Source organism: Micromonospora sp. DT43 (assembly GCF_049841645.1).
Taxonomy (GTDB): Bacteria; Actinomycetota; Actinomycetes; order Mycobacteriales; family Micromonosporaceae; genus Micromonospora.
In genome coordinates, this window is record NZ_JBNCKR010000007.1 from 282,706 (window position 1) to 339,582 (window position 56,877).

48 protein-coding genes and 1 riboswitch (2 of these 49 cut by a window edge) are annotated in these 56,877 nt (G+C 74.3%); of the genes, 28 read left to right on the plus strand and 20 right to left on the minus strand.

The features are described 5' to 3' along the window. The 7 genes from ACLQ26_RS19425 to ACLQ26_RS19455 all read right to left on the minus strand — a co-directional run. Positions 1–216: the 5' portion of a phage tail protein gene (locus ACLQ26_RS19425; protein WP_363681520.1), read on the minus strand. Its footprint begins 267 nt before the window's first position; 216 of the gene's 483 nt are visible here — the first part of the coding sequence; it begins with the start codon at positions 214–216; the stop codon falls past the left edge of the window. A gap of 3 nt (positions 217–219) precedes the next feature. Continuing rightward, entirely contained in the window at positions 220–1,488 is a 1,269-nt protein-coding gene (locus ACLQ26_RS19430; RefSeq protein ID WP_425745746.1) for a phage tail sheath family protein, read from the minus strand. A gap of 23 nt (positions 1,489–1,511) precedes the next feature. Further along, positions 1,512–2,210 (minus strand): carboxypeptidase-like regulatory domain-containing protein, encoded by a 699-nt coding sequence (locus tag ACLQ26_RS19435; protein ID WP_425745747.1) that lies wholly within the window; start codon positions 2,208–2,210, stop codon positions 1,512–1,514. Beyond that, on the minus strand, positions 2,207–2,815 hold the full coding sequence (locus ACLQ26_RS19440; protein WP_425745748.1) for a glycine zipper family protein: 609 nt from the start codon (positions 2,813–2,815) through the stop codon (positions 2,207–2,209). Before ACLQ26_RS19440 ends, ACLQ26_RS19435 begins: the two co-directional genes overlap by 4 nt. A gap of 11 nt (positions 2,816–2,826) precedes the next feature. Then, positions 2,827–3,162 (minus strand): hypothetical protein, encoded by a 336-nt coding sequence (locus ACLQ26_RS19445; protein ID WP_425745749.1) that lies wholly within the window; start codon positions 3,160–3,162, stop codon positions 2,827–2,829. 117 nt (positions 3,163–3,279) lie between these two features. Next, on the minus strand, positions 3,280–4,068 hold the full coding sequence (locus tag ACLQ26_RS19450; RefSeq protein WP_425745750.1) for an LppM family (lipo)protein: 789 nt from the start codon (positions 4,066–4,068) through the stop codon (positions 3,280–3,282). A gap of 116 nt (positions 4,069–4,184) precedes the next feature. Next, positions 4,185–5,141, minus strand: coding sequence for an AraC family transcriptional regulator (locus ACLQ26_RS19455; RefSeq protein WP_425745751.1), 957 nt, complete (start codon positions 5,139–5,141; stop codon positions 4,185–4,187). A 91-nt stretch (positions 5,142–5,232) separates the two neighbouring features. On the opposite strand from ACLQ26_RS19455, the gene ACLQ26_RS19460 reads away from it, so the two are divergent. Then, a complete protein-coding gene (locus ACLQ26_RS19460) occupies positions 5,233–6,357 on the plus strand; it encodes an FUSC family protein (protein WP_425745752.1) in 1,125 nt (374 codons plus the stop codon). Positions 6,358–6,378: 21 nt separating this feature from the next. On the opposite strand, the gene ACLQ26_RS19465 is transcribed toward ACLQ26_RS19460, so the two are convergent. Beyond that, the gene (locus tag ACLQ26_RS19465; RefSeq protein WP_425745753.1) at positions 6,379–7,071 is read right to left on the minus strand and encodes an alpha/beta hydrolase; all 693 of its coding nucleotides are present in this window, start codon (positions 7,069–7,071) and stop codon (positions 6,379–6,381) included. Between the two features lie 77 nt (positions 7,072–7,148). Further along, positions 7,149–8,138, minus strand: coding sequence for a LacI family DNA-binding transcriptional regulator (locus ACLQ26_RS19470; RefSeq protein ID WP_425745754.1), 990 nt, complete (start codon positions 8,136–8,138; stop codon positions 7,149–7,151). Positions 8,139–8,301: 163 nt separating this feature from the next. On the opposite strand from ACLQ26_RS19470, the gene ACLQ26_RS19475 reads away from it, so the two are divergent. Together ACLQ26_RS19475 and ACLQ26_RS19480 are read left to right on the plus strand one after the other, a co-directional pair. Then, a complete protein-coding gene (locus tag ACLQ26_RS19475; RefSeq protein ID WP_425745755.1) occupies positions 8,302–9,558 on the plus strand; it encodes an MFS transporter in 1,257 nt (418 codons plus the stop codon). Between the two features lie 79 nt (positions 9,559–9,637). Continuing rightward, on the plus strand, positions 9,638–10,534 hold the full coding sequence (locus ACLQ26_RS19480) for an aldo/keto reductase (protein ID WP_425745756.1): 897 nt from the start codon (positions 9,638–9,640) through the stop codon (positions 10,532–10,534). Positions 10,535–10,601: 67 nt separating this feature from the next. Here the strand turns inward: ACLQ26_RS19480 and ACLQ26_RS19485 are convergent, their stop codons facing one another. Next, positions 10,602–11,264, minus strand: coding sequence for a hypothetical protein (locus ACLQ26_RS19485; RefSeq protein WP_425745757.1), 663 nt, complete (start codon positions 11,262–11,264; stop codon positions 10,602–10,604). 18 nt (positions 11,265–11,282) lie between these two features. After that, on the minus strand, positions 11,283–13,445 hold the full coding sequence (helR, locus tag ACLQ26_RS19490) for an RNA polymerase recycling motor ATPase HelR (protein WP_425745758.1): 2,163 nt from the start codon (positions 13,443–13,445) through the stop codon (positions 11,283–11,285). A 273-nt stretch (positions 13,446–13,718) separates the two neighbouring features. Between helR and ACLQ26_RS19495 the strand changes: the two genes are divergently transcribed. From ACLQ26_RS19495 to cobA, 13 genes are all read left to right on the plus strand, one after another. Next, positions 13,719–14,054 (plus strand): hypothetical protein, encoded by a 336-nt coding sequence (locus ACLQ26_RS19495; protein ID WP_425745759.1) that lies wholly within the window; start codon positions 13,719–13,721, stop codon positions 14,052–14,054. A 785-nt stretch (positions 14,055–14,839) separates the two neighbouring features. After that, positions 14,840–15,016: riboswitch (cobalamin riboswitch) on the plus strand. A 257-nt stretch (positions 15,017–15,273) separates the two neighbouring features. Continuing rightward, complete coding sequence (gene cobN / locus ACLQ26_RS19500; protein ID WP_425745760.1) at positions 15,274–18,942, plus strand: cobaltochelatase subunit CobN; 3,669 nt, start codon at positions 15,274–15,276, stop codon at positions 18,940–18,942. Then, positions 18,939–21,251 carry a VWA domain-containing protein gene (locus tag ACLQ26_RS19505; RefSeq protein ID WP_425745761.1) on the plus strand — a complete coding sequence of 771 codons (2,313 nt, stop codon included), beginning with the start codon at positions 18,939–18,941 and terminating at the stop codon, positions 21,249–21,251. The genes cobN and ACLQ26_RS19505 overlap by 4 nt, the downstream gene beginning before the upstream one ends. Then, the gene (gene cobO, locus ACLQ26_RS19510) at positions 21,251–21,862 is read left to right on the plus strand and encodes a cob(I)yrinic acid a,c-diamide adenosyltransferase (protein ID WP_393292019.1); all 612 of its coding nucleotides are present in this window, start codon (positions 21,251–21,253) and stop codon (positions 21,860–21,862) included. The genes ACLQ26_RS19505 and cobO overlap by 1 nt, the downstream gene beginning before the upstream one ends. Beyond that, a complete protein-coding gene (locus ACLQ26_RS19515) occupies positions 21,856–23,211 on the plus strand; it encodes a cobyrinate a,c-diamide synthase (RefSeq protein ID WP_425745762.1) in 1,356 nt (451 codons plus the stop codon). The genes cobO and ACLQ26_RS19515 overlap by 7 nt, the downstream gene beginning before the upstream one ends. Continuing rightward, positions 23,208–24,005 carry a precorrin-2 C(20)-methyltransferase gene (cobI, locus tag ACLQ26_RS19520; protein ID WP_425745763.1) on the plus strand — a complete coding sequence of 266 codons (798 nt, stop codon included), beginning with the start codon at positions 23,208–23,210 and terminating at the stop codon, positions 24,003–24,005. The genes ACLQ26_RS19515 and cobI overlap by 4 nt, the downstream gene beginning before the upstream one ends. Continuing rightward, a complete protein-coding gene (gene cobM, locus ACLQ26_RS19525) occupies positions 24,002–24,835 on the plus strand; it encodes a precorrin-4 C(11)-methyltransferase (RefSeq protein WP_425745764.1) in 834 nt (277 codons plus the stop codon). The genes cobI and cobM overlap by 4 nt, the downstream gene beginning before the upstream one ends. Beyond that, positions 24,832–25,983, plus strand: a complete 1,152-nt coding sequence (locus tag ACLQ26_RS19530) for a cobalt-precorrin-5B (C(1))-methyltransferase (RefSeq protein ID WP_425745765.1) — start codon at positions 24,832–24,834, stop codon at positions 25,981–25,983. The genes cobM and ACLQ26_RS19530 overlap by 4 nt, the downstream gene beginning before the upstream one ends. Then, positions 25,980–27,251 carry a precorrin-6y C5,15-methyltransferase (decarboxylating) subunit CbiE gene (cbiE, locus tag ACLQ26_RS19535; protein WP_425745766.1) on the plus strand — a complete coding sequence of 424 codons (1,272 nt, stop codon included), beginning with the start codon at positions 25,980–25,982 and terminating at the stop codon, positions 27,249–27,251. The genes ACLQ26_RS19530 and cbiE overlap by 4 nt, the downstream gene beginning before the upstream one ends. Next, positions 27,248–29,086 (plus strand): precorrin-3B C(17)-methyltransferase, encoded by a 1,839-nt coding sequence (gene cobJ / locus ACLQ26_RS19540; protein ID WP_425745767.1) that lies wholly within the window; start codon positions 27,248–27,250, stop codon positions 29,084–29,086. The genes cbiE and cobJ overlap by 4 nt, the downstream gene beginning before the upstream one ends. Continuing rightward, positions 29,074–29,265, plus strand: a complete 192-nt coding sequence (locus ACLQ26_RS19545) for a DUF362 domain-containing protein (protein ID WP_425745768.1) — start codon at positions 29,074–29,076, stop codon at positions 29,263–29,265. The genes cobJ and ACLQ26_RS19545 overlap by 13 nt, the downstream gene beginning before the upstream one ends. After that, positions 29,262–29,858: a precorrin-8X methylmutase gene (locus tag ACLQ26_RS19550; protein WP_425745769.1), complete on the plus strand. Its 597-nt coding sequence runs from the start codon at positions 29,262–29,264 to the stop codon at positions 29,856–29,858. Before ACLQ26_RS19545 ends, ACLQ26_RS19550 begins: the two co-directional genes overlap by 4 nt. After that, positions 29,855–31,519: a uroporphyrinogen-III C-methyltransferase gene (gene cobA, locus ACLQ26_RS19555; RefSeq protein ID WP_425745770.1), complete on the plus strand. Its 1,665-nt coding sequence runs from the start codon at positions 29,855–29,857 to the stop codon at positions 31,517–31,519. Before ACLQ26_RS19550 ends, cobA begins: the two co-directional genes overlap by 4 nt. Positions 31,520–31,522: 3 nt before the next feature. Here the strand turns inward: cobA and ACLQ26_RS19560 are convergent, their stop codons facing one another. The 6 genes from ACLQ26_RS19560 to ACLQ26_RS19585 all read right to left on the minus strand — a co-directional run bounded on the left by ACLQ26_RS19560 (position 31,523) and on the right by ACLQ26_RS19585 (position 36,578). Continuing rightward, the gene (locus ACLQ26_RS19560) at positions 31,523–33,676 is read right to left on the minus strand and encodes an FtsX-like permease family protein (RefSeq protein WP_425745771.1); all 2,154 of its coding nucleotides are present in this window, start codon (positions 33,674–33,676) and stop codon (positions 31,523–31,525) included. Beyond that, entirely contained in the window at positions 33,673–34,353 is a 681-nt protein-coding gene (locus ACLQ26_RS19565; RefSeq protein WP_425745772.1) for an ABC transporter ATP-binding protein, read from the minus strand. Before ACLQ26_RS19565 ends, ACLQ26_RS19560 begins: the two co-directional genes overlap by 4 nt. Further along, complete coding sequence (locus tag ACLQ26_RS19570) at positions 34,350–34,874, minus strand: PadR family transcriptional regulator (RefSeq protein ID WP_007460700.1); 525 nt, start codon at positions 34,872–34,874, stop codon at positions 34,350–34,352. Before ACLQ26_RS19570 ends, ACLQ26_RS19565 begins: the two co-directional genes overlap by 4 nt. Positions 34,875–34,952: 78 nt before the next feature. Then, a complete protein-coding gene (crcB, locus tag ACLQ26_RS19575; protein ID WP_425745773.1) occupies positions 34,953–35,315 on the minus strand; it encodes a fluoride efflux transporter CrcB in 363 nt (120 codons plus the stop codon). Next, positions 35,312–35,791 (minus strand): fluoride efflux transporter FluC, encoded by a 480-nt coding sequence (locus ACLQ26_RS19580; protein WP_425745774.1) that lies wholly within the window; start codon positions 35,789–35,791, stop codon positions 35,312–35,314. Before ACLQ26_RS19580 ends, crcB begins: the two co-directional genes overlap by 4 nt. A gap of 28 nt (positions 35,792–35,819) precedes the next feature. Further along, positions 35,820–36,578, minus strand: a complete 759-nt coding sequence (locus ACLQ26_RS19585; RefSeq protein WP_425745775.1) for a class I SAM-dependent methyltransferase — start codon at positions 36,576–36,578, stop codon at positions 35,820–35,822. A 208-nt stretch (positions 36,579–36,786) separates the two neighbouring features. Between ACLQ26_RS19585 and paaK the strand changes: the two genes are divergently transcribed. The 7 genes from paaK (at position 36,787) to ACLQ26_RS19620 (ending at position 44,125) form a co-directional block, all read left to right on the plus strand. After that, positions 36,787–38,106, plus strand: coding sequence for a phenylacetate--CoA ligase PaaK (gene paaK / locus ACLQ26_RS19590; RefSeq protein WP_425745776.1), 1,320 nt, complete (start codon positions 36,787–36,789; stop codon positions 38,104–38,106). A gap of 37 nt (positions 38,107–38,143) precedes the next feature. Further along, a complete protein-coding gene (locus ACLQ26_RS19595; protein ID WP_425745777.1) occupies positions 38,144–39,394 on the plus strand; it encodes an FAD-dependent oxidoreductase in 1,251 nt (416 codons plus the stop codon). 69 nt (positions 39,395–39,463) lie between these two features. Then, positions 39,464–40,570 carry a nucleotide disphospho-sugar-binding domain-containing protein gene (locus ACLQ26_RS19600; RefSeq protein WP_425745778.1) on the plus strand — a complete coding sequence of 369 codons (1,107 nt, stop codon included), beginning with the start codon at positions 39,464–39,466 and terminating at the stop codon, positions 40,568–40,570. A 55-nt stretch (positions 40,571–40,625) separates the two neighbouring features. After that, a complete protein-coding gene (locus ACLQ26_RS19605; protein WP_425745779.1) occupies positions 40,626–41,192 on the plus strand; it encodes a dienelactone hydrolase family protein in 567 nt (188 codons plus the stop codon). Between the two features lie 52 nt (positions 41,193–41,244). After that, complete coding sequence (locus ACLQ26_RS19610) at positions 41,245–41,826, plus strand: TetR/AcrR family transcriptional regulator (protein ID WP_425745780.1); 582 nt, start codon at positions 41,245–41,247, stop codon at positions 41,824–41,826. A 78-nt stretch (positions 41,827–41,904) separates the two neighbouring features. After that, positions 41,905–42,999, plus strand: a complete 1,095-nt coding sequence (locus ACLQ26_RS19615; RefSeq protein ID WP_425745781.1) for a Gfo/Idh/MocA family protein — start codon at positions 41,905–41,907, stop codon at positions 42,997–42,999. Between the two features lie 142 nt (positions 43,000–43,141). Then, a complete protein-coding gene (locus ACLQ26_RS19620) occupies positions 43,142–44,125 on the plus strand; it encodes a zinc-dependent alcohol dehydrogenase family protein (protein ID WP_425745782.1) in 984 nt (327 codons plus the stop codon). 77 nt (positions 44,126–44,202) lie between these two features. Here ACLQ26_RS19620 and ACLQ26_RS19625 read toward each other — a convergent pair whose 3' ends face one another. Both ACLQ26_RS19625 and ACLQ26_RS19630 read right to left on the minus strand, forming a co-directional pair. Further along, positions 44,203–44,892 carry a hemerythrin domain-containing protein gene (locus tag ACLQ26_RS19625; protein WP_425745783.1) on the minus strand — a complete coding sequence of 230 codons (690 nt, stop codon included), beginning with the start codon at positions 44,890–44,892 and terminating at the stop codon, positions 44,203–44,205. 83 nt (positions 44,893–44,975) lie between these two features. Continuing rightward, on the minus strand, positions 44,976–48,254 hold the full coding sequence (locus ACLQ26_RS19630) for a BTAD domain-containing putative transcriptional regulator (RefSeq protein WP_425745784.1): 3,279 nt from the start codon (positions 48,252–48,254) through the stop codon (positions 44,976–44,978). A gap of 109 nt (positions 48,255–48,363) precedes the next feature. Between ACLQ26_RS19630 and ACLQ26_RS19635 the strand changes: the two genes are divergently transcribed. Then, complete coding sequence (locus tag ACLQ26_RS19635) at positions 48,364–49,182, plus strand: class I SAM-dependent methyltransferase (protein ID WP_425745785.1); 819 nt, start codon at positions 48,364–48,366, stop codon at positions 49,180–49,182. Positions 49,183–49,248: 66 nt separating this feature from the next. Here ACLQ26_RS19635 and ACLQ26_RS19640 read toward each other — a convergent pair whose 3' ends face one another. After that, positions 49,249–51,612, minus strand: a complete 2,364-nt coding sequence (locus tag ACLQ26_RS19640; RefSeq protein ID WP_425745786.1) for an adenylate/guanylate cyclase domain-containing protein — start codon at positions 51,610–51,612, stop codon at positions 49,249–49,251. Between the two features lie 193 nt (positions 51,613–51,805). Here ACLQ26_RS19640 and ACLQ26_RS19645 point away from each other — a divergent pair, with 193 nt between their 5' ends. The 4 genes from ACLQ26_RS19645 to ACLQ26_RS19660 all read left to right on the plus strand — a co-directional run. Continuing rightward, positions 51,806–54,703 carry a helix-turn-helix transcriptional regulator gene (locus ACLQ26_RS19645; protein WP_425745787.1) on the plus strand — a complete coding sequence of 966 codons (2,898 nt, stop codon included), beginning with the start codon at positions 51,806–51,808 and terminating at the stop codon, positions 54,701–54,703. A 132-nt stretch (positions 54,704–54,835) separates the two neighbouring features. Further along, positions 54,836–55,606: a DUF5995 family protein gene (locus tag ACLQ26_RS19650; RefSeq protein ID WP_425745788.1), complete on the plus strand. Its 771-nt coding sequence runs from the start codon at positions 54,836–54,838 to the stop codon at positions 55,604–55,606. A 491-nt stretch (positions 55,607–56,097) separates the two neighbouring features. Next, entirely contained in the window at positions 56,098–56,499 is a 402-nt protein-coding gene (locus ACLQ26_RS19655) for a hypothetical protein (RefSeq protein ID WP_425745789.1), read from the plus strand. An 87-nt stretch (positions 56,500–56,586) separates the two neighbouring features. Next, on the plus strand, positions 56,587–56,877 hold the 5' portion of the coding sequence (locus tag ACLQ26_RS19660; RefSeq protein ID WP_425745790.1) for an amino acid transporter. 1,803 nt of this gene lie beyond the right edge of the window; the window shows 291 of its 2,094 coding nt (coding positions 1–291); it begins with the start codon at positions 56,587–56,589; its stop codon lies off the right edge, out of view.

Sequence of the window (56,877 nt, forward strand, 5' to 3'; positions counted from 1 at the left end):
GAAGTGCAGTGTCACCGGCTCGTACTCGGCCTGACCGGGGACCATCCGCGTCGGTCCGGGGCCGTGCTCGCGGTACGGCTGCCCGGGGATGTTCACCTCCAGGCCGCTCATCTCGGTGAAGTGACCGTTGGTGACGCCGTTGATGAGGAGCCGGAAGTTGTACGCCCGGTACGGGTCGACCGGGGCGCCCGGCTGCGGGGTGGCTGTGGTGGGCATGTGTCAGCCTCCGATCGTCTCGGTCTCGGTGCCGCCGGCCCACTGGCTGAGCTTGAACACCACGAACTCGGCGGGCTTGACGACGGCGATGCCGATGTGGGCGATCACTATGCCGGCGTCGCGGACGTCCACCGGGTTGGTCTCCTCGTCGCACTTGACGAAGAACGCCTCCTCGGGGGTGCGCCCGAGCAGCGCCCCGTCGCGCCACACCCGGGTGAGGAACGCCCCGATGTCGCGCCGGATCGAGCGCCAGAGGGTGAAGTCGTTCGGCTCGAAGACCATCCAGCGGGTGCCGTTGGCGATGGCCTGCTCGATGGAGATGCTGAGGCGTCGTACGTTGAGGTAGCGCCACTCGCTGGCCTCGGCGGCGAGCGTACGGGCGCCCCAGACGCGGATGCCCTCGCCGGCGAAGTAGCGGATCACGTTGACGCCCTTGGGGTTGAGCACGTCGTGCTCCGATCGGGTGACCAGGTACCCCAGGTTGACCGCGCCGCGGACGGGCTCGTTGGCCGGCGCCTTGTGCACGCCGCGCAGGGCGTCGGTGCGCGCCCAGATGCCGGCGAGGTGCCCGCTGGGCGGGGTGAGTTCCAGTTCCCCGCTGATCGGGTCGCGCACCTGGAGCCACGGGTAGTAGAGCGCGCCGTACTCGGACTGGCGGGGCCGGTAGGCGGGCCCCTCGGGCCCACCCGAGCCACCCGGGCCAGCGGCACTGGCGGACCCAGCGCTGCCGGTGCCGGCACCGCCGCCGGGGCCGTCGCTCGGCTTGGGCGGCTTGCCTGACGACGGGGTGGCGACCCGGGTCAGCGCGGAGATGTCGTCGATGTCCGGCGCCGGGTCGCAGATCGCCACCATGGTGCGGGTGCGCTCGGCCATGCTGAGCAGCGCCTCGTGGGACACCACGTCGTGGAAGCCCGGAGCGGCGAGGATGGAGATCTCGTCGATGGCCTCCAGCAGTTGCAGGCCACCGCGTCGCTGGCCGGCGCCGGTGATGGCGCCGCCCTCGCCGACGTTCACCACCCAGCAGCGGGCGCCCCCGTTGTCCAGGAAACCGAACACGGCCCGGGCCAGCGGGGTGCTCTCGATCTCGTCCCCCTCGGCGAAGAGCCGCAGGAACTCGGTCCAGTTGTTGACAGGCACCGCCTTGCCCAGGTGGGCGCCGCGGTTCGGGGCGACGCCGACGAACGCGGCGATGCTTGTGCTCGCCGGTCCGATCGGTCGGGCGCCGCTGGGGACCTCCTCGACGTAGATGCCGGGGGAGAAGTAGCTGGGCATCGGTCCTCCTGTGCGGGTGGGCGTCAGTTGGTCGGTGGCGCGCAGACGATGACGATGTCGTCCTCGCCCGCGTCGACGTCGGCGGTGAGCACGAGCCCCCGCCCGCGCAGTCGCAGCCGTACCGGGCCGGGATGTTCGGGGTCGTGCGGGACCCCGACGAGAAGGAACCGGCCGTCGGGGCCGGTGCGGGTCGCGGACGCCGTGCCGGGCAGCTCGACGCGCATCGCGGCGAGCGGCTGGTCCTCGGGGCCGACCACCCGCCCGGCGAGGGTGCGCATCGAGAGTTGCCGCAGCCGCAGCGGTTGCAGGACCGGCGGCGCGGCCGGTGTCGGGTGGTCCACCTGCGCCGGCACGTCGATCAGCAGCGACGGGCGGGGTGCGGCGCCGAACGCGCTCCACAGCGACGCGTCGCCGGCCTCCAGCACCACCGGATAGCTGCCGTCGCCGGTCGCGGCGGTGAGCACCCGGTCCAGGAGTGCCGGCCCGGCTGGCCCGGCCACGCAGAGCAGGTGGCGGACCGTGAACCGGTACGGCTCACGAACCGCGCCGCTGGAGCGCGTCTGCTGGGCCGGGCGCAGCTCCAACGGCCACAGGGTCAACCCGTCGGCGTCGCCGTACGCGCGGGGCGGTCCGATCGGGACGGTTGTCCCCGCCGCGCTGGTCAGCCATGCGGCCAACTCGGCGGTGGCCGTCTCGATCGGTCCGCGCCCGTCGGTGGTCATCGCGGCGGCGTCCCCTGGATCCGGTACGCGATTGCCTCGTTCCACACGTGCGGGTAGACGCCGATCTCGAAGTAGCGGGTGAACCGGTTGATCGGCGCGTTGGTGTGGTCGTGGTAGAGCAGCCAGATCGGCGCGATGGTGAACAGCACGTAGTTCGCCAGCACCAGCGGGATGTAGAGCGGACCGAGCAGGCGTCCCTGGAAGATGTGGACGTCCTCGTGGCGTTGGATGCCCGGGCTGGAGCCGGCGCAGACCGTGCCGATGGTGGTGGCGTAGCGGGGTGAGACGCCCTCGACCACGCTGACCCGGCCGCTGGCCGACGAGGTGGGCCGGTCCAGCGAGTGCCCGAAGATCAGGTGCACGGCCAGGTAGATGGCCCCGACGAACGTGTTGAGCAGGCTCCACGTGTGGTCGACGACGAAGAGGAAGATGCCGCGGGCGTCCGCCGCGTACACCCCGGCGGAGGTGACCGCCCAGCCGAACACCGCGCCGACCAGCAGGCCCACGACGGCGCCGATGAGCAGGCCGACCGGGCCGCCGGCCAGGAGGCCGAGGACGGCGCCGAGAGCCACCTGGATCGCCGCGCTGAGAATTCCGAAGATCATGACGTCACTCCTCAGACCCACGAGCGGAAGAGTCGGGGCTCGCGACCGCTCGCGAGCTGGGTGGGCGTCGCCTGCCGGTTGCCGGGCGGGAACTGGCTGACGCCGAGCGCCGCGGAGAAGATCACCAGCGCGTTGAAGAACGCGATGACCCACTTCTCGCCGCCGGCCTCGTCGGCGAACGCCGCGGTCAGGTAGGACAGCAGCAGCGCGATGGCGATGGCTATCCACTTGCGGAGCTTGTCGCCGCTCGGGCCGATGAGCCCGCCGATGACGTTTGTGGCCAGCAGGGTGGCGGCGCTCGCGCCGGCGATGGTCCCCAGGGCGGCCCAGGTGAAGAGATCGTTCACGGCGATCCCCCTTTTCTGCGATGGTGCGACCGGGATGTGGTGGTGGTGCGGGCCGGTCGCCGTCGTCGCGGGGCGGCCGGGGCCGGACGTGGCCGGCGGGGCCGGCCACCGGATGGATCAGCCGGGCCCGGGAGCGCCGGCGGGCGGGCCCGGCGCGGTCGGCCCGGATGTGGTCGGCCCGGCTGCGGCCGGCGCCGTCGGGCGACGGCGGAGCAGCAGGAGTACGCCCACCGCGGCCAGAACCAGCAGGAGGACGACACCGCCGACGACGAGGAGCCAGGGGAACCCGCCGTCCTCGGTGGCGGCGACCGGCGACGCCGACGGTCGGGGCGGCGCCTCGGCGACGGCGCGCAGCTCGGCCGGCTTGGGCTGGTTGGCGTCCACCTTCCACGTCACCGACCGACCGTTGACGGTGCCATTGGTGTCGATCACCCGGCCGGGAAATGTCACCGAGATCTCGAACGACATCAGCGTGAGGAACGCCTGCTGCTGCTGCGGATTCTGTTGGGCTACTTTTCCACCGTATTTCTTCGGATCGAGGGGCAATGTGAAGCGGTAGAAATCGCCGTCTCGGACCAGTTTGACGCTCTCGCTGTCGAAACCCGCCAGCGGCGCCCTACGGTAATTGATCTGGCTGCCGAAGAATTTGCCGTCCTCGTAGCCGGTCTCCTCGCCGGGAGGCAGCGCGGGAATGTTCTGCCGCAGCTCCGCGAACGCCAGCGAGATGTTCTTGTTCCGGGCGGTGAGCACGGACTTCTCGGCGGTCAGCAGCAACTGCCCGTCGACCGTGTCGTCGGCGTTGACGGTGAGCCCCATGTTGAGCTGCATGCAGCCGCTCAGAACGGCGAGAAGAAGGAGACACGCCGCGACGCGGAGTGCCCTGCCGCGGTTAACTCTCCTGTTCATGGGGTCAGTGTGTGTGATCGCTTTCACCAACGGCAGTCAGTGATCGGTCACATCGCAGTCGCCGATTGTACCGGTTTACTGTCGCCTTTACCGGGGGCCGACAATCGCGCAATTGACTAAACTGGAGCTTTGCGTCCGCCGCGCCCCACTCCGATCCGGTGCTCGCGCGGACTGATTCCCCGGACCCGACGAAACGCGGTGCTCAGCGCGTACGGGCTGGCGTAGCCGACCCGGCGGGCCACCGCGCCCAGCGTGGCGTCCGGTTCGCGCAGAAGGTCGGCGGCGAGCGCCAGCCGCCATCCGGTCAGGTACGCCATCGGCGGCTCGCCGACCAGCTCGGTGAACCGGCGGGCCAGCACCGCCCGGGAGACACCCACCTCGGCGGCGAGCGCCGCGACCGTCCATCCCCGGGCCGGGTCGTCCTCCAGCAGCCGCAGGGCCGGGCCGACCACCGGGTCGCCGGCCGCCCGGTACCAGCCCGGCGCGGCGTCCGGCCGGCCGAACCAGGTGCGCAGCGCGTCGATGAGCAGAAGGTCCAGCAGCCGGTCCAGCACCGCCGCCTGGCCGGGCGCGTCCCGGGTCACCTCCTGCGCGAGCAGTGGCACCAGCGGGCCGCGCCCCTCGTCGGCGGGGACCACCAGCAGCGGCGGCAGCGCGCCGAGCAGCCGCCGGCTCACCGCGCCGGGCAACTGGTACGTCCCGGTCAGCAGCACCGTCGACCCGTGCGGGCCGGTGCCCCAGGTGCGTACGCCCAGCGCCATCGACTCGGTAAGCGGCTCCCCGCGCAGGGTGGTGCAGCGCTGACCGGGATGGATCACCACCTGCGCTGGAGTGCCCGGATCGTCCGCCACCAGGTAGCCGTCCGGACCGCGCAGCACCGCCACGTCGCCGGGGCGCAGCGTCGCGGCCGGGGCGTCGTCCGGCACCAGCCACGCCGAGCCGCGCACGAGCGCCACCACTGTCAGGGGCGCCCGGTCCTCGATCCGCAGCGCGTACGGCGGGTCGAACACCGAGCGCAGCAGGAAGGCGCCCCGGGCGCGGGGACCGTCGAGCAGCCCGGTGAGCGGGTCCATCGCGCGATGGTAGACGATCGCGAGGGGCGTACCGGACCGCCGCGATCGTGGACGGCCCGGCATCGAGTAGAGGCGGCGGGAGGTGGGGGCGATGGCGTGGTTCGGGGGCCTGCGGGTCGCCGGTCACCGGCTGCGGCAGGGCTGGCGGCCGGTGCTGGAGGCGACAGTCGCGGCGACAGTGGCCTGGCTGCTCGCCACCCGCCTGCTCGGGCACCCGCAGCCCTTCTTCGCGCCGGCCGCCGCGCTGATCGTCCTCGGTCAGGCGCGCGGTCAGCGCATCCGCCGAGCCGTCGAGGTCGTGCTCGGGGTGGCCGCCGGGGTGCTCGTGGCGGACCTGGTCGTGCAGGCACTCGGCCCGGGCAGCACGTGGACGGTCGGCACTGTCATCCTGCTCACCGTCCTGCTCGCGGTCGCCTTCGGCGCGACCGGCGTGACCCTGGTGCAGGCCGCGGTCTCCGCGCTGTACCTGGTGGTGGTCGCGCCGCCGGACGGCTCGCTCGTCCCGTTCCGCTTCGTCGACGCGCTTGTCGGCGGCACTGTCGCGCTCGCCGCCAGCCTTCTCGTCGACGCCCGGCACCCGCTCGCCCCGCTCGTCGCCGAGGTGCGCCGGACCTTCGACGAGCTGGCCGATCTGCTGGGTGGGATCGCCGACGCGCTGGACGGACGCGACGAGGCGGCGGCGCTGGCCGCGCTGACCCAGGCCCGGGGCATGGACGCCCGCGTCGGCGGGCTGCGCGACGGCGTGCTCGCCGCCGGTGAGGCGCTGCGGCTCAACGTGCGTCGCCGCCGGCACATCGGCCGGCTGCGGTCGGTGGACGAGTCGATCCGGCAGACCGACTACGTGGTCCGCAACGTCCGGGTGCTGGCCCGCGCCGGGGTGACGCTCAGTCGACTGCGGACCCCGACGCCGCCCGAGCTGGGCGAGGCGCTGCGCTGCCTGGTCGAGGCCGTCCGGGAGGCCGGCGCGGCGCTGGCCGCCGACCTGGACGGGCAGGAGGAGGCTGCCGACCGGCACGCTGTCCGGGCCGACGCGGCGGCGCTGGCCGCCGTCCGTACGGCCGGGCGGCTCTTCGGGTCGGCCCAGACCCTCCCACTCGCCATGATCATCGGTCAGGTCCGGGCGACGGCCATCGACCTGCTGCGGGGCGTGCACCCCGACGACGACGCGGCCGTCCTGGCCCGCGTGGACGAGGCCCTCGGCCTCCCCGCCGTCTGACCCTCCCGGTGCCTTGGCCGATCAGCGGGCGCCTCCGCCGGTGAGCCACTCGGTGGCGCTCGCGCGGATCGGGGCGGGGACGTCGTGGCCGCCGGGGAACTCCTCGTACGTGACGTCGTAGCCCAGGCCGCGCAGGTGCGGCACGAAGCGGCGGCTGCACACGTCGATCGGCAGGACGCGGTCGTCCACGCCGTGCGAGACGAAGATCCGCGGCCGACCGCGGGTGACCGGCGGCGCGGCGAAGCCGGGGGAGAAGGCCAGCACCGCGTCCACCAGGCCGCCGTTGGCCAGGCCCAGCGAGAGGGCGTACGACGCGCCGTCGGAGAACCCGCCCAGCGTCACGTCGCGGACGGGGTAGCCGTCGAAGGCGCTGGCCAGCAGCGCGTCGATGTGCTGCACGTCCACGCCGAAGCCGCCGGCGATCAGGTCCCAACTCGCCGCCGACGACTGCGGGGCGACAAGCAGCAGGTGGTGCGCGTCCGCCACCGGCAGCAGTAGGTCCAGGCCCTGCCGCGCGGAGCCGCCCGCCCCGTGCAGCAGCACCACCAGCCGGTACGCGGCCCCGTCGGCCGCCGGCTCCGGCACGTACGTCATCGCCGGCCGGCCACCGTCACCGCCGGGCAGCGGCACCAGACCGGTGGGACCCGACAGCACCGGCGGGTGCGGACGTGTGGTCAACAGGCCGTGCCGGGGATCCGGCGCGGAGGTGGACACGGGTCACCACTCCTCGCGGTCGACGGCAGGTGCGAGGCGGTTACCCGACCGGCAGCCGGTTAACCGGCGGCCGGCGTTCAGGCGCTGTCGCGGGTCACCAGGGAGGACGGGAAGAGCGTCACCGGCGCGGCCGGGCGGCCGGCCAGCACGGCGGTGGCCGCCGCGGTGGCGATCCGGCCCACCGGGTGGCTCGCGGTGGTAAGCGCCGGAGCGGTCATGCCGGCCAGCGGGATGTCGTCGAAACCGGCCACCGCGACGTCACCGGGCACCCGCACACCGCCGTCGCGCAGCGCCGCGATGACCCCGAACGCGGTCTCGTCGCTGATCGCGTAGATTGCGTCCACATCCGGCCACCGGCGCAGCGCCTCGCCGGCCGCCACCCGGCCACGCGCCGCCGTGAAGTCGCCGTCCACGACCCGCTCGGGCAGGCCGGCCTGGCGCATCAGGTGGCGGTACGCCTGCACGGGGCGCCGCGAGCACGGCAGCCATGCCGGGCCGGTCACCATGGCGATGCGGCGGCGGCCCGTCGCGTACAGGTGGCGCAGCACCGCGCCCGCGCCGGCGGTGTTGTCGACGTCGAAGGACGGCACCTCGGCCGAGCCGATGCCGATGGAGGCGACCCGGCCGTGCAGCGACCGGGGTACGGCCTCCAGCAGGGCCTCGGTGGTGTTGACGAGCACGATGCCGCACACGCTGCTGTCGGCGGCGAGCTGCTCCAGGCCGCGTGGGTCGCCCAGCGGCAGCCAGTGCAGGGCCACTCCGACGCCGGCCGGCGCGCACACCCGGGCCGCCGAGCCGACCACCCGGTGGACGTACGGGTCGTCCAGCACCGCCGCGCTGGTCGCCGCGGCGGCCACCACCAGCCGTACGCCGCCGCCGCGAACCAGTGCCCGGGCGGCCGGGTTGGGCACGTAACCGAGCTGGTCGGCGGCTGTCACCACCCGCTCCCGGGCGGCGGGGGAGGCGAACCCCGTCCCGGCGATCACCCGCGAGGCCGTGGACCGGGACACCCCGGCGGCCCGGGCGACGTCATCCAGAGTGGCCGGCCGGTGTGCCGCTGCCGTCATCGTGACCCTCCCCCCGGCGCCCACCCGGAGCGGGCGTACGCCTGTTCGGAATCATCCCCGACCTGCGTGCCGCCGGTAAGGGGTGGTGGCCCGCTTGTGGTGGTAGCGCTCTCAGGTGTGCGATCGTGCCAGGAGATCACCCCGAGGAAGAGGACCACCCCCTGTGAGCGCCCCCACCAGCCCGGCCGTGGCCCCGGACACCACAGTGCCGGCACGCATCGTCCGGCTCGCCCGCAACGGCGTCGCCGTCACCTTCACCCTGAACGGCCTGGCCGTCGGCAGCTGGTTCTCCCGGGTGCCGGCCGTCCGCGAGGCGCTGGACCTCTCCGCCGGACGCCTCGGGCTGCTGCTGCTGGCGATGAGCGTGGGCGCGCTGCTCGCCATGCCGACCTCCGGGCTGCTCGCCCAGCGCCTCGGCTCGGCCCGCAGCGTGACGATCGCCACCGTGCTGGTCGCGGTCGGCCTGGTCGTGGCCGGTCTGGGCGCGACGGTCGCCGGGTCGACAGTCGTCGTCGGGCTGGGGCTGGTGGCCTTCGGCTACGGCTCCGGCGCGTGCGACGTGGCCATGAACGTCGAGGGCGCGACTGTGGAGCGGCGGTTGGGGCGTACCGTCATGCCCCGTTTCCACGCGGCCTGGAGTCTCGGCTCGGTGGCCGGCGCGGGCCTCGGCGCCGGGGCCGCCCGCCTGGACGTGCCGGTCGGCGCGCACCTCGCCGCCGTGGCGGTGGTGGTGCTCGTCGGCACCGTGCTCGCCTCCCGGATGTTCCTGCCCCAACCGGCCGTCGACGCGGCCGACCAGACGGCGGACACCAGCCCGGCCGGCCGCCGTCGCGCCCAGCTCGCCGCCTGGCGTGAACCGCGCACCCTGCTCATCGGGCTTTTCGTGCTGGTGGCGGCGTTCGCCGAGGGAAGCGCCAACGACTGGCTGGCTGTCGCTTTCGTCGACGGTCGGGACCTGAGCGAGGCGGCCGGAGCGGCGGTCTTCGGCGTGTTCGTCGTCGGTATGACCCTCGGGCGGACCGCGGGCACCGTCGCGCTGGACCGCTGGGGTCGGGTGCCGGTGCTCAGCGGCACCCTCCTGCTCGCCGCTGCCGGCGCCACGCTGGCCGTGCTTGCCGGCTCGGGGCCGGTGGCCATCGTCGGCGTCGCGCTGTGGGGCCTCGGCGCGTCGCTGGGCTTCCCGGTCGGCATGAGCGCGGCGGCCGACGAGGAGGCGCACGCGGCGGTGCGGGTAAGCGTGGTAGCGGTGATCGGCTACACGGCCTTCCTGGGCGGCCCGCCGCTGCTGGGCCTGCTCGGTGACCACGTCGGCACCCTGCGCGCGTTGCTGGTGGTGCCACTGCTGCTCCTGCCGACGCTGGCGCTGGTGCCGGCGCTGCGGCCGCCGCGGACCGGCGAGTCGGCTCCGGCGGCACAGTAAAACTAACCCGGATCGGGGTTCGGCGGTATCGGGTACGCGGCCGAGTGCGCCGCGTACCCGCGCTGGCTACGGTCGCCCGATGCCAACCGACGAGATCACCGCCGCCGCGGCGGGCAGCTGGACCCTGGGCGACCGCACCGTGCATCGGATGGGCTTCGGCTCGATGCGGATCACCGCCAACCCCGACCGGGACCGGGCGATAGCCGTGCTGCGCCGCGCCGTGGAGCTGGGCGTCAACCACATCGACACGGCCGCCTTCTACGTGTCACCCGGTGGCACCCTGCGGGTGGGCACCGGCCCCGTCCGCTACGCCACCGAGCTGATCCGGGCGGCGCTCGCGCCGTACCCCGAGGACCTGGTCATCGCCACCAAGGTCGGCTTCGGCTACGACCCGGTGACCGGATTCACCGAGGCGGTTACCGCGGACCAGCTCCGCGCCCAGGTCGAGGAGAACCTGCGCCGCCTCGGCCGCGACCAGTTGGACGTGGTGAACCTGCGCCTGGGCCGGGGACCCGGCCCGGTGCCGCTGGCCGAGCGGTTCGGTGCCCTCGCCGAGCTGCGCGCCGCCGGCCTGATCCGGCACCTCGGGCTGTCCGGCGCCCGGCCCGAGCACCTGGACGAGGTGGCGGGCATCGCGCCCGTGGTCTGCGTGCAGAACAACTACGGCGTGGACGCGTACCGGGAGCAGGACGCCTTCGTCCGCGCCTGCGGCGAGCGGGGCATCGCCTACGTGCCTTTCTTCGCGCTGGCCGGCACGAATCGGGAGAGGGGCGCGAGCGCCGCGCAGGGCGTGGCCGTCGAGGCGGTCGCCCGGGCCCACGGCGTCAGCCCCCAGCAGGTACGCCTGGCCTGGACGCTGCACCAGGGCCCGCACGTCCTCGCGATCCCCGGCACGGGCGACAAGGCCCACCTGGAGGAGAACATTGCGGCCGCCGCCCTGCGCCTAACCCCCGAAGACCTGACCCACCTGGCCTGAGCCCAGTCCCCGGTGATCATGAAGTTATTGTCGTCGATGTCGGCGTGTCGCGCCGCTAACTTCATGATCACCGGAGCCAGACCCGGAGGGGGCCCACGGGGAGGAACCCGGCTTGTCGGGCGGGTGGTAGGTCCGGGGCGGTCTCGTAGCCGACCAGTGTGACGCCGGGCCGGGTGGCGACGGCCCCACGCCAGATCGCGGCGGGGTCGCCGGTGTTGGCGAACAGGTTGGAGACGCCGGACGGGTCGTCGCCGCTGACCACCGCCCCGCCGACGACCGCGCCCCGCTCGTCGTGGCGGGCCAGCACGCGGACGCGTGGGTCGGCCAGCAGCGCCGGACGGAACAGCTCTCCGCCGCCGTGCGCGCTCGCCCAGGCCGCCAGACCTTCCGCGCCGGTGACCGGAGTGAGCGGCGGGTCGGTGAGCGGATCGGTGGGCGGGCGGTGGATCCACTGCGCCTCGAAGAGCACCCGGAACCCGTACGCCGAGAGGTCGAGGTCGGCGAAGCTGTCCTTCACCGACGCGCCCGCCCCGGCGTCGATCCGCGCCAGCAGTGCCGCGGGGTCGACGCCGGGACGCAGGGTGACGGCGTCGGGATACCACTGTGGGGAGCGGCGGGGCACCGACCACGCGTCGGCGTCGATCCGGCCGGTCAGCCCCTGGCTGGCGCACACGGCGGCGCACCAGTGCGCGTTGTCGTACGCCGCCGCCTCCCGCACGTCATTCGACACGTCCGGCAGCCTACGACGTCAGGAGCCGGTGAGGACGACGAGTCGCTGGGTCGCACGGGTCATCGCGACGTACCTGTCGACAGCCCCCTGGATGCCCTCGCCGAACGTCTCCGGGTTGACGAGCACGACCAGGTCGAACTCCAGCCCCTTGGACAGTTCCGGGGTCAGCGACCGGACGCGATCCGTCGTCGGTCGGTACGTGGACTCACCGATGACGCAGGCGATCCCGTCGGCGTGCTCCGCGAGCCAGCCGTCGACGATCGCGTCCAGGTCACGGACCGATCCGTGGGCCACCGGGATGCCGTTGGCGCGGATCGAGGTCGGCACGTTCGCGTCCGGGAGGACGGCTCGGATGACCGGCTCGGCCTGCGCCATGACCTCCTGCGGCGTCCGGTAGTTGATGCTCAGCGAGGTCATGGTGACCCGGTCGAGCCCGATGCGCCTCAGTCGTTCCTGCCACGACTCGGTGAACCCGTGCCGGGCCTGGGCGCGGTCCCCGACGATGGTGAAGCTGCGTGACGGGCAACGCGACAGCAGCATCTGCCACTGCGCGTCGGTCAGCTCCTGCGCCTCGTCCACGACGATGTGCGCGAACGGGCCGGCCAGCAGATCCGGGTCGGCCCGGGGCAGAACTGCCTCGTCGACGAGCGCGTCCTGCAGATCCAGTTGACGCAGGCTCGACAGCACGCCCTCACCGTCGTCGTAGGCGTGCGCCTCGATCAGCTCGTCGACCACAGTGGCCATGCGCGCGCGTTCGGCGGCGATGGTAACCCCGTGGCGGCGGGCACGCCGGGACGCCTCCGGGTCGCCGAGCCGTTGCCGTGCCGCGTCGAGCAGCGGCAGGTCGGACACCGTCCAGGCGCGGGCGTCCGCGCGCCGCAGCCGACGGATGTCGTCGGGGCCGAGCCAGGGGGCGCACCAGCGCAGGTACGCGGGCACCGACCACAGGTCCGCGACGATGTCTGTCGCGTCGAGCAGCGGCCAGGCGCGGTGGAACGCCGTACGCAGGTCGCGGTTGCGCAGCAGCGACAGGCGTACCAGGTCGTCCGACTCGTCGCCGTCGTACTTCCCGAGCAGGATCGCCACCAGCTCCGCCCAGATCTCGTCCCGCGCCTCGTTGTGCGGGGTGCCGGGTCCGGGCGCCTCGAACGCCTGAGCCCAGTCGTCCGCGCTCAGCCGCAGTTCGGTGTCGCCGGCCGTGACCGTCATCGCCGTGGTCGGCGGCTCCTCGTAGAACCGCACGGCCGCCTCGATCGCCCGCACCAAATCGGCGGAGGACTTCAGGCGGACCACCTCCGGGTCGGTCTCGACTGTCGCCGCGGCACCCTCGGGGACGAGGTCGCGCAGCGTGCAGGTCTGCACGTCCTCCTCACCGAGGCTGGGCAGGACGTCGGCGACGTACGCCAGGTAGGGCTGGTGCGGCCCGACGAACAGCACCCCGCCGCGGCGCTGGCCAAGGCGCGGGTCGGAGTAGAGCAGGTACGCGGTGCGGTGCAGGGCCACGACGGTCTTGCCGGTGCCCGGCCCGCCGTCGACGACGAGGGCGCCCCGAGATCCGGCCCGGATGATGGCGTCCTGGTCGGCCTGGATGGTGCCGAGCACGTCGCGCATCCGGGCCGACCGGTTGCCGCCGAGGCTGGCGATGAACGCGGACTGGTCGTCGAGCGCCGCGTACCCCTCGAACCCGTCCGGGGTGAACACCTCGTCCCAGTAGTCGCGGATCCGGCCGAGGGTCCAGCGGTACCGGCGGCGGCTGGCCAGGCCCATCGGGTTGGCGTGGGTAGCCCCGAAGAACGGCTCGGCGGCCGGGGACCGCCAGTCGAGCAGCAGCCGACGACCGCCCCCGTCGGTGAGGCCGAAGCGCCCGATGTAGACGGGCTCCGGGTCGTCGGCGCCGACGATGCGTCCGAGGCACAGGTCCAGGCCGAAGCGACGCAGGGCCCGCAGGCGACCGGTCAGCCGACGGACCTCCTCGTCGCGGGCGACCGCCTGGCGGCCCTTGCCGGCGGGTGCCCGGCGCTCGGCGTCGAGACGGTCGGACAGGTCCGCGATCGACTGCTCCAGGCTCGCCGCGATGGCGGCGAAGTGCTGCTCGTCACGGGCGATCAGCGCCGGATCGGCCTTGGCGGCGAGATTGTCGGGAAGGTCGAACACGGCGTCCGCCGCCGACGAGTTGTGCATGTACTGGCTCCCGTTTCCGCAGGTCCTGGCCTTGGACGGGCAATTCTGCGGTACATCTGGGGCCTTGCCGCAAGGCCCCCCATGCGGTATATGTTGGATATGGCGGGAGGTGTGTCACCCCTTCCGACCCGCTGACGACTCCCGAGTGCGCCGCGTTTCCCTGCGGCCCGGTGTCCCTGCGGCCCGGCGAGTCAGATTTCTCCCACCCGGCGTGCAGCCCATTGCCAGGAATCGGTGCTGAACTGGAGAGGCGTCCGAGGAGAGGGGCTGGGCATGAGCTGGTTCAACAGGCGGTCACGGGGCGCCGAGGCGACCCCGACGAAGCTGGACCGCGAGGCCACCCGGGACGACCTCGCCGCGCTGGAGGCGTTCGTCGCCAGCCGGCGGGGAGTGGAGTTCTACCTGGAACCGGAGACCACCGCGACCGACACCACGGTGGTGGCGATCGCCCACGACGGCGAATGGATCCGCCGCCGCACCGGCACACCCCGAGCGGCTGGCACCATCGCCCGCAAGCACGCGGTGCCGCTGTACGAGGCGGCCCGCACCGGCTACCCGGAACGGATGCGGGTGTGGAACCGCGCCCACCCGGAGCGCCACGCCCGCTGATCGCCAGAGCGGCGACGCCCGCTGGCCGTTGGAGCGGCGACGCCCGCTGGCCGTTGGAGCGGCGACGCCCGCTGGCCGTTGGAGCGGCGACGCCCGCTGGCCCCGATCAGCCGTCACGCCCGCTGATCGGGGTGCCGCCCAGAGTCGGTTGTTCTGCGCGGAGGCGAGCGCCGCTCGGCCCCTCGCGGGTGGTGGTCGATGCCTTTGGAGCTGATGCGGTTGACGACATCGCCGTGGAAGCGAAACCGACCGACTGGCGCGCCTCAGGAAAGCCCGGGTGCGGTGGACGGGTCGGGTGCGGTGGACGGGTCGGGTGCGGTGGACGGGGCTGGCTCGGTGGACGGGGCTGGCTCGGTGGACGGGGCTGGCTCGGTGGCCGGGTCAGGAAGCGGGTGGGTTCGCGGCGGTCGGCGGGAGCTGGGAAGCGGGAGGCAGGGCGATCGGGGCTCGCGGCACCGAACGGGGTCAGGGAGCGGGAGTCAGAGCGATATCGCCCACGACATCAGCTCCAAAGGGCCTACGGACCCTCACCCTCCGCCGCTGGCGGGAGCGCCCTGCCACCGGCGGCCCTGCCACCGGCGGCCACGCGACGTCGGCATCCGCAGGGTCGGCGAGTGGCGACGCGTGCGCCTGCCGCAGACGTGCGCTCATGGCGTGAGACGGCGTGAGACGGCGTGAGGCGGCGTGAGACTCGTGGCGTGAGACTCGTCGCGCTGCTGCTCCGGAGCAGGTGAGCGCGACCGGCGAGGCCGGGACCTGCGTTGACCGGTGACGGATGGGTGTGGCAGCATTCGCGGCCTGACGGCAGTGAAGGAAGTCGGTGTGAATCCGACGCGGTCCCGCCACTGTCACCGGGGAGCGATCCCCCCTCGCGAGTCACGGCCGTGTGTCTGCGGTTGGAAGGCCGGGGGAGAGCGTCGATCCGGAAGCCAGGATACTTCGGCCGTCGGGACGTACCCCAGGGCGTGGACACCCGAGGAGGACCCGATGACGCTTGGCGTCTCCATCATCGACGGCGCGTGCCGTCCCCCGCACCGCGGCCGTGTCGTCGCCGCGATCGGCATCGACTCCGTTCACTGCTGAGTTCCGGACCGCGCCGCCCGTCGTCCCCGGCCGTACGCCGGTGAGCGGGCCGGCTCGCGGCCTCCGCTGAACCCTGCGCCCATCCGTCGCCAGGCCGCTCCCGCGAGCGTGCCGACGTTACCGTCCGGAGCCTGCCGTGCGCGTTCTGCTGCTCTCCACCGCCGACACCGACCTGCTGGCCGCCCGTGCCAGTGACGCCGACTACCGGCTCGCCAACCCGGCCCGGGTGGCTGCCGACGAGGTGCCGGCCCTGCTCGACGGGGTCGACCTCGCCGTCGTACGCCTGCTCGGGGGTCGGCAGGCGTGGCCGGACGGCCTCGACGCGGTGTTCGCCACCGGCGTGCCGACTGTCGTGCTCGGCGGCGAGGCGGTGCCCGATGCGGAGCTGATGGCCATCTCCACGGTGCCGTCCGGGGTGGTAACCCAGGCGCTGGCGTACCTGGTGGAGGGTGGGCCGGACAACCTCGGGCACCTGGCCCGGTTCCTCGGCGACACGGTGCTGCTCACCGGCGAGGGATTCGCCCCGCCCGCGCCCACCCCGGCGTACGGGGTGCACGGCGAGCACCCGGCCGACCCGGACCGGCCCACCGTGGGGATCGTCTTCTACCGGGCGCACGCCCTCGCCGGCAACACCGCGTTCGTCGATGTGCTGGCCGACGCCGTGCGGGAGGCCGGGGGCAACCCGCTGCCGATCTTCTGCGGCTCGCTGCGCGGCCTGACCACCGGCGCCGGACCGCTCGGGCTGTTCGCCCGCTGTGACGCGCTGCTGGTCACCGTGCTCGCGGCCGGCGGCGCGGTCGCCGCCGACGCCTCCGGAGGCGGCGACGAGGACGCCTGGGACGTCGGCGCGCTCGCCGCCCTGGACGTGCCAGTCATCCAGGCGCTCTGCCTGACCAGCACCCGCGAACAGTGGGCTGGCAGCGACGCCGGGCTGTCCCCGTTGGACGCGGCCATGCAGGTGGCCATCCCCGAGTTCGACGGCCGGATCGTCACCGTGCCGTTCTCGTTCAAGCGGATCGACGCCGACGGCCTCTCGGTGTACGCCGCCGACGCCGAGCGGGCCGCCCGGGTCGCCGGGATCGCGGTGCGCCACGCCCGACTGCGGTACGTGCCCAACGCCGACAAGCGGATCGCCGTCGTCCTCAGCTCGTACCCCACCAAGCACTCCCGGGTCGGCAACGCCGTCGGGCTGGACACCCCGGTCTCCGCGGTCCGGCTGTTCGCCGCGCTCGCCGAGGCGGGTTACGACCTGGGTGACGCGCCGCCACCCGAGGACGGCGACGCGCTGATCCACGCGCTGATCGCCGCCGGTGGTCACGACGTGGAGTGGCTCACCCCGGAGCAGTTGGCCGCCGCCGAGGCCCGGATACCGGGGCGGACGTACCGGCGCTGGTTCGACCAGGTCCCGGCCGAGCTGCGCGAGCGGATGCGCGAACACTGGGGTGAGCCGCCCGGCGAGCTGTACACCGAGGGCGGCGACATCGTGCTCGCCGGGCTGCGCTTCGGCAACGTGGCGCTGCTGATCCAGCCGCCCCGCGGCTTCGGGGAGAACCCGATCGCCATCTACCACGACCCGGACCTGCCGCCGAGTCACCACTACCTGGCCGCGTACCGCTGGCTTGCCGCGCCGGTCGCGGACGGTGGCTTCGGCGCCGACGCCGTGGTGCACCTGGGCAAGCACGGCACCCTGGAGTGGCTGCCGGGCAAGGGGCTCGGCCTGGCCGCCGACTGCGCGCCCGACGCGGTCCTCGCCGACCTGCCGCTGGTCTACCCGTTCATCGTCAACGACCCGGGCGAGGGCACCCAGGCCAAGCGCCGCGCCCACGCCGTGGTCATCGATCACCTGGTGCCGCCGATGGCCCGTGCCGAGACGTACGGCGACCTGGCCAAACTGGAGCAACTGCTCGACGAGTACGCCACCGTGCAGGCCCTCGACCCGGCCAAGGTGCCCACCGTGCGGGCGCAGATCTGGGACCTCGTCCGCGCCGCCGAGCTGCACCACGACCTGCACGCCGAGGCGATGCCCGACGCCGACGACTTCGACGACTTCGTGCTGCACCTCGACGGGTACCTGTGCGAGGTCAAGGACGTGCAGATCCGCGACGGGCTGCACATCCTCGCCGACGCGCCGACCGGTGAGCCCCGGGTCAACCTGGTGCTCGCCGTGCTGCGTGCCCCGCAGATCTGGGGCGGCAAGCACGCCCTGCCCGGCCTGCGGCAGGCCCTCGCCGCCGCGTACTCCCTCGACGAGCAGGAGCTGCTCGCGTCGCCCGGGCAGCGGATCGCCCTGCCGGTCGCGCTGACCGACGCCGTGGACGGGCCGGCCGGCACCGCCGCCGACGCTGTCGACCTGATCGAGGCCCTCGCGCGACGGCTGGTCACCGGAATGGAGACCCTGGACTGGGACGCCGGCGTCGTCGACGCGGTGGTCGGCGAGGTGACCGGGCAGCCGATCCCGGACGCCGCTGCCGTGCTGCGCTTCGCGGCCACCGAGCTGGTGCCTCGGCTGGCGCGCACCACCGACGAGCTGACCAACACCCTCGGCGCGCTCGACGGCCGGTTCGTGCCGCCCGGCCCGTCCGGCTCACCCACCCGGGGCCTGGTAAACGTGCTGCCCACCGGCCGCAACTTCTACTCCGTCGACCCGAAGGCCATCCCGAGCCGCAACGCGTGGGACGTCGGGGTGGCCCTCGCGGACTCGCTGCTGGCCCGGCACCTCGCCGACACCGGGGCGTACCCCCGCTCGGTGGGGTTGACCGTGTGGGGCACCAGCGCCATGCGGACCCAGGGCGACGACATCGCCGAGGTGCTCGCGCTGCTCGGCTGCCGCCCGGTGTGGGACGAACGGTCCCGGCGGGTCACCGGCGTCGAGGTGGTGCCGACCGCCGAGTTGGGCCGCCCGCGCGTCGACGTGACAGTGCGCATCTCCGGCTTCTTCCGTGACGCGTTCCCGCACGTCGTGGCGCTGCTCGACGACGCCGTGCGGCGGGTCGCCGCGCTGGACGAGCCGGACGAGGAGAACTACCTGCGGGCGCACGTCGCCGCCGACGTCGCCGAGCACGGCGACGAGCGGCGGGCCACCGCGCGGATCTTCGGCTCCAAGCCCGGGGCGTACGGCGCGGGCCTGCTGCCGCTTATCGACGCCCGGACCTGGCGCAGCGACGCCGACCTGGCCGAGGTGTACGCGGTGTGGGGCGGCTACGCGTACGGCCGGGGCCTGGACGGGCGGGAGGCGCGTGCCGACATGGAACGCTCCTTCGCCCGCATCGCCGTGGCGGTGAAGAACCAGGACACCCGCGAGCACGACATCGTCGACTCCGACGACTACTTCCAGTACCACGGCGGGATGGTGGCGATGGTCCGCCACCTCACCGGCACGTCACCGCAGGCGTACGTGGGTGACTCGGCCATGCCGCACGACGTGCGCACCCGCACGCTGGGTGAGGAGACCCGGCGGGTGTTCCGGGCCCGGGTGGTCAACCCGAAGTGGATCGCCGCGATGCGCCGGCACGGCTACAAGGGCGCGTTCGAGTTGGCGGCGACGGTGGACTACCTGTTCGGCTACGACGCCACCGCAGGCGTGGTCGACGACTGGATGTACGAGCACCTGGCCGCCGCGTACCTGTTCGACGACACGACCCGGGAGTTCCTGGAGCAGTCCAACCCGTGGGCGTTGCGCGGCATCACCGAGCGGCTGTTGGAGGCCGCCGATCGGGGGCTGTGGGCCAAACCCGAGCCGGCCACCCTGGACCGGCTGCGCGACACGTACCTGGCCAGCGAGGGTGACCTGGAGGACCGGGCATGAGCACTTACCCGTTCAGTGCGGTGCTCGGCATGGCCGACATGCGGTTGGCGCTGCTGCTCAACGCGGTGTCCCCGGCGATCGGCGGAGTGCTGGTCCGGGGCGAGAAGGGCACCGCCAAGTCCACCGCCGTGCGGGCGCTCGCCGCGCTGCTGCCCCCGGTCCGCCGGGTTGCCGGCTGCCGCTTCGGCTGTGATCCGGCCGAGCCGGACCCGGGCTGCCCGGACGGCCCTCATCCGGTCGACGCCGCCGCCGAGACCCGCCCGGCCCGACTCGTGGAGCTGCCGGTCGGCGCCGCCGAGGACCGGGTCGTCGGCTCGCTCGACCTGGAGAAGGCCCTCGGCGAGGGTGTACGCGCCTTCGAGCCGGGCCTGCTCGCCGCCGCCCACCGGGGGGTGCTCTACGTCGACGAGGTCAACCTGCTGCACGACCACCTCGTCGACCTGCTGCTCGACGCGGCGGCGATGGGCCGCAGCCACGTCGAGCGCGAGGGCGTCTCGGTCAGCCACGCGGCCCGGTTCCTGCTGGTCGGCACGATGAACCCGGAGGAGGGGGAGCTGCGCCCGCAGTTGCTCGACCGGTTCGGGCTCACCGTGGAGGTGGGCGCCAGCCGGGACCCGGAGGTGCGGGTCGAGGTGGTCCGCCGCCGGCTCGCCGCCGACGCGGACCCGGTCGGCTTCGCCGCCCGCTGGGCCGACGCCGACGCGGAGATCGCCGCCCAGGTGGCCGCCGCCCGCGACCGGCTTCCCGGGGTACGCCTGCCGGACGCCGCCCTGCGCCAGATCGCCGAGGTGTGCGCGGCGTTCGACGTGGACGGCATGCGCGCCGACATCGTCACCGCCCGGACCGCCCTCGCCCATGCCGCCTGGCACGGGCGGGACCGGGTCACCATCGACGACGTCCGGGTCGCCGCGCGCCTCGCCCTGCCGCACCGCCGACGCCGCGACCCGTTCGACACTCCGGGCCTGGACTCCAAGCGCCTCGACGAGGCGTTGCAGCGCGCCCAGGACGCGCACCCCGACGACCCGGACGACGACGGCCCCCGGGACCGTGGCCCGGACGACGGGGGCCCGCAGGGCGGTGGCCCGGCCGGCGGTGGCGGCCCGAACGGTGGAGGCCCGAGTGGTGGAGGCCCGAGTGGTGGCGGCCCGAGTGGCGGCGGCCCGAACGGTGGCGGCGGCCCCCAGGGCGACGGCAGCGGCGACGGGGCCGAGCAGGGTGCACCCGGGTCGGCCGGACACTCGGCGGCGCGCGACGGCAGTGGCCCCGACGGTCGCACCGACGGCCCTGACGGTGCCGACGGGTGGCCGCAGCGCCAGCCGGGCGACCGGGGCGACGACGACGGGTGGCCGCAGCGCCGGGCCGACGACGATGGCTGGTCGCGGCGCCAGGCGGGCGACCGGGGCGACGACGGTCAGAACTCGCGACCGCGCGGGGGCCGGGAATCGGCGACCGGTGACGACGACCCGACCCGCGGCGGGGAGTCCCAACCGGCGGCCGTACCCGGGGGTGGGTTGCGGGCCCGGCTGCTCACCGCGCCCGGCGTCGGTGACGGCGTGCCCGGCCGGCGTTCGCGGGCCCGCACCGGTCGGGGGCGCACCACAGGCGCCCGGGTGCCGGCCGGGCGGGTCGCCGCGTTGCACCTGCCGGCCACGATCCGCGCCGCCGCGCCGCACCAGGCGTTGCGGGGACGGCTGGACGGCTCCCTGCGACTGCGCCCGGACGACGTGCGGGAGGCCGTCCGCGAGGGACGCGAGGGCAACCTCGTGCTGTTCGTGGTGGACGCCAGCGGCTCGATGGGCGCCCGACAGCGGATGACAGCCGTCAAGGACGCGGTCCTCGCCCTGCTCACCGACGCCTACCAGCGGCGGGACAAGGTCGCGGTGATCGCCTTCCGGGGAGCCGGCGCGCGGACGCTGCTGCCGGCGACCTCATCGGTGCTGGCCGCCTCGACCCGGCTGGCCGAGCTGCCGACCGGTGGCCGTACGCCGCTGGCCGAGGGCCTGCTCGCCGCCGCGGACCTGCTGCGGGTGGAGCGCCTGCGCGACCCGAAGCGGCGTCCCCTGGTCCTCGTCGTCACCGACGGCCGGGCAACCGCCGGCACCCGCCCACTGGACCGGGCGGCGGCAGCCGCGAAGGTCCTGGCCGCCACGGGCGCCCCGTGCGTGGTCGTCGACTGCGAATCAGGCCCCGTCCGCCTGCACCTGGCCGCCCGCCTGGCAACTCAACTGCAAGCCCCCCGCCACGAACTGAACGACGTGGCCCAGGCCTCGAACGGCCGCGCCACCTCGCCCGACAGGAGCGCCGCCTGATGCCGCAGGGACAGCCGACTCACGTGCCCGCCGACGGGTTGACGACCCGGCAGCGGCGGCACCGACCACTGCTGATCGTCCACACCGGACAGATGAAGGGGAAGTCGACGGCGGCCTTCGGGCTGGCGCTGCGGGCCTGGACCGCCGGCCTGCCGATCGGGGTGTTCCAGTTCGTCAAGAGCGCCAAGTGGCGGGTCGGCGAGGAGAACGCCTTCCGGGCGCTCGGCGAGGTCCACGAGCGTACCGGCCAGGGCGCGCCGGTGGCCTGGCACAAGATGGGCGAGGGCTGGTCCTGGATCCAGCGCGGCGGCGAGGCCGACCACGCCGCCGACGCCCTGGAGGGCTGGCGGCAGATCCAACGCGACCTGGCCGCCGAGCGGTACGGGCTGTACGTGCTGGACGAGTTCACCTACCCGATGAAGTGGGGCTGGGTGGACGTCGACGAGGTCGTCGCCACCCTTGCCGACCGGCCCGGCTTCCAGCACGTCGTCATCACCGGCCGGGACGCCGACCCGCGTCTCGTCGCCGCCGCCGACCTGGTGGCCGAGCTGACCAAGGTCAAGCACCCGATGGACGCCGGCCAGAAGGGCCAGAAGGGCATCGAGTGGTGAGCGCTCCCTGGGCGCTGCCCCGGGTGGTGGTCGCCGCGCCGGCCAGCGGCCACGGCAAGACGACTGTCGCCACCGGGCTGCTCGCCGCGCTGCGCCGCCGCGGTCTGACGGTCAGCCCGCACAAGGTCGGCCCGGACTACATCGACCCCGGCTACCACGCCCTCGCCGCCGGACGGCCCGGCCGCAACCTCGACCCGTTCCTGGTCGGGCCCGAGCGGATCGCCGCCCTGCTGCGCCACGGCGCGAGCGTCCCGACGCCCGCCGACATCGCCGTCGTGGAAGGGGTGATGGGCCTGCACGACGGCGCGGTGGGTCGCCGCGACTTCGCGTCCACCGCGCACGTCGCCCGGCTGATCGACGCGCCGGTGGTGCTGGTGCTGGACACCACCGCGCAGGGCCGCTCGGCCGCCGCGCTGACGCTGGGCATGGCCGCCTTCGACCCCGCGGTACGCATCGGTGGGGTGATCCTCAATCGGGTCGGCTCGCCCCGGCACGAGTCGCTGCTGCGCGACGCCCTCGCCGAGGTGGGCGTACCGGTGCTCGGGGCGGTCACCCGCGCCGCCGAGGTCGCCGCGCCGGCCCGGCACCTCGGGCTGGTGCCGGTAGCCGAGCGGGCACCCGAATCCGTCGCCATCGTCACCGCCCTCGCCGAACTCGTCGAGGCCACCGTGGACCTCGACGCCGTGCTCGACCTGGCCCGCACGGCCCCGCCGCTGACCACCCCGGCGTGGGACCCGGTCGTCGCCGTCGGCGGGCCGGCCGGCGAAGAACGCCCAGTTGTCGCGCTCGCCGGTGGTCCGGCGTTCACCTTCTCGTACGCGGAGACCGCCGAACTGCTCACCGCCGCCGGCGCGGACGTCGTCACAGTGGACCCGCTGCGCGACCCGACGCTGCCCGCCGGCACGCGCGCGGTCGTGATCGGCGGCGGCTTCCCCGAGGCGTACGCGGAGGCGCTGGCCGGCAACGGCACGCTCCGGAGCGAGTTGGCCGACTTCGACGGGCCGGTGGTCGCCGAGTGCGCCGGGCTGCTCTACCTCGGGCGGACCCTGGACGGCGTACCGATGTGCGGTCGGCTGGACCTGACCGCCCGGATGACGGGCCGGCTCACCCTCGGCTACCGCGAGGCCCTGGCCGTCACCGACAGCCCGGTGGCAGGCGCCGGCGAGCCGGTACGCGGCCACGAGTTCCACCGCACCACCACCGACCCCGGGCACGGCGAGCGGCCGGCCTGGCGCTGGAACGGCACGGACCACGGCTTCGTCACCGGCCGCGTGCACGCCTCCTACCTGCACACCCACTGGGCGGGCCACCCCGCCGCCGCCCGCCGACTGGTCGAGGCGTGCCGATGACCGCCGACGCGAGGCCGACCGCCGACGCCACGCTTACCGGCGTCGGTGTCGGGCCGGGCGACCCGGAACTGCTCACCGTCAAGGCCGTGCGGATCCTGCGCGAGGCCGACGTCATCTTCGTACCCGTGATGGCGGACCGGGCCGAGCCGACCGCGACGGCCGGTGCGAACTCGCCGGGCGCGGAGGCCGGGCGGGCCGAGGCGACAGTCCGGGAGTACGTGCCGGCGGACCGGCTGCGCCGCCTGCCGTTCGCCCTCGACGACAGGGGCGGGGTGACCGCCCGCCGGGCGGCGGCCTGGGACGACGCCGCCCGGACGGTGGTCGACGCGATCGACGTGGGCGCCCGGTCCCTGGCGTTCGCCACAATCGGCGACCCCAACGTCTACTCCACCTTCGGCTACCTGGCGCAGAGCGTCCGCGCGCTACGCCCCGCCGTGCGGGTGGCGACCGTGCCCGGCGTGACCGCCATGCAGGAGCTGGCCGCCCGCAGCGGCACCCCGCTCTGCGAGGGACGCGAACCGCTGACCCTGCTGCCGGCCACCGCCGGTCTGGCGCTGTTCGCCGACGCCCTCGCCGGGCCGGGCACCGTCGTCGCCTACAAGGGCTGGCGGCGGCACCCGGAGCTGCTCGCCGAACTGCGCCGGCAGGGCCGCCTCGCCGACGCGGTGCTCGGACGCAGCCTCGGGCTGCCCGGTGAACGGATCGGACCGGTCGACAACACCGACCACGACCTGCCGTACCTGTCGACGTTGCTGGTTCCGGCCCGCCGCGAGCATCGAGGAGGAAAGCTGTGACACGCAACGGCAAGGTGTGGTTCGTCGGGGCCGGCCCGGGTGCGGCGGACCTGCTGACCCTGCGGGCCGCCCGGGTCATCGCCGCGGCGGACATCGTGATCTGGGCGGCCAGCCTGGTGCACGCCGACGTCCTCGACCACGCCCGCCCCGACGCGGAGATCGTCGACTCGTCCCAGCTGCCCATCGAGGGCGTGCTGCCGCTGTACGAGCGCGCCGCCGCGCGGGGGCTCACCGTGGCCCGCATCCACTCCGGCGACCCGGCGCTCTGGGGCGCCGTGCAGGAGCAACTGGACCTGTGCCGGACGCTCGACCTGGCCGTGGAGATCGTGCCCGGCGTGTCGTCGTTCACCGCCGTCGCGGCCCTCGTCGGGCGGGAGCTGACAGTTCCCGAGGTTGCCCAGTCGGTGATCCTCACCCGCCTCGAAGGCGGCAAGACTCCGATGCCGCCCGGCGAGCGGGTCCGCGACTTCGCCCGACACGGCACCACCATGGCGCTGTTCCTCTCCGCCGCCCGCTCCGGGCAGGTGCAGGCCGAGCTGCTGGCCGGCGGCTACCCGGAGGACACCCCGGCCGTGGTGGCGTACCAGGCGACCTGGCCCGACGAACTGGTGGTGCGCTGCACGGTCGGCACCCTGGAGGCCACCGTCAAGCAGCACAGACTGTGGAAGCACACCCTGTTCCTGGTCGGGCCGGCCCTCGCCGCGGAGGGCACCCGCTCGCACCTGTACCACCCCGGGCACTTCCACACCTTCCGTCGCGCCGAGCCGGCCGCCCGCGCCGAGCTGCGCCGCCAGACCGGCGGCCGCGCCGGAGGAACAGGCACACAGTGACGTACGCCGAGCCGCCGCTGCGCGAGCCGGACCTGCCGCGTACGGCGAAGGTCCGGCCCACAGCGCTGCGAACCGGCTGGACCACCGGGGCGTGCGCGACGGCGGCGGCGAAGGCGGCGGTCACCGCCCTGGTCACCGGCGAGATCCAGCCGGACGTGGAGATAGGCCTGCCCGCCGGTCGGCGGGTGCGCTTCGGAGTGGAACGCTGCGAGGTGACAGGCACGCCACCGGTGCGCGCCGAGGCGGTGGTCGTCAAGGACGCCGGTGACGACCCGGACGTCACCCATGGCGCCGAGCTGACCGCCACAGTGGACTGGACCGACGTCCCCGGTCTGCGGCTGGCCGGCGGTCCCGGCGTCGGCACCGTCACCAAACCGGGCCTCGGGCTCGCGGTCGGTGGTCCGGCCATCAACGACACACCACGCCGCATGATCGGGGAGGCGGTGGCCGAGGTCGTCGACCTCACCGAGGTCGGTGTCCGCGTGGTCATCAGTGTGCCCCGGGGCGAGATCATGGCCCGCAAGACCACCAACCGGCGGCTCGGCATCCTCGGCGGCATCTCGATCCTCGGGACCACGGGGATCGTCCGGCCCTTCTCCACCGCCTCCTGGCGGGCCAGCGTCGTGCAGGCCGTGCACGTGATGGCCGCCCAGGGCGAGCGGACCGTGGTGTTGTGCACCGGCGGGCGTACCGAGCGGGCTGCCCGCGCGCTGCTGCCCGACCTGCCCGAGGTCTGCTTCGTCGAGGTCGGGGACTTCACCGGCGCCGCCGTGACCGCCGCCGTGGGCGACGCGATGACCGGGGTGGTCTTCGTCGGCATGGCCGGCAAGCTCGCCAAACTCGCCGCCGGGATCCTGATGACCCACTACACCCGATCCAAGGTGGACCTGTCCCTGCTCGGCGCGGTGACGGCCGACGCCGGTGGCGACCCATCGCTCGTCGCCGCCGTGACCGAGGCGAACACCGGTCGGCACGCGTACGAGCTGTGGGAGGCCGCCGGGCTGCTCGGCCCGGCCGGGGACCTGCTCTGCCAGCGGGTCGGCCAGGTGCTGCGGCGCTTCGCCGGGCCGACTGTCACAGTGGACGTGGCGATGGTCGACTTCGCCGGAGCGCACGTGGTCGCCTCGTCGGGCCGGTGGCCCCGATGAGCCGGACAACCCCGGACCCGCTCGTGACAGTGGTCGGGCTGGACGCCGCGGGCGCCCCGCCGCATCCCGCTCTCGCACCCGCGCTGGCCGGGGCCGGGCTTGTCGTCGGGGCCGCCCGGCACCTGGCCGCCGTTGCCGTGCCGCCCGGTGCGGACACCGTCGTCCTCGGGCCGCTCGCCCCGGCCGTCGGACGGCTGAGCGCCGCCGTCGACGCCGGGGTGCCGGCCGTCGTGCTGGCCAGCGGCGATCCGGGCCTGTTCGGCATCGTCCGGCGGCTGCGTGCCGCCGGGCTGCCCCTGCGGGTGGTGCCCGCGGTGTCCAGCGTGGCCGCCGCGTTCGCCCGTGCCGGGCTGCCCTGGGACGGCGCGGCCGTGGTCACCGCGCACGGCCGCGACCCGCGCCCGGCCCTGAACGCGTGCCGGGCGCTGCCGCTGGTCGCGGTGCTCACCGCGCCGGGCGTCGGCGCCGCCGAGCTGGGCGCCGGGCTGGTCGGCTGGTCCCGCCGCCTGCTGGTCGCCGAGCATCTGGGCACCGACGCCGAACGCATCCGTGCGGTGACCCCCGAGCAGGCCGCCACCGAAACCTGGTCCGACCCGCACGTCCTGCTCAGCCTCGCCGACACCGACACCGATGCCGGTCCCGCGCCCGGTTATGCCGCGCCCGGTCGGGTCGCGTCCGGCGGGATGCGCTCCGACAACCAGCCGGCCGCCGCGCCGGCGGGCGGCTGGGCGCTGCCGGAGGGCCGGTACTCCCACCGCGACTCCATGATCACCAAGTCGGAGGTGCGTGCCCTCGTCGTCGCGAGGCTGAGGCCCCGCCTGGGCCGGCTGGTCTGGGACGTCGGCGCGGGCAGTGGCTCGGTCGGCATCGAGTGCGCGCTGCTCGGCGCGGCAGTGCTCGCCGTCGAGCAGGACGCGGCCAGTGCCGCGACGATCCGGGCCAACGCCGGGACGCACGACGTCACCGTCCGGGTCGTCGTCGGGCGGGCCCCGGCGGCGCTGGCCGGGCTGCCCGAACCGGACGCGGTCTTCGTCGGCGGTGGCGGCGTCGACGTCCTTCCCGCCGTGGTGGCCCGCCGACCCGAGCGGGTGGTGCTCACCCTGGCCGCGCTGGACCGTGTCGCGCCGGCCGTGGGCCTGCTGCGCGCCGCCGGCTACGCAGTCGAGGGCAGCCAGCTCTCCGCCGCCCGCCTCGCCGACCTGCCCGGCGGGTCGATCCGCCTCGCGGCCACCAACCCGGTGGTCGTCCTCACCGGGGAGCGCCAGTGACCGACCAGAACCCGCACACCCGGATCGGCCTGGTGGCGGCCACCGCCGCCGGCCGCCGGCACGCCGACACCCTTACCGCCGCCTGGCCGCACGCCCGGCTGGTCGAGGGGGACAGCGTCGCCGACGCGCTGCGGAACGCCTGGGCACGGTACGACGCCGTTGTGGCGTTCCTGGCCGCTGGCGCGGTGGTGCGTATCGTCGCGCCGCTGCTCGGTGACAAGCGCACCGACCCGGCCGTCGTGGTCGTCGACGAGGCGGCCCGACACGCCGTGGCGCTGCTCGGCGGTCACGCCGGCGGTGGCAACGACCTCGCCGAGGCCGTCGGCGCCCTGCTGGACGCACGACCGGTGATCACCACCGCCACCGACGCGGTCGACCTGCCGGGCCTGGACACCCTCGGCTGGCCCGTGCAGGGCGCGGTCGCCGCCGTGTCCCGGGCCATCCTGGACGGCGAACCTGTCGAGCTGATCGCCGACGCCGCCTGGCCGCTGCCCGCCCTGCCGCCGAACGTGCGCGCCGCCGCTCACGACGGGTCCGCCGTCTCCGCCGGCAGCGCCTCCGCCGGCAGCGCCTCCGCCGGCAGCGCCTCCGCCGGCAGCGCCTCCGCCGGCAGCGCCTCCGCCGGCAGGGAGGCCGCCGACAACGCCGCCGCCGGATACCGGCTGCTTGTCACCGATCGAGTGGTGTCGCTCGACGAGCGGACCGCCGTGCTGCGGCCCCCGTCGCTGGTCGCCGGCGTCGGCGCGAGTCGGGGCGTACCGGCCGCCGAGGTGAGCGAGCTGCTGCACCGGGTGCTTGCCGAGGCCGGCCTCGACCCGGCGAGCCTGCGCTGCCTGGCCAGCGCCGACGTCAAGGCCGACGAGGTGGGCATCCGCAGCACCGCCGACACGCTCGGCGTACCCCTGGTGACCTGGCCGGCGACGCGCCTGGCGGCTGTCGACGTGCCGCATCCCAGCGAGGTGGTCCGCGCGGCGGTCGGCACGCCGAGCGTCGCGGAGGCCGCGGCGCTGCTCGGCCCGGACGGCCGGGCCGACGACGCGACGCTGCTGGTTCCGAAGACTGCGACGGCGATGGCGACTGTGGCGGTGGCCCGGCACGCGCCGCGCGGCCGGCTGGCAGTCGTCGGCCTCGGGCCGGGCGCCACCGACCTGCGGACCCCGCGCGCGGTGGCGGAGCTGCGTCGGGCGGCGGTGGTGGTCGGCCTCGACCAGTACCTCGACCAGGTGCGTGACGTGCTGCGGCCGGGCACCCGGGTGCTGTCCAGCGGGCTGGGCGCCGAGGAGGCCCGGGCCCGCGCGGCCGTCGCGGAGGCCGCCGCCGGCCGGGCGGTCGCGCTTGTCGGGTCCGGCGACGCCGGGGTGTACGCGATGGCGAGCCCCGCCCTGGAGTACGCCGACGAGCGCATCGACGTGGTCGGTGTGCCCGGGGTGACAGCCGCGCTCGCCGCCGGGGCGCTGCTCGGCGCGCCGCTCGGCCACGACCACGCCTACGTGAGCCTGTCCGACCTGCACACCCCGTGGGAGGTCATCGAACGGCGGGTGACCGCCGCCGCCGAGGGTGACTTCGTGACGCTGTTCTACAACCCGCGCAGCCGGGCGCGTGACTGGCAGCTCGGCAAGGCGCTCGGCATCCTCGCCGGGCACCGGCCCCCGGACACCCCGGTCGGCGTGGTGCGTAACGCCAGCCGGCCCGGCGAACGGGTGCACCTGGCGACTCTCGCCACCCTGGACCCGGCGGTCGTCGACATGTACAGCGTCGTGGTCGTCGGCAGCAGCGACACCCGGCTTGTCGCCGGCCGGATGGTCACACCCAGGGGGTACCGGTGGCGCTCGTGACCATCGACGCCTGCCAGGGCTGCGGAGCCTGCCTGCGTACCTGCCCCACGCACGCGATCCGGCCGGTCCCCGGCGGATTGACGGTACGCGCCGACCGGTGCACCGGCTGCCTGGAGTGCCTGGAGATCTGCCCGGTCGACGCGATCCGCGTGCTCGACCCTCAGGAAGGAGCCCGATGAGCAGGGTGGTGCACCCGATCGAGGTGGAGTCGTACCGCATCCTGCGCGCGCGGGTCGACCTGTCGCACCTGCCGCCGCTGACCCGGGCGGTGACCGAGCGGGTGGTGCACGCCAGCGCCGACCTCGCGTACGTCGACGACCTGGTCTGCGACGAGGCGGCGCTGGAGTCGGGGCTGGCGGCGTTGCGCGCCGGGGCGCCGGTGGTCACCGACGTGGCGATGGTCGCCGCCGGCATCACCCGGGCCGGCCTGGAGGTGGTCTGTCCGGTCGCCGAACCGGCCGCCGCCGAGCTGGGCCGCGCGGCCGGCATCACCCGCTCGGCGGCCGCCGTGCGGATCGCGCTGGACCGGGTCGGCCCCGGCGCGGTGTGGGTGGTCGGTTGCGCGCCGACCGCGCTCGTCGAACTACTCACCCTGGACGCCGCGCCGGCGCTTGTGGTCGGCCTGCCGGTCGGCTTCGTGGGGGCCGCCGAGTCGAAGGCGGCGCTGCGGGCCAGCGGCCTGCCCGGGGTGTCAAACGTGGGCGAGAAGGGTGGCTCGGCGGTCGCCGCCGCCGCCCTCAACGCCCTGCTCTACACCGAGGAGAAGTCATGACCGCTCTGGTCATCGTCGGGCACGGCACGCGCAGCGCGGCCGGGGTCGACCAGTTCGCCGCGCTCGTCGAGCGGGTCCGCCGTCGCGGTGACATCGGCGACGTCGAGGGCGGCTTCATCGAGCTGTCCCGTCCACCGCTCACCGACGCCGTCAGCGCACTCGTCGCGCGCGGGCACCGGGCACTTGTGGCGTTGCCGCTGGTGCTCACGGCCGCCGGGCACGGCAAGGGCGACATCCCCGCCGCCATGGGCCGGGAGCAGCAACGCCACCCCGGGCTGACCTACCGCTACGGTCGTCCGCTCGGCCCACACCCGCTGCTGCACGAGGCCCTCGCGGAGCGCATCGACGCCGCGCTGGCCGACCCTTCGCCGGCCGACGCTCTTCCCGCTGGCGTCGACCGGGCCGGCACGTGGGTCGCGTTGATCGGGCGGGGGTCGACCGACCCGGACGCCAACGCCGAGGTGGCCAAGGTCGCCCGACTGCTCTGGGAGGGACGCGGCTACGCGGGCGTCGAGCCGGGGTTCATCTCGCTGGCGTCTCCGTCGGTGCCGGAGGTGCTGGACCGGTTGCGTCGCCTCGGCGCGCGGCGGATCGTCGTCGCGCCGTACTTCCTGTTCGCCGGGGTGCTGCCGGACCGGATCGTCGCCCAGTCGGCGGAGTTCGCCGCCGCCCACCCCGACCTGGACGTCCGGGTCGCCGAGGTGATCGGCGACTGCGACGCCCTCGCCGACCTGGTGCTCGAACGCCACGCCGAGGCGCTGGGCGGGGACATCCGGATGAACTGCGACACCTGCGCGTACCGGGTGCTGATGCCCGGCTTCGCCGACAAGGTGGGCCGCCCGCAACGCCCGCACGATCACCCCGACGACCCGGTCGGCCACCACCATCACCACGGGCACGACCACCACGACCATGGCCACGACCACGGTTCGGTCGCCGTGGTCGGCGGCGGGCCCGGGCCCGAAGACCTGATCACGGTACGCGGAAAGGCCCTGCTCGACGCCGCCGACGTGGTGGTGGTCGACCGGTTGGCTCCGCAGGGGCTGCTCGCCGGACTGCGCCCCGACGTGCTGGTCGTCGACGCCGCCAAGGTGCCCCGTGGCCCGTCGATGGCCCAGGACGCGATAAACGAGGCCCTCGTGTCGCACGCCCAGGCCGGCCGGCGGGTGGTCCGGCTCAAGGGCGGCGACCCGTACGTCTTCGGACGCGGCCACGAGGAGGTGCAGGCCTGCGTGGCGGCAGGCGTGCCGGTGACAGTGGTCCCCGGGGTGAGCAGCGCCCTCGCCGCGCCGGCCCTCGCCGGCGTGCCTGTCACGCACCGGGGCGTGGCGCACGACGTCACAGTGGTCTCCGGGCACCTGCCGCCCGGGCACCCCGACTCGCTCGTCGACTGGGCGGCGCTGGCCCGCGCCCGGGGCACTGTCGTGCTGCTGATGGCCGTCGACACCATCGCCAAGATCGCGGCCGTGCTGGTCGAGCACGGTCGCGCCCCGGAGACTCCGGTGCTGGCGGTGCAGGACGCCGGGTTGCCCGGTCAGCGGTCGGTGCCGGCCCGGCTGGACGAGATCGGCGCGGTCGCCGCCCGGGAGGGCGTCGGCCCGCCCGCCGTCTTCGTGCTCGGCCCGGTGGTCGCCCTTCACACCACCGGGCCGAGCACCTGACGACTACTCGCTGCGGGCGGTCTCCGGCCCGGTGATGCGTTCCAGCAGCGGCATCGTGGAGGCGATGACGCCGAGGCAGGCGACCAGTCCGACGACGACGATCACGTAGAAGCGCGGCTCCGGCGCGACGAGCGTGTAGTGCATCTGCGCCCGGAGGAACAGGTGCGCGGCGAGCAGGCCCATCCCGATGGCGACGGCCGCGACGGCGAGCATCGGCACGGCGCTCTCCAGCGCCACCACCCGACGCAGGACCCGCACCGGTGCGCCGCTGAGGCGCAGCAGGCTGAACGGGCGGCGGCGCTCGGTCAGACCGCCGATGACGCTCACCGCGAGGCTGCACCCGCCGAGGGCGAGGCTGGCGATGATGACGACGTTTGCCAGTTGTTCCCAGCCGCGCAGCGTGTCGGCGAAGTCCGACTCGAAGTCGCCGGGCACGTTCGGCCCGACCCAGAAGGTCGGGAAGGCGACCTCCAGCACGGTGCGGGTGCGCTCGATGGCGGTGGCCGAACCGTCCGTGCCGACGACGATCGACATCACCGGGAGCCGTTGAAGGTCGCCGAGTGGGACCGACGCGGCGGGCCAGACCCGGGCGGACGACGCCGACTCCCGGAAGGGGATGAGGCCCGTCGCGACCTCGGCGACGGTGGCACCTTCAGCGCACCGGCCGTACGCGCTGGGGATCTCGGTACACGCGATCAGGCCAGGCTCGCTGGCGTTCATCCTGTCCGGGTTCTCGCGCACCGCGGTCGCGGACCGCACGCCGGTGATCGAGCGAAGCCCGGTGAAGAGCGTGTCAGGCGCGGCCGGCGCGTCGTCAGGAAGGTAGAGAGACACCTGTCCCGCCTCGGTCGAGCCGACGGGTGCTGGACCCCGGTTGGCGACGATCGTGGTGATCACGCCGACGGCCACGCTCGTGACGAAGAGCGCGAGCATGATGCCGCTGATCGCCCGGAAGCCGGCCTTCGGGTTGTCGGCGAGGCGGCGCGCGGCGATGAGCGTGGCCGGGCGGTTGGCGTACCGGGCCAGGACCCGGGCGCCGACCATCGTCAGCCAGGGACCGGCGAGCACGAGGCCAGCCATGATGAGCAGGAGGGCGGGCAGGAAGATCGCGGCCTGGCCGTCGGACGTTTCCGGCTTGAAGCCGATGGCGAAGAACAGCACCGCGACACCGAGCAGGGCCGGGATCAGCCGGTACGCGCTCGGGACGCGGGGGGTGACCCGGCGGGTGACGCCCAGCGGCGAGATCCGTACGCGGCGCAGCGAGACCTGGGCGGCCACCGCCGCGCCGGCCGGGACGCCGAGCGCCACGAGTAGGACGTTCAGCACGCCCAGCGACATGTCATTGGGGAAGAACGGCATGCCGGTGAACGGGATGCTCGCCATCGCATCACGCAACGCGTAGAACATGCCGAAGCCGACGGCGGTGCCGGCGACGGCCGCGGCGGTCGCCTCCACCGCGGCGACGATCGCGATCTGCCGGGGTGTCGCGCCGACCAGCCGCATCGCGGCGAAACGCTGCTCCCGGCGGGCGGCGCTGAGCCGGGTGGCGGTGCCGATGAAGATCAGCACCGGGAAGAGCAAGCCGCCGGCGATCACACCCAGGATGAGGTTGACGGTGGTCTCGGGGAGAGCGGGGGTGTCGCCGATGCTTGTGACCTGCTTCGCGGCGGGTAGCTTGGCGACCTGGTCGGGCGTGCCGCCGGCGATGACGAGCAGGGTGTCCGGGGACGTCAGCGCGGCCGGACCCACAGTGCCGAGATCCCGCCCCGGGTAGCGGTCGCCCAGTTGGTCCGCCGGTTGGGCGGCCAGCAGGTCGCGCAACGCGGGCGAGGCGTAGAACTCGCCGGGACCAGGGGTGGTGGGGACACCGACCGGGGTGGGCGCGGTCGAGCCGGTCGCGGCGACGTCGATCCGAATGATCTGCCTGCCGTGGAAGTAGTCGAACCGGGTCGACCACCACAGCGGGTCGACGTCGCCGGCCGAGGCGTTGGGATACATCGAGGCGTACCGGGTGAGCTGGGCGTTTACCGCGTTGACCCCGGCGAGGGTGGTCAGCAGCAGCCCGCTGCCGATCGCGACGGCGGCGGCGATGACGAGCAGGCGGGTGAGCGCCTCACGGCCCCCGGCCACGGCGAGGCGGAACCCGAAGCGGATCATGAGGCGATCCGGTCCGGCGCGTTGACGCGCCCGTCGCGGACCATGACCTCGCGGTCGGCGTACGCGGCGATCCGCGGTTCGTGGGTCACCAGGATGACTGTGGTGCCCTGCTCGCGGGCGGTGTCGACAAGCAGGTCCATCACCTGCTCGCCGGTGAGCGAGTCGAGCGCGCCGGTCGGCTCGTCGGCGAAGAGCACCTGCGGCTCGGCGACCAGGCCGCGGGCGAGGGCGACGCGCTGCGCCTGCCCGCCGGACAGCTCACCCGAGCGCCGCTGCTCCAGGCCGTCCAGGCCGAGGCGCGCGAACCAGGCGTACGCCTTCGTGAGCGCCTGGGTGCGGCGGACGCCACTGAGCAGCAGGGGGAGGGCGACGTTCTCCACAGCAGTCAGCTCGGGCACGAGCTGGCCGAACTGGAACACGAAGCCGAACCGGTCCCGGCGCAGGCTGCTGCGCTGGGTCTCGGCCAACGCGTCGACCCGGATCCCGTCGAAGAGGATCTCGCCGGAGTCGGGCACGAGGATGCCGGCCAGGCAGTGCAGCAGGGTGGACTTGCCCGACCCGCTGGGGCCCATGATGGCGAGGATCTCGCCCGCGTCCACGGCGACGCTGGCGCCGCGCAGGGCTGGCGTCTGGCCGAAGGCGAACTCCACGTCGCGGGCCTCGATCACGACGGTCATCGCCGTACCTCCTTGCGCAGGGCGTCCAGGCGGGCGCCGGTCATCTCGATCCATCGGAGGTCCGCCTCCAGGTGGTACAGGCCGTGGTCGGCCAGCAGGGCGTCGACGAGGCTGCCGGCGCGCTTGATCTCGGTCAGCTCGCGCATCCGGTGCAGGTGCGCGCTGCGCTGGGTGTCGAGGTACTCGGCGGCGGGACGGTCGAGCATCAGCGCGAGCACGACCTTGGCGAAGAGCACCGTCTGCAGGTGTGGCTCCGGGTCGACCGGCTGCGTGAGCCACTGCTCGACCTCGGTGGCGCCGACGTCGGTGATGACGTAGCGCTTGCGGTCGGGGCCGGAGCCGGGCGCGACGTCGCTGATCACCACTTTCCCGTCGCGGGCCAGGCGGCTGAGGGTGGAGTAGACCTGCCCGAACGGCAGTGGCTTGCCCCGGCCGAAGAAGGCGTCGTAGTCGCGCTTCAGGTCGTAGCCGTGGCTGGGCTCCCGTTCGAGGAGGCCGAGAAGGGTCAGTGGCACGCTCATGCCAGGAGACTACACCGGGTGTATACCTCGCGTATATACCCCCGGTGTGCTCACGGCTTAGGGCACTACTTTCGCAGGTCAGCCGGCCAGGGCGCGGGCCAGGGCGTAGCCGGCGGCGGCCGCCGCGAGCCCGGCGGCGACGCTGCCCACGACATTTGCCAGCGCGAGGAGGCGGTGACCGCCCCGGGTCAGGCGCAGCGTCTCGTAGCTGAAGGTGGAGTAGGTGGTCAGCGCCCCGCAGAACCCGGTGCCGAGCAGCGCGGCGGCCGCCGGGCTGTTCGGTAACCCGACGAGCACGCCGAGCAGCAGCGAGCCGACCACGTTGACGGTGAGCGTGCCCCAGGGGAACACCGAGTCGTGCCGGGACTGCACGGCCCGGTCGGTGAGATAGCGCAGCGGTGCGCCGACGGCCGCTCCCAGCGCGATGAGCAGCACGCTCATCGGGCCGCCGTCCCACGCCGCAGCAGCCCGGTGGTGACGGCGTCGCCCAGCCCGACCGCGACGAGCGCCCCGAGCACCGTCGCGGCCAGGTACGCCAACGCGGTGCCCGGGGCGCCCGCCACGAGCGCCTGCTGGATGTCCACCACGTAGGTGGAGAAGGTGGTGAAGCCGCCGAGCACCCCCACCCCGAGGAACGGGCGGGCCAGCGGGTGTCCACCGCCGAGGTGCCCGAGCGCCGCCATCAACACGCCGATCAGCAGGCAGCCCGACACGTTGATGCCGAACGTCGCCCAGGGAAAACCGGTAGGCGTGTGCGGGGCGGCGTGCTGCAGACCGGCCCGGCCCAGCGCCCCGAGGACCCCGCCGGCCGCGATCGTGGCCAGCACCGCCGCGGGACGGGCTGTCAACTCCCGCCGGTCGGCGGGGACACGCATGTCGACGTCAGGGTCGGTACGCGGCTCGAATGGATCTGACACGAGTCCTTCCTACCAGCACGGGTGCTGGTCAGCGCACCGCCGCGACGGCGGCGTCCGGTCCGCCGCGCCACACCGTGCCGACCTCGCCGAACCCGGCCTCGCGGAGCGCGGCGAGGTGCCAGGAGACCGGCGGGTTCCACTCCGGGCTGTGCCCGGTCGGGTAGATGGCGTGCCGCTGTGCCACCAGCGGGGCGAGCGCAGGGTCGGCGGCGGCCCGGTCCCACCAGTCCGACCACGAGAGCACCGATCCGGCGGCGTAGCGGGCGTTGCGCCGGTCCCGTGCCCGGTCCAGCAGTCGCTTGGTCAGCTCCGGCAGCGTGTCGTCGGGCATGTGGTCGGCGTTGACGAAGATCCCACCCGGCCGCAGCACGTCGCGCAGCTCGGCGTAGAGCACGCCGAGCCGGTCGGCCGGCAGCCAGTGCAGGGCGGTGGCGGTGAGGACGGCGTCGTACTCGGAGTGGGGGAGCGCCGAGCGCCAGTCGGGAGTGGCGAGGTCGGCGGTGACGATGGTGGCCCGCCCGGCCAGCGAGGCGCCGGCGATGGCGAGCAGCCTCGGGTCGAGGTCCACCAACGTCAGCTCGGCGTCGGGGAAGCGCGCCAGCGTCCGCAGCGAGATGGTGCCGGTGCCGCCGGCCAGGTCGAGCAGGCGCGGGGGTCGGCCGTCGAGGACCGCGTCGACGGCGTCGAGCATGGTGGCGAGGCGGTGTTCCCGGTCCGGCATGTAGGCCTCCTGCTGGCGGTCCCAGCTTTCCTGCCATGCGGACGGATCCAAGGTGTAAGGACTCATGGCGATCAGGCTAGTTACTTAAGAGGGGTTCGGTCCAGACCTTGTTGCACATCTTTTGCAATTGCAGGATGATGGCGGGGCGATGATCGGAGCGGCGCCGGGTCGGGCATCCCGCCCCACCCGGCGTCCCTCACCTCGCGCCTCAGGTCCACGGCCGGCGTACGGTACCCGCAGCCCCCACCGGGACCGTCGCGCAAGGAGGCAGGCGATGCAGGACCGCACCCCTCGTCCGGAAGAGCTGGAGCCGATCGAGCGCGCCGACATCGACGAGCTGCGCGCCCTGCAACGCGAACGGCTGCGGTGGTCGTTGCGGCACGCGTACGACAAGGTGCCGCACTACCGTCGGGCGTTCGACGCCGTCGGGGTGCACCCCGACGACTGCCGGGACCTCGCCGACCTGGCCCGCTTCCCGTTCACCGGCAAGGCGGAGCTGCGCGACAACTACCCGTTCGGCATGTTCGCCGTACCCCGGGAGCAGGTCGCCCGACTGCACGCCTCCTCCGGCACCACCGGCCGGCCCACAGTCGTCGGCTACACCCGCGACGACCTGCGGACCTGGGCCCGGCTGATGGCCCGGTCCATCCGCGCCTCCGGCGGCCGTCCCGGCGACCGGGTGCACGTCGCGTACGGCTACGGGCTCTTCACCGGCGGGCTGGGCGCCCACTACGGGGCCGAGGAGCTGGGCTGCACCGTCATCCCCGTCTCGGGCGGCATGACCGAACGACAGGTGCTGCTGATCCGCGACTTCGAGCCCGAGGTCATCATGGTCACGCCCAGCTACCTCCTGGCCATCGTCGACGAGATGCGCCGCCAGGGCATCGACCCGCGTGCCACGTCACTGCGGGTGGGCATCTTCGGCGCCGAGCCGTGGACCGAGGACATGCGCCGCGAGATCGAGCAGCAGCTGGACATCCACGCCGTCGACATCTACGGGCTCTCCGAGGTGATGGGCCCCGGCGTGGCCACCGAGTGCGTCGAGACCAAGGACGGCCTGCACCTCTGGGAGGACCACTTCTACCCCGAGATCATCGACCCGGTCACCGGGGCGGTGCTGCCCGACGGCGAGCGGGGCGAGCTGGTGCTCACCTCGCTGACCAAGGAGGCGATGCCCGTCGTGCGCTACCGCACCCGGGACCTGACCCGGCTGCTGCCCGGCACCGCCCGGCCGATGCGCCGGATCGAGAAGATCACCGGCCGGACCGACGACATGATGATCCTGCGCGGGGTGAACATCTTCCCGACGCAGATCGAGGAGCTGATCCTGCGTACGCCTCAGCTGTCGCCGCACTTCCAGTGCGTCCTCGACCGGCAGGGTCGGCTGGACACCCTCACCGTACGGGTGGAGCGGCGCGTCGGGGTCGCCGTGGACGCCGCCGAGCGGGCCGGCGCGAGCGTGGCCGAGCTGGTGAAGAACACCATCGGGGTAAGCGTCGCGGTGGACGTGCTCGACCCGGACTCGGTGGAACGGTCGATGGGCAAGATGCGCCGCATCGTCGACAAGCGACAGCCTCCACGGACGGCGGCATGAGCGGGCGGGTTCTCCGCCGCCTCGACGGGGGTGGGCGGTGAGCGGCAGTCTGCGAGTGGCGGTGGCCGGTGCCGGTCTGGGCGGATTGTGCGTCGCCCAGGGCCTGCTGCGGGCCGGTGTCGACGTCGACGTCTACGAGCGGGACGCCGCGCTGCACACCCGCCGGCAGGGTTACCGTCTGCACATCGATTCTCGCGCGGCTCTCGCGCTGGAAAAATGCCTGCCACCGCGGCTGTTTCGGCTGTTCCTGGCGACAGCGGGCCGCCCTGGGAGCAGGGTGACGGTGCTGTCCCGTCGGCTGCGTGTCCTGTACGAGACCCCCGTCGGCCCGGCCGGTGACCCGGACGATCCGGCGACTCTGTCCACGTCGGTTGATCGGGGTACTCTGCGCGAGATCCTTGCCGGAGGGCTCGACGGGCGAATTCACTGGGGTCACGAACTCGCCGGCTACGAGCAGGACCCGGACGGGGTGACGCTCCGCTTCACGGACGGCTCCACGACGCGCGCCGACGTCCTGGTCGGTGCGGACGGGGTGAGTTCGACCGTTCGCCGCGTACTGCTGCCACACGCAGAGCAGGTCGACACCGGCACGCGGATCATCTACGGCAGGACGCCGTTGGACGACGCGGCACGGCGGCTCATTCCGTCGGCCCTGTACGACGGGTTCACCGCGATCGCGGGCGGCCACGTCGGTCTGGCTGCCGGGCTCGTCGAGTTCCGGCGTCAGCCCGTCGACGCGGCCGCCGCGATCGCGCCAGACGTACGGTTGAGTCCGGCCAGCGACTACCTGATGTGGGCGGTCTCCGCGCAACGCGACCGGCTGCCGGCGGTCGACGGGAAACTCGGGGAGGCCGACGCCGCGACCCTGCACGCCGTCGCCTGCCGCGCGATCCGGTCGTGGCACCCCGACCTCCGCGCCCTGCTCGGCGCGGCGGCCGTGGAGGAGACGTTCTTCGTCCGGGTCCGCAGCAGCCGACGCGTGCCCGCCTGGAACCCGAGCAGGGTGACGCTGCTGGGTGACGCCATCCACGCGATGAGCCCGGCCCGTGGCTCCGGAGCGAACACCGCGCTCATGGACGCCGCGCATCTGTGCGACGCGCTCACCGGTGGCAGCGACATCGTCGAGGCGATCGGCGAGTATGAGCGGCGCATGCGTGACTACGGCTTCGCCGCGGTCGACGCGTCGCTGCGGGCGGAGGCGGAAGCCGCGCGGCGGAGAAACCTGCTGTGGCTGTGGGTCGTCGACCACCTCCCGAAACCCCGGGGCACGGGCAGACGGATGCCCTGAGCCCAGGGGCGAGGTGGCGAGCGGTCGACGGGTCAGCGCGCCCGGCGGCGTCGACATAGGATCCGCCCCATGCGCGTGCTGGTGGTTTCCGCCCCGCTCGTCGGGCACGTCTTTCCCCTGGTGCCACTCGCGGTCGCGCTGCGCGACGCCGGCCACGACGTGCTGGTCGCCACCGGTGGTGGGGCGATGGCCGCCGCCGACTCCGGTCTGGCCGTGCACGACGTCGCGCCGGGCTTCGACTTCGGCCGGATCGCGCAGCGGGTCTTCCTCCGCCATCCGCTGATCGCGCGCGCCGAGATGGCCGGCACCGCCGGCACCCGGGGCGCCGGCCTGCTCTTCGGCGCGCTCAACGATCAGCTCACCGACCCGGTCGTCGCGCTGGCTACCGAGTGGCGTCCGGATCTGGTGGTGCACGAGCCGTTCGCGGTCGCCGGTGCGGTGGCGGCGGCGCGGCTAGACGTGCCGGCCGTACGCCAGGAGAACGCCCTCTTCGACGGCCGGGACCTGGTCCGCGCGACCACCGCGCAGCTCGGTGCCGTGCTGCGCCGCCACGGCCTCGCGGAGCTGCCACCACCCGCCGCCGCCCTCGCCGTGGCGCCGCCCAGCGTGGCCACCCAGCACGGCTGGCCGATGCGCTACACGTCCTACGTGGGCGGCGGTGAGCTGCCGGCCTGGCTGCGCGAGCCGGGCGAGCGCCCCCGGATCCTGGTCACCCGCAGCACCCTGACCGGCCCCGGCGACCGAGGACCGATGCCCGCCGTGGTGGCCGCCGCGGCCCAGGTGGACGCCGAGATCGTGCTGGTGCGGCCCGATGAGCGCTCGGCTCGTTCGCTGCCCGGCAACGTCCGGGTGGTCGACTGGATCCCGCTCGACGAGGCGCTGCCGGCGAGCGCCGCGCTGGTGCACCACGGCGGGGCGGGCAGCGCTCTCGGCGCCCTCGCCGCCGGCCTGCCGCAACTGGCCACCGTGGGTGCGGGGGACCGGCGGCACAACGCCGAGCTGGTGGCCCGCCGGGGTGCCGGCCTCGCGCTGCGTCCGGCCGACATCACCGCGCAGACGCTGACCCGGCTGCTCACCGACGAGAGCCTGCGCACGGCCGCCGCGCAGGTCAGCCATGAGATCGCCGCGATGCCACCGCCGACGGCCCTGGTGGCCCGGCTGGCGGCGCTGGTCTGATCCCCGCCCCGCGCGCCACGGCCGGGCCCGAGCCCGACTGCGGGAGGATGGCCCGATGCGACACGTCGTGCTGTTCCACTCCGTGTACGGGCTGCGGCCCGCCGTTCGCGCCGCCGCCGACCGGTTGCGCGCCGCCGGGCACCGGGTCACCGCCCCCGATCTGTACGGCGTCCCGGCCGCCGACACCGTCGAGGAGGGCTTCGCGCTGCTCGACAAGATCGGCCACGAGGTGGTGCTCGACCGGGCCCGCGCGGCGCTGCGCGACCTGCCGCAGCAGACGGTGCTCGCCGGTTTCTCGATGGGCGCGGGCGTCGCCGGGGCACTGCTCGCCGAGCGCCCCGACGCCGCCGGCCTGCTTCTGCTGCACGGCACCGGCGGCGCACCGGACGCGGCCCGGTCCGGCCTGCCGGTGCAGCTGCACCTCGCCGACCCGGACCCGTACGACGCGCCGGACGAGGTCGACGAGTGGCAGGCGGCGATGACCGACGCCGGGGCCGACCTGGCCGTGTTCCGCTATCCCGGCGCCGGGCACCTGTTCACCGACCCGGACCTCGCCGAGTACGCCCCGGACGCCGCCGAGGCGGCCTGGTCGCGGGTGCTCGCCTTCCTCGACCCGGAGTGAGCGTCGGCACGATTCTTTGGCGATCGTTCCAGTTGGCTCGTAGGGTGGGCGCATGGCTCGTACCCGGGAGTTCGACCTTGACGCGGCGGTGGCCGCTGCCATGGAGGCGTTCCGGCGCAACGGCTACGAGGGGACCTCGATCCGTGACCTGAGCAGGGCGACCGGCCTGGGCAGCGGCTCGATCTATGCCGCTTTCGGCAGCAAGGAAGGGTTGTACCTGGCCGCGCTCGACCTCTACCGGCAGCAGTACGCGGTGCCACTGATCGACATGCTGCGCTCGGGCAACGACGCCCGGGAGGTGATCCGCGAGATCTTCGTCGCCGCGGTGGATGAGATCGCGCGGGACGGGAAACGCCTGGCATGTCTGATCGTCGGCGCCACGGTCGAGCGGGCCCGCGACGACCTGCGGGTCGCCGAGCGGCTCCGGGCGACGACCCGATCTCTGGAGTCCGCCCTCTTCGACGTGCTCGCCGAGGGCCAGCTGCGCGGTCAGATCCCGCCCGAGCGCAGTGCCGACGACCTCGCCATCTTCCTGGTGACCAGCCTCCAGGGCCTGCGGGTGATGGGCGGGATCAACCCCGACCGGGCCACCCTGATGCGCTCCGCCGAGGTCGCGCTGACCTGCCTGGACTGACCGGTCCCTGGCAGCGGTTCCGTCCGTTTTCGTACCTAATTCTGTAACGAACGCTCAAATTAGTCTGGAAGGAAAAGGATGAAGGCGACAGGTGTGGGCATCATCGGGCCCGGCGCGTGGGCGTCGGTGTCGCACATTCCGGTGATCGCGGCGTCGCCGGCGTTCGAACTGCGTGCGGTCAGCACGTCCCGCCGTAGCTCGGCGGAGGCCGCGGCGGCCGCCTACGGGGTGCCCGGATACGACGACCACCGGCGCCTTCTCGCCGACCCGCGGGTCGACATGGTGGTCGTCGCGGCGCCGGTCGCCCAGCACGTCGAGCTGATCTCGGCGGCACTCGAGGCAGGCAAGATCGTCTACAGCGAGTGGCCGCTCGCCAACGGTCTGGCCGAAGCGGAACGCCTCGTCGAGCTGGCCCGCAAGGCCGGCGTCCGTACCGTCGTCGGGCTCCAGGGACGCTACGCCCCCGAGGTCCAGCACGCGGCGGACCTTGTGCGCGACGGGTACGTCGGTGAGGTGCTCGGCACCACCCTGGTCGGCTCCGGCATGGTCTGGGGTGCCGAGGTGGCCACTCACGCCCAGGCCTACTGGTTCGACAACGCAAACGGCGCGACCCCGCTCACCTCCGCCGCGTTGCACGCCCTCGACCCGCTGCACGTCGTGCTCGGCGAGTTCGACACGGTCGCGGCCAACCTCGTGGTCGGGCGCAAGGAGGCGACCATCACCGAGGACGGCAGCAGGATCCCGATCACGGCCCCCGATCAGGTCGCCCTGATCGGCACGCTCGCCTCCGGCGCGGCCGCCTCGGTCTTCTATCGCGGCGGCGCGTCACGTGGCGACAACCTCCGGTGGGAGATCAACGGCACCGACGGAGACCTCGTCCTGACCTCGGCCTGGGGCAACATGCAGGTCGCCCAGCTCACCCTCGCCGGCGGCCGCGGCACGGACACCACCGCCACCATCATCGATGTGCCGGCGTCCTACTCGGACGGCATCGCCACGGGCCTGCTCTCGACCCCGGCCCAGGGCGTTGCGGGGCTCTACGCGCAGCTGGCGCGCGACCTGGCCGACGGCGCCCACACTGTGCCCGACTTCGCGCACGCCCTCCGCCGGCACCGCCTCATCGACGCCGTCGAGCGCGCGTCAGCCACCGGCGTCGCGCAAACCCCACGGTGACCGACCCGCGGTCGGCGCCCGGCAGTGCCGACCGCCTTTGTCCGGAGTTGGAGTCAATGACGTACGAGGCCGACGTGTCGTCGCGTCGTGAGCGCCCCATGCGCGGCCTGCTGTTCAAGCACAGAAGAAACGAGGTAACGACATGCGTGCAGTGGTGCTCAAGGAATTCGGCGGCCCACTCGTCCTCACGGAGGTCGAGACGCCGGCCCCGGGCCCGGGCCAGGTGCTGGTTCGGGTCGCGGCGAGCGGTGTCAACCCGCTGGACATCAAGATCCGAGCCGGCAAGGCCGCCCACGCCCGGCACAACCCGCCGGCCGTACTCGGTCTGGACCTGGCCGGTGTCGTGGCGGAGATCGGCCCGGGGGTCACTGGCCTCGATCCCGGTGACGAGGTGTACGGACTGACCGGTGGTGTCGGTGACCTGCAAGGATCGCTCGCCGAGTACGCGGCCGTGGACGCCCGGTTGCTCGCCCGCAAACCGGAGTCGCTGAGTCTGCGCGAGGCGGCGGCTCTACCGCTGGCCGCCATCACCGCCTGGGAGGGGCTGGTGGACCGGGCTCGGGTCAGCGCGGGCCAGCGGGTACTGGTGCACGGGGGCGCGGGTGGCGTCGGGCGGATCGCCATCCAGTTCGCCCGCGCCCGGGGCGCTGAGGTCTTCGCCACCGGATCGCCCCGAAGCCTCGATGCCATCGCTCGCCTCGGTGCGACTCCGATCGACCACACCAGCGCGGTGGTCGGGGACTATGTCGGCGAGTACACCGGCGGTGAGGGCTTCGACGTGGTTCTCGACACCATCGGTGGCGTCAATCTCGACCTGTCCTTCGGTGCGGTCCGCACCTACACCGGGCACGTCGTCAGCGTTCTGGGCTGGGGCACCCACAGCCTCGCGCCGCTGTCATTCCGTGGCGCCAGCTACTCAGGGGTCTTCGCCCTGCTGCCGATGCTTACCGGTCAGGGACGCGAGCACCATGGAGAAATTCTGCGCGAAACCGCGGCCCTGGCCGACGAGGGAGCGTTGCAGCCGGTCGTCGACCCCCGGCGGTTCACCCTGGCCACCGTGGCCGACGCCCATGCCGCCGTGGAGAGCGGCGTCAGCACCGGCAAGATCGTGGTCGACGTCGAGTGACGGTTCTCGGTGTCGTCGGGGCGAGATCTTGGACAGTTTCCGTCATCCGGGCGGGAACTGTCCAAGATCTCCTCGACTCAGCGGGTGGCGCCGATGCGCGGGGGAGTGGCGGTGCCGTGGACACGCTTGGCGTGCGTCGCGTACAACCGGGGCGCCAGGACCGGCATGAGCAGCCGCGCCGGCAGCGGGGCGTGCGCGAGCACCGCCTTGATCACCTCGGGGTCGCCCTCGTACATCGCCATGCCGAAGGTCAGCGGCAGGTGCTTCTTCGGGGTGTCCCGCAACCCGTGCTCGCCGAGCTTCGCCCACTCCGCAGCGGTGACGTACCGCTGCGCCAGTGGCAGGATCTCTGCCTCCTCCATGGCCATGTGCTCAGTCGCCGCGGCGCGCAGACGCTCCAGCGCCTCGGCCACCTCGGCACCGTCACGCCCGGTCCGACGCCAGTCGGGCAGCAGGGCGACCACTGCCTCGTACGCCTCCTCGATGGCGTGGTGCTGTGCCTGCATGGTGGGCACGACGGCGGCCGCCTCGGCCCCTCCGCGCTCGGCGAGCAGCGGCCACAGGAAGATGTCCTCGCCCTCGTGGTGCAGGTGCAGTTGCTGGCACATGAGCGCGGCGTGGGCGCCCACGACCTCCGCGCGCTTCACGTCACCCGGTCGTACACCCCGGACGAGCTGCGGAAGCAGGCCGAACTCGCGACGGAACAGGATGTGCACCATGTACATGTCGCGGACGTCGGCCATGGCTTCCTGGTGGTTCTGGTTCACGGTGACCTTTCCGAGGGCCTAGTGGGTCAAACACGTCGATCATGTGCGTCGCCACTTGGAACCGGCTTGGAACCGAGGGTCGGTCAGTCGGTCAGCGCCGCCGTCGCCTCGGCCAGCCAGTGCGGCGACTCCCACCGGCACGCCACGCTGGCCGCCAGCCGGAAGTGCCGCGCCGCCTCCTCGGGGCGGTCCACCAGGCGGAACAGCTCCCCGAGCGTCAGCGCGATCGGCCGCACCACGGCCGCCGTGGTGGAGAAGCCCGCCAGTTGGTCACGAACCGGGAGCAGCGCGTCGATCACGGGCTGCGCCAGGTCCCGTCGACCCAGCGCCACGATGACCATCGCGCGCACGCTCAGCAGCGCCGACTCGAAGTAGTCCGGGCGGTAGGTGTGCCTGCCGATCGGCATCGCCCGCGCCTCGTCCACCCGTCCGCTGCTGATCAGCGCCAGCGCCAGCAGGTCGTCCACGATCGGCCCCAACAACCCGCGGACCCGCCGGGTCGCCTCCACGTGCTCGCCGAAGCGCCCCTGGCTGATCAGCAGCGTCCCCACGGCGAAGTAGTGGAACGCCTCGGCATGCAGCGAGCCCTGTCGCCGCATCTGCGCGGCGACCTCGTCGTAGTGCCGCCGCGCGGCCCCGAAGTCGCCGGCGATGTGCGCGAGCACGGCGAGTGAGCACAGGTGCAGCACCTGGGCCTCGTTCAGCTGGTACGTCTGGGCCAGCCGCCCCTGCCGGGCGACACTTGCCCGCAACTCAGCCGGCTCGTTGAGCGCGGCGGCGGCGTGGCCGAGCACCTGCTCGGCGACCCACTGATAGCTCACCAGCCCGTGCTCGTCGGCGAGGTCACGCAGCTCCAGCGCCAGCTCCCGGCGCTGCGGCGCCTGCGACTCGTAGCTCATGGTGCGCAGCCGGGCCGCCAGCCCGAGGGCGCGCAACTCGGGATCGTCGAGCCCTCGGGAGATCGTCAGGGCCTCCCGCCCGGCCGCCGCGCCGCGCGGGTCCGCCTCGCCGTCCAGCTCGGTGGCGAGCGCGTCGAGCAGTCGGCAGCGGGTGACCGGGTCGAGGTCGTCGGCGCGCAGCAGCCGGGTGAGCAGTTCGATGACAGTGTGGTCCACCGCGCCGTACTCGTGTCTCAGCCACGGGCTGGGGACGGTCCACGCGGTGAACGCGGCGATCAGCAGCTCGTCCCGGTTCGACGCGATGGCGATGTCGACGGCCCGGGTGCGGGTCTGCTGGGCGGCGGCCACCGCGCCGGCCCGGGCCTGGGCGCGCAGCAGCCGGCCCAGCAGGTCGACCTGCAGCGCGGCGCGGTCCCCGGGGACCGACGCGGCGGCCTCGACGGCGTTGCCGAGCAGCTCGATCGCGGCGTCGTACGCGTACCGCCGCTCCGCCAACTCCGCGGCGCGCACCGCGTAGTCGACGGCGAGCGGTGCGGTGTCGGTCGACGCGGCGCGGACGTAGTGGTGGGCCAGGGCCGGGTAGTCGTCGGGGCGCAGCCGACGGGTGGCGGCGGCGATCCGGGCGTGCAGGCCGGTGCGGCGCAGCTTCGGCAGGTCGGTGTAGATGGTGTCGCAGACCAGGCCGTGCACGAACCGCACCCGCCCCGGCGCCGGTTCGGTGAGCAGGCCGGCGCTCAGCCCGGCTTCCAGCGCGTGCAGGACGGCGCCCTCGTCGGTGCCGGCGGCGTCGACAAGTGTCCGCACGTCCGCCTCCCGCCCGACGGCAGCGGTCAGGCGCAGCACCGAGACCGCCGCCGACGGCAGGCGGGAGAGCCGGCGACGCAGCACGTCGCGTACCCCTTCGGGCACGTCGGAGGTGGCGACGAGGGTGCCCTCGGCGGCGAGCAGCCGCGCCGACTCCCGGACGTAGAAGGGGTTGCCGCCGGTGCGTTCGGTGAGCGCGGTGACCGTCTGCGGGTCGACCGTCGTCCGGGCCAGCGCGCCGAGCAGCCGTTCGACCTCGGACGTCGTCAGACCGCCCAGCTGGATCCGGTGGGGGGACCGGCGGGCCAGGACGGCCATGGTGTCGGCGAGCCGTTCCGGGTTGTCGGCGGGCCGCAACGCCGCGACGAACAGCACGGCGCCGGCGGTCATCTCGGTCACGCTGTGCAACAGCAGCAGCGTCTCCGCGTCCGCGGCGTGCAGGTCGTCGAGGACGACGGCGACGGGTCTGTCCACCGCCGCGGCGGTCAGCCAGGCGGCGACGGCGCGGTGCAGCCGGAACCGGCCGGCGGTGACGTCGCCGCCCGCCTCGCCGGCATCCTCGTCGAGCAGCGGGGCGAGTGCCGGCGCGAGATCGCCCGGCGGCGCCTGCGCGGCGAGCTGCCGCAGCGCCTCGACCCACGCCCAGGCCGGCGGGGCGCCCTCGACCTCGGGGCAGCGACCGAGGGTGACCAGCCAGCCGCGGGCGTCCAGCTCCTCCCGGAACCGGGCGAGCAGGCTGGTCTTGCCGGCCCCGGCCTCCCCGCCGAGCAGCGCCACGCGCGGCCCGTTCACCGCCGCCTCGGCGGCTGCCTGCCGAAGATCCGCCAGCTCGGCCTCCCGCCCGACGAACACGTCCTCCGACGCCTGACGATCGGCACGCGCCGCGACCACAGGCGGGAGCAGGTCGAGGCGCTGGCCCAGGATCGCGGACTCCACCTCGACCAACGCCGGGCCCGGGTCCAGGCCGAGCTGGTCCGCCAGGGTCGCCCGCGCCCGTCGCAGCGCGGCGAGCGCGTCCCCCTGCCGACCGGTACGCCACAACGCCAACGCCAGCAGCCGCCAGGTCTCCTCCCGCAGCGGGGCCTGCCGGGTCAGCAGCTCCGCCTCCGGCACCGCCTCGGCCGCGTCGCCGCAGCGCACTGTCACGTCGAGCAGCAACTCCCGGGCGACGAGACGCAGCTCCTCCAGCCGCAGCATCTCCGACTGCGCCCACGGCTCAGCGGCGAATTCGGCGTACGCGGGACCGCGCCACAGGTCGAGCGCGGCGCGTAGCAGCGGGCGTGCGCGCTCCGGGTCGGCGAGGCTCACCGCGCGGGCCTCGGCGAGCAGCGCCTCGAACCGACTGGCGTCCAGGGCGTCGGCAGGCACCCGGAGCGCGTACCCGGGCGGCACCGTGACCAGGACCCGCGCCGGCGCGCGGCGCTCGCGGGCCGGCTCGACCACGCGGCGCAGGTGCGAGACGTACGCCTGGAGGGAGACGATCGCCCGGGGCGGCGCGTCCCCCCGCCACAGCTCCTCGATCATCCGGCCGACGGAGACGACCTCGCCCCGGGCCGCCAGCAGCAGCGCGAGCACGGCGCGTTGGCGGGGGCCACCGAGGTCGACCGGCCCGCCTGTGTCGACCTCGACCTCGAGCGGCCCGAGCACCCGTAACAGCATGACCGCGCCAATCCTAGTCACCCCCCGGCCGGCGGTTTCGCGATCTCGCCGGACCCCGACGGGGCGATACCGTGGCGTCACCATCATGATCCTTGCGGAGGCAGCGGCGATGACCACCACGACCTTCGACGACCACGAGCGGTCGCGCTGGGCCGGGCGGGCGATGGCGTACGACGGCAGTTTCGCGCTGCTGTGCGCCCATCCCGCCCCGGCGCTGCTGGACGCCGCCGACGTCGACACCGGAACCCGGGTGCTCGACGTCGGCACCGGTTCCGGGACCGTGGCCGGGCTGGCGTGCGCGCGCGGAGCCCGTGTGGTGGCCGTCGACGCGGAGCCCGGCATGGTCGCCCTGGCGGGTAGCCGGCTCCCGTCCGCCGAGGAGGTCCGCCTCGCGGCCCTGCCCCGACTCCCGTTCGACTCCGGGCGGTTCGACGCGGCAGTGGCGAACTTCGTGATCAACCACGTGGGCGACCCGGCGGCCGCGATCACCGAGCTCCGACGGGTCGTGCGGTCCACCGGCCGCATCGCCGTGACGACGTGGCCGCACCCTCCACCACGGGCGCAGCGTCTCTGGGGTGAGGTCTTCGCCGCCGCCGGGGTCGAATTCTCGAACGCCGTTCCGGCGGTGGACGCGGAGCGGGACTTCCCCCGTACCGTCGACGGGCTCGCCGGCCTGCTCGCCGTCGCCGGCCTCGACGACGTGCGGTGCGAGACGATCACCTGGGTGCATCGGACCGACCCCGAGGCGTGGTGGAGCGGCCCGGCGAACGGCATCAGCAGGCCCGGGCTGTTGTTGGAGACCCAGCCGCCAGGGGTGATCGCCCGCGTCCGTGCCGCGTACGACGAGCTGACCGCCGCCTACCGCGACGCGGACGGCCTGCTGGCGCTGCCCACCGCCGCGCTGCTGGCCTCGGCGTCCGTGCCGTAGCGCGCTGGCACCCCGGACCACCGAGACTGCCCGACGCGTCCGGGGTCGACGCCGGGCCCGTCGCCGTCAGGCCGAGGCGGCCAGGGCCTCCGGCCGGTGTCTCAACGGTGGACGGGGAACGACACGCGCGCCGGTCGCGACGATCGACGGCAGCGGCCGGTCGACCGTAGTGGGCGGCCGATCGCTCGTAGCGGTAGGCGGGACGGCGGCCAACGCGACCGCTCGGAGTCGGCGCGGGACGGGTGGAACGTCAACCCCGCGCGTCGGCGCGGCCGGTGGGGTGGCCATCGTGGGCGTGCGGACGCGTCGGTGTCGCCAGGCCGGGCCGGTGGCGCCGGAGGGCGGCGCGACGAAGCGCGCGTCGGGGCCGCCGACCCGGGCGCGGACCGCGTCGAGGCGGACCACCTCGGCCGGCCCCGCCGACCAGCCACCAGCGGCGCTGACCGCTACGGCGCTGACCGCACCGGCTCCGGCGCCGGCGTCGACCGCTGCGGCGTCGACCGCTGCGGCGTCGACCGCTGCGGCGCCGGCTCCTGCGGCACCGAGAGCACTGGCGCCGACCGCTACGGAGCCATCGGGAACGGCGGCGGCACGATTGGTGGCGGCGAGCGTGGTGGCGGCACGGTCGGTGGCCGCGCGGACGGTCGGCCGACCGGCGTTGCGCTGGACCAGGGTGCGTCGGTCGGCGCCGGGGTGCACGACGTCGGGCGGGGACACGGCTGCCCGTCGGGCGAACACGGCGCGCAGCGCGCGCGGAAGCCGTTCGGCGGCGACCTGGCGCAGCGCCGGCGCGACGAACGCGTACCCGCGGGCGTGGTCCTGGCGGAGCAGCCCGGCGGCGACGAGGGCGCGCAGCAGCGGAGCGGACCGCCCCGGCGTCCAGCCGAGCGCCCGGTCGATGGCCGCTTCGGAGAGCACGCCGCCGAGGGTGCCGACGGCCATCAGGACCGCCCGGCGCTCGCCGTCGAGCCGGTCCAGCTCGGCATCGCTGTGGCGGCGTACCGCGTCGGGCAGCGCCGTCGGGTCCGCGCCTCTCATGATCGCCGCCACGTACGCGGCGGCGTGCCCCGGTCGGCCGCCCACCAGCGGCAGCAGCCTGTCGACCAGGGACACCGTCTGCCCGGCGCGGGTCAGGAGTTGGCGCAGCAGCCGCCCGGACTGCACCGTGGCCAGGGGACGGACCGGCACCCGACGGGCCGGGCCGGGTCGGGTGTCGGCCCACTGCGGCTGATGCACGGTGAGCACCGCCAGCGGCAACCCGCGCACGGCCGCGCCGGTGAACAGCGCGTGCAGGAAGCGGCTCACGGCCGGCGCCGCGCGGTCCACGTCGTCCACGGCGACGACGAGCGGCCGGTGGGCGGCCAGGCGCAGCAGCGCGTCCCGGCCGACCGCCGCGCCGGCCAGCGCCTCGGCCGAACCGTCGGGGGTGGTCAGCAGCGACTGCAGTGCCGCCACCGCCGCCGCGACCCGGCTCGGCCGGTACAGCGGTGTCAGAGCGGCGGTCAGGCGGTCGCGGACCGTCGCCGGACCGTCACCATGGCGGATGCCGGCGACGCCGCGGACCAGTTCGGCGACCGGCGCGAGCACCTGGTCGGGGTACGGCGGGCAGCCCACCACGCACCAGCGCACCGGTATCCCGTCCACCGTGCGCAGCCCGCGGGCCAGCTCGTGCAGCAGTCGGCTGCGGCCGCTGCCGCTCGGGCCGACCAGGGACACCCAGCGCGGTTCGCGATCGTGCAACGCCCGGGAGACCTGGTCGGTGATGCTGGCCAGTTCGCGGCGGCGCCCGATCAGTGGACCGTCGTGCCGCTCGGTGCCCGGTCGCGCCAGGCCGGCGGCGTGCCACACCTGCATCGGCGGCACCCGGCCGGCGACCGGCACCGGCGCCAGTTGACGCTGCGTGATGAGACCGGCGGTGGCCCGTGCGGTGGCGGCGCACAGCGCGACGGTGCCGGGAGCGGCGTACTCCTGTAGGCGGGCCGCGGTGGTGATCACCGCGCCGCTGGCCACCCCGTGGCCGCCGCTGACCGCGCCGCCCAGGTCGACCACCGCCTCGCCGGTGGCGACCCCGACGCGCACCCGCAGGGTGATGTCACCGAGGATCGGCCGGCGATCCAGCGCGGCCTGGATCTCCAGCCCCGCCCGCACCGCCCGGTACGCGTCGAAGCCGTCGGAGTGCCGCGCGCCGAACAGCGCCATCACCGCGTCGCCGACGTACTTCTCGACCACTCCGTGCCAGCGGCGCAGCACGGCGGCGACCGTGTCGAAGTACGCCCGTTGCAGCGCGCGGACGTCCTCCGGGTCGAGCCGGTCGACAAGCGCGGTGGAGCCGACGATGTCGGCGAAGAGCACGGTGACGGTGCGTCTCTCCTCGGGCACCGGCCAGTGTGGGCGGTTGGTCCGCTGCGTGTCGGCGACGAAAGTGATCATGGGTTGCGCACCGGCCCTTCCCCCGCTGGTGGCTGACGACCCTCGGAGATTGGCATTCCTGGGCTGACGGGGGATCGGCAGAACGACGTATGTCGGCCACTCGCCACCATTAGTCGCAATGTCGACGCGAGGAGTACCACAAGCGGCAGATGGCCGTAGAACGGTACGGGGGCGTGTGATTAGGCTGCGTCCCATGGCCAGCGATGTGGACACCGCACCGCTCGTGGGCCGGGCCGAGCTGGTGCAGACGGTTCGGTCGGCGCTGCTCGGTGACGTGGCACAGGGGCAGACGGCCGCCGTCTTCCTTACCGGTGAGAGCGGTGTGGGCAAGTCCCGCCTGCTCGGCGAGATCGGTGCCCGATTGCGCGACCAGGGCGCATTGGTGCTGACCGGCAGTTGCCTGGACATCGGCGACGCCTCGCCGCTGCACCCGTTGCTGCAGGCGCTGCGGCGTTTCGACGCGGACCTGTCCGCGTCGCAGGCCCGTACCTCGTCGGCGGTGCGCGGGCTGTTGCAGATGTTCGCCGACGAGACGGGCGGCCCGGACGGCGCGGGCGCCCTGCTGGAACGCGTCTCCCGAGGGCTGCACCTGATCGCCGAGGGGCGACCGCTGGTGCTGATCCTGGACGACCTCCAGTGGGTCGACCGCAGCACCCGGCAGCTCCTGCTCTACCTGCTGGCCGGTCTCGGTGACCTTCAGCTCTCGGTGCTGGCCGCGGTGCGGGCCGAGTCGTTGCAGGGCGCGCACCCGCTGCGTCGGGTGCTCACCGAACTGCGCCGGCTGCGGACGGTCCGGGTGCTCGACCTGTCCCCGCTGGACCGCGCCGACACCGAGCAACTCGCCGCCGCGGTCGTCGGCCGGGCGCTCCCGCCGGACGCGGCCGAGCAGGTATGGCAGCGCAGCGGAGGCAACCCGTTCGTCATCGAGGAGTTGGCCCGCGACCTGCGCGAGGGACGGGACGGTCTGTCCGAGACGCTGCGCGAGATCTTCCTCGACCGGGTCGACGCGCTGCCGCAGCACGCGCACGCGGTGGTGCACGCCGTGGCGGCGGGCGTCGAGCCCGTGCAGCACTGGCTGCTGGCCGAGGTGTTACGGCTGCCGGAGGACGAGCTGATCGACGCCGCGCGCGCCGCGGTCGCGCACCGGCTGCTGGTCGGCGCCGACGACGGTTACCGGCTGCGGCACCGCCTCGTCGCCGAGGTGCTGGCGCACGAACTCCTGCCGGCCGAGCGCTCCGGGCTGCACCGCCGCTACGCCGAGGCGCTGACCGCCGCGCCGGGTGAGCTGCACCAGGCCCGGCTGGCGCACCACTGGCGGCTGGCCGGCGAGCCGGCGCGGGCGTTGCCCGCGGCGGTGGCCGCCGCGCAGGAGGCCGAACGACTGCACGGTTACGCCGAGGCGCACCGGCACTGGTCGGCGGCGTTGCAGCTGGCCGGCGACTCCGGCTCGGTGGAGGTGGACCGGGTCGAGCTGCTCGGTAACGCCGCCGAGGCGGCCCACCACTGTGGCGAGCACGTCCGCGCGTTGGCGCTGCTGGAGGAGCTGGTCGCGGTGCGCGGCGGCGCCCCGAGCTGCGCGCTGCACATCCGCCGCGCACGGTACCTGGCCGCCGCCGGCCGCTCGGCGCTGGCCGAGGAGGAGTACGAGCGAGCGCTGGAGGCGTCGGACTGCTCCGCACGGGACCGGGCCTCCGCCGCCGCGCGGCTCGCCGAGCTGCTCCTGCACCTGGGTCGGTACGCCGACGCGGGCCGGCGCGCCCGGGAGGCGCTGGCGCTGGCCGAGAACGTGGAGGGTTCCGCCACCGAGGTCGTGCTGGCCAGCTCGGCGCTGGGCTTCAGCGACGCCTTTCTGGAAGACCCCGACGCCGGGTTGGCCGTGATGCGCCAGGCCCTCGACGCCGCCGAGCGTGCCGGTCAGCCCGAGGACGTCGCCTGCGCGTACCTGCACCTGGCTGAGCTGTTGACCGGGCCGCTGAACATCCTCGAAGAGGGCGTGGTGGTGGCACGGCGGGGCGCCGAGCGGGTGGCCGAGCTGGGGCTTGGCCGCACCTGGGGCACCCGACTGCTGGCCATCGCCATCAACGGGCTGTTCCGGGTGGGGCAGTGGGCCGAGGCGGAGAAGGTGGTCGCCGCGGCGCTGCGGCACCGACCGTCCGGGGCGGACGCGGTCGAGCTGCTACTGGCCCGCTGCCGGCTCTCGGTGGGCTACGGCGACATCGAGGCCGCCGGTCGGGACCTCGACGCGGTGGCGACCCTGCTCGCCGGCGGTGGCGCACGCCACGTCATTCCGCTGCTCACCTTGCGTTCCGGGTTGGCGATGTGGGAGGGCCGGCACGACGTGGCGCGGCTGGCGGTCCAGCGCGGCCTCACCGAGAGCCGCTCCGACGACGTGATGATCCTGTCCGCCCTGGTCTGGCACGGGCTGCGCGCCGAGGCGGAGGCGCACTCCAGCCGCACCGTGGACGTGGACCCGACGGCCGTACGCCGGCTGCGGGACGTCGCCGACCGGATGGCGCGCAAGAGCGCCGGGGCGGCCCGACCGGTGCGGTCGGTGGTGGAGGGCTTCCTGGCCCTGTGCGCCGCGGAGGTGAGCCGCCTCGACGGCAGCGACCCGGAGCTGTGGGCCACCTCGGTCGCCGAGTGGGACCGCCGTAACCACCCCTATCCGGCGGCGTACTCCCGGTTGCGGCAGGCCGAGGCGCTGCTGGCCCGGCGCAGTCGGGTGGCCACCGCCGGCAAGCTGCTGCGGGAGGCGTACGCGGTGGCGCAGGGGTTGGGCGCGGTGCCGTTGACCTCGGAGATCCGGGAGCTGGCGGGGCGGGCCCGGGTGTCGCTGGAGGAGCGCGACGCCGCCGGCGCGCGCGTCGGCGCGTCGGCCGAGCCGGTCGACGACGAGTTGGCGGCTCTCACCGCGCGGGAGCGGGAGGTGCTCGCGCTCGTCGCGGAGGGGCTGACCAACCGGGAGATCGGGCAGCGCCTGTTCATCAGCGAGCGGACCATCGGTGTCCACGTGTCGCACATCTTCGACAAGCTCCAGGTCCGCACCCGCGTCCAGGCCAGCGCGATCATGCTCCGCAACTCCCGCGGCTGACCTCCCCGATACGTATCCCGGCGCGTGTGTGCGCCGGGATACGTCGTTCTACTGATCCCGGCGGTGGCTCTCGGCTGAGAGGCTGAGCCCCGTCGACGGCGCCGGGGGCGTCACGACCACTATGGAGGAGAGATGACCGAACCCGTCTGGGGGCCCGTACACCGGGACATCGTCGACCTGCTCGCCGATCATCCGGCGGACGTGCCGGCGGTGGTCGATCACCTCACCAAGCTCCAGGACATGCTGGTGCGGCTCCCGCCGCTGGAGGCGAGCTGCCCGCTCGCCGACTTCAACAGGCTCTACCTGACGATCACCAGCAGTGTGCTGGACGGCCTGTACGACGACCGTTTCGTCGACCCGGCGTTCCTCTCCCGGCTGGACGTCGAGTTCGCGGCCCGCTACTTCGACGCCCTGCGGTTGTGGAGCGACTCCAGCCCCGGCACGCCGAAGGCGTGGTCGTGCCTGTTCTCGCGGATGCGTGGGCCGGACGCCCGGCCGTTGCCGTCGGCGGCGGCCGGTGTGAACGCGCACATCAACTTCGACCTGCCGTTCGCGTTGGTGACGACGTTCGACCATCTGGAGTCGGAGCCGGTCGACGGCACCGACCAGCATCACGACTACCTCGAGATCAACAAGATCTTCGCGGACAAGATCCCCGGCCTGCGCCGGGGCTACCTGGAGCGGTGGCAGCTGCTCATCGACATGCTCAACGGCGACATCGACGACTGGTACCAGGGGGAACTGGTCGAGTACACCCGCGATGTCGCCTGGCGCAACGCGCAGAAGATCTGGCGGTGCCGGCACGATCCGGACGCCCGCGAGTGTGAGCGCACGCGGTTGGACGACAACGCCGCGGCGCTCGGCCGGTTGCTGCTCTCGCCCCTCGGGGCGTTCCTGCAGTAGCCGGGACGGGGGGTCCCCGCGCTCCGCCCCGTGGGGGGCGGCGGAGCGCGGGGGCGCGTCCGCCCCATCAGCTCCTTCCACCCGTTGGTCGACCGGTTCGCCGGCGGCGGCGGGGAGTCAGCCGGTCGGCCCGGGGGGTGCCGACCGTCTGCCGTCGTCGGCCGGCCCGGGGGGTGCCGGCCGGCGACGGGGGAGCGGATGCGGGCCGGGCTCGCTGCGCCGGCCGGCGGTGACGGGACGGACCGTCGGCCGGCGCGGCGGCCACGGATGGGGACGGGTCACGGCGCCCTGCGAGGGCCCCGGACCGGCCGCGGTGCGCGGGACCGTCGACGGCGTGCGATCCGGGGGTGTCGGTCGGCCCGTACGGGGTACGCCCGCGCCATGACCGTCCTGGCCCGGCGCCGGCCCGCCGCCCGACCCCGCCCCGCGCGGCCCGGCCCGCTGCGGCCTGGTGGCCCGGTGCCACGACCCGCCGCCCGTCCCGGTGCGCGATGACCACCGCTGGCGTCCGGTTCCCGTTCCGCTTCGACCCGGCGTTCCGTCCGGCGCTGGCGCTGCTGGGCGTGCGGCCCTCGACGGCCTGGGTCGCCGTCACCGACGAGGACCTGCTGATCCGGTACGGCCCGTGGCGGCTGCGCACCGGCCGGGACAACGTGCTCGGTGCCGAGGTCGGCGGCCCGTACCGCTGGTGGCGGGTGATCGGCCCCCACCTCTCGCTTGTCGACGGCGGCGTGAGCTTCGGCAGCAGCGCGGCGGGCGGGGTCTGCCTGCGCTTCGGCGTACCGGTGCCGGCCCTGGCGCCCGGTGGTTGGCCCCGGCACCCGGCGGCCACGGTCACCGTCGCCGACCCGCCGGCCCTGGCACGTCTGCTCGCCGGACCGGACCTGCCCTGAGCACGCCATCCGCGTGCCCGGTTCCGCCGGTCGGGCCGCCGGCTACCACCTACCGTCGGATCAGGACCTGCGAGGGTGGGACGGGCGATGGCTGACGAGCACCGGGCGAAACCGCGACGCTGGAGCGGACGACGCCACACGCCGACCGGGCCGGACCCGGCCCTGCGGGCCGCCCGCGACCCGGCCCACCCGCACTCCGGCGGCCGGCAGGGTGTGGTGGTGCCCGAGCGGGTCGCCAGCCCGGCCCGGTCGGCGCCGCCGGCCAGCCCGCTGCGTCGGTGGCTCTTCCAGCACCAGGTACAGCCGCCGGGCCCGGAGACGAGCGAGGGGCAGAACCGCAGGCACGCCTGGTGGCAGGTGATGTGTCTGACCGGCGTG

Excerpts from the sequence above, each read along its gene's own strand:
- ACLQ26_RS19430 (WP_425745746.1), bottom strand. The coding sequence starts at position 1,488 with ATGCCCAGCTACTTCTCCCCCGGCATCTACGTCGAGGAGGTCCCCAGC.
- ACLQ26_RS19435 (WP_425745747.1), bottom strand. The coding sequence starts at position 2,210 with ATGACCACCGACGGGCGCGGACCGATCGAGACGGCCACCGCCGAGTTG.
- ACLQ26_RS19440 (WP_425745748.1), bottom strand. The coding sequence starts at position 2,815 with ATGATCTTCGGAATTCTCAGCGCGGCGATCCAGGTGGCTCTCGGCGCC.
- ACLQ26_RS19450 (WP_425745750.1), bottom strand. The coding sequence starts at position 4,068 with ATGAACAGGAGAGTTAACCGCGGCAGGGCACTCCGCGTCGCGGCGTGT.
- ACLQ26_RS19455 (WP_425745751.1), bottom strand. The coding sequence starts at position 5,141 with ATGGACCCGCTCACCGGGCTGCTCGACGGTCCCCGCGCCCGGGGCGCC.
- ACLQ26_RS19460 (WP_425745752.1), top strand. The coding sequence starts at position 5,233 with ATGGCGTGGTTCGGGGGCCTGCGGGTCGCCGGTCACCGGCTGCGGCAG.
- ACLQ26_RS19470 (WP_425745754.1), bottom strand. The coding sequence starts at position 8,138 with ATGACGGCAGCGGCACACCGGCCGGCCACTCTGGATGACGTCGCCCGG.
- ACLQ26_RS19480 (WP_425745756.1), top strand. The coding sequence starts at position 9,638 with ATGCCAACCGACGAGATCACCGCCGCCGCGGCGGGCAGCTGGACCCTG.
- helR (WP_425745758.1), bottom strand. The coding sequence starts at position 13,445 with ATGCACAACTCGTCGGCGGCGGACGCCGTGTTCGACCTTCCCGACAAT.
- ACLQ26_RS19495 (WP_425745759.1), top strand. The coding sequence starts at position 13,719 with ATGAGCTGGTTCAACAGGCGGTCACGGGGCGCCGAGGCGACCCCGACG.
- ACLQ26_RS19505 (WP_425745761.1), top strand. The coding sequence starts at position 18,939 with ATGAGCACTTACCCGTTCAGTGCGGTGCTCGGCATGGCCGACATGCGG.
- cobO (WP_393292019.1), top strand. The coding sequence starts at position 21,251 with ATGCCGCAGGGACAGCCGACTCACGTGCCCGCCGACGGGTTGACGACC.
- cobI (WP_425745763.1), top strand. The coding sequence starts at position 23,208 with ATGACCGCCGACGCGAGGCCGACCGCCGACGCCACGCTTACCGGCGTC.
- cbiE (WP_425745766.1), top strand. The coding sequence starts at position 25,980 with ATGAGCCGGACAACCCCGGACCCGCTCGTGACAGTGGTCGGGCTGGAC.
- ACLQ26_RS19550 (WP_425745769.1), top strand. The coding sequence starts at position 29,262 with ATGAGCAGGGTGGTGCACCCGATCGAGGTGGAGTCGTACCGCATCCTG.
- cobA (WP_425745770.1), top strand. The coding sequence starts at position 29,855 with ATGACCGCTCTGGTCATCGTCGGGCACGGCACGCGCAGCGCGGCCGGG.
- ACLQ26_RS19560 (WP_425745771.1), bottom strand. The coding sequence starts at position 33,676 with ATGATCCGCTTCGGGTTCCGCCTCGCCGTGGCCGGGGGCCGTGAGGCG.
- ACLQ26_RS19565 (WP_425745772.1), bottom strand. The coding sequence starts at position 34,353 with ATGACCGTCGTGATCGAGGCCCGCGACGTGGAGTTCGCCTTCGGCCAG.
- ACLQ26_RS19570 (WP_007460700.1), bottom strand. The coding sequence starts at position 34,874 with ATGAGCGTGCCACTGACCCTTCTCGGCCTCCTCGAACGGGAGCCCAGC.
- crcB (WP_425745773.1), bottom strand. The coding sequence starts at position 35,315 with ATGAGCGTGCTGCTCATCGCGCTGGGAGCGGCCGTCGGCGCACCGCTG.
- ACLQ26_RS19585 (WP_425745775.1), bottom strand. The coding sequence starts at position 36,578 with ATGAGTCCTTACACCTTGGATCCGTCCGCATGGCAGGAAAGCTGGGAC.
- paaK (WP_425745776.1), top strand. The coding sequence starts at position 36,787 with ATGCAGGACCGCACCCCTCGTCCGGAAGAGCTGGAGCCGATCGAGCGC.
- ACLQ26_RS19600 (WP_425745778.1), top strand. The coding sequence starts at position 39,464 with ATGCGCGTGCTGGTGGTTTCCGCCCCGCTCGTCGGGCACGTCTTTCCC.
- ACLQ26_RS19605 (WP_425745779.1), top strand. The coding sequence starts at position 40,626 with ATGCGACACGTCGTGCTGTTCCACTCCGTGTACGGGCTGCGGCCCGCC.
- ACLQ26_RS19610 (WP_425745780.1), top strand. The coding sequence starts at position 41,245 with ATGGCTCGTACCCGGGAGTTCGACCTTGACGCGGCGGTGGCCGCTGCC.
- ACLQ26_RS19615 (WP_425745781.1), top strand. The coding sequence starts at position 41,905 with ATGAAGGCGACAGGTGTGGGCATCATCGGGCCCGGCGCGTGGGCGTCG.
- ACLQ26_RS19620 (WP_425745782.1), top strand. The coding sequence starts at position 43,142 with ATGCGTGCAGTGGTGCTCAAGGAATTCGGCGGCCCACTCGTCCTCACG.
- ACLQ26_RS19630 (WP_425745784.1), bottom strand. The coding sequence starts at position 48,254 with ATGCTGTTACGGGTGCTCGGGCCGCTCGAGGTCGAGGTCGACACAGGC.
- ACLQ26_RS19635 (WP_425745785.1), top strand. The coding sequence starts at position 48,364 with ATGACCACCACGACCTTCGACGACCACGAGCGGTCGCGCTGGGCCGGG.
- ACLQ26_RS19640 (WP_425745786.1), bottom strand. The coding sequence starts at position 51,612 with ATGATCACTTTCGTCGCCGACACGCAGCGGACCAACCGCCCACACTGG.
- ACLQ26_RS19645 (WP_425745787.1), top strand. The coding sequence starts at position 51,806 with ATGGCCAGCGATGTGGACACCGCACCGCTCGTGGGCCGGGCCGAGCTG.
- ACLQ26_RS19650 (WP_425745788.1), top strand. The coding sequence starts at position 54,836 with ATGACCGAACCCGTCTGGGGGCCCGTACACCGGGACATCGTCGACCTG.
- ACLQ26_RS19655 (WP_425745789.1), top strand. The coding sequence starts at position 56,098 with ATGACCACCGCTGGCGTCCGGTTCCCGTTCCGCTTCGACCCGGCGTTC.